This is a genomic window from Massilia sp. WG5 (genome assembly GCF_001412595.2).
Classification (GTDB): domain Bacteria; phylum Pseudomonadota; class Gammaproteobacteria; order Burkholderiales; family Burkholderiaceae_D; genus Telluria.
Genome location: NZ_CP012640.2, coordinates 4,439,325 through 4,495,277 on the forward strand (window position 1 = coordinate 4,439,325; position 55,953 = coordinate 4,495,277).

53 protein-coding genes and 1 other RNA gene (2 of these 54 running past the window's edge) are annotated in these 55,953 nt (G+C 65.3%); 35 read left to right on the forward strand and 19 right to left on the reverse strand.

What is annotated here, in order from left to right; genetic code table 11:
- On the forward strand, positions 1 to 461 hold the 3' portion of the coding sequence (locus AM586_RS19845; RefSeq protein WP_052233491.1) for a hypothetical protein. The gene continues 361 nt to the left of window position 1, outside the view; 461 of the gene's 822 nt are visible here — the last part of the coding sequence; its start codon lies beyond the left edge, outside the window; the stop codon is at positions 459 to 461.
- Between the two features lie 23 nt (positions 462 to 484).
- Here AM586_RS19845 and AM586_RS19850 read toward each other — a convergent pair whose 3' ends face one another.
- Entirely contained in the window at positions 485 to 2,185 is a 1,701-nt protein-coding gene (locus AM586_RS19850) for a thiamine pyrophosphate-binding protein (protein WP_052233490.1), read from the reverse strand.
- A 149-nt stretch (positions 2,186 to 2,334) separates the two neighbouring features.
- Between AM586_RS19850 and rnpB the strand changes: the two genes are divergently transcribed.
- The 4 genes from rnpB (at position 2,335) to AM586_RS19870 (ending at position 5,187) form a co-directional block, all read left to right on the forward strand.
- Positions 2,335 to 2,679: RNase P RNA component class A (gene rnpB / locus AM586_RS19855), an RNA gene on the forward strand.
- 27 nt (positions 2,680 to 2,706) lie between these two features.
- A complete protein-coding gene (gene glpK / locus AM586_RS19860) occupies positions 2,707 to 4,200 on the forward strand; it encodes a glycerol kinase GlpK (RefSeq protein ID WP_052233489.1) in 1,494 nt (497 codons plus the stop codon).
- A 99-nt stretch (positions 4,201 to 4,299) separates the two neighbouring features.
- The gene (locus AM586_RS19865) at positions 4,300 to 4,767 is read left to right on the forward strand and encodes a hypothetical protein (protein WP_052233651.1); all 468 of its coding nucleotides are present in this window, start codon (positions 4,300 to 4,302) and stop codon (positions 4,765 to 4,767) included.
- Positions 4,768 to 4,797: 30 nt separating this feature from the next.
- On the forward strand, positions 4,798 to 5,187 hold the full coding sequence (locus AM586_RS19870) for a hypothetical protein (RefSeq protein WP_052233488.1): 390 nt from the start codon (positions 4,798 to 4,800) through the stop codon (positions 5,185 to 5,187).
- Between the two features lie 30 nt (positions 5,188 to 5,217).
- Here the strand turns inward: AM586_RS19870 and AM586_RS19875 are convergent, their stop codons facing one another.
- Positions 5,218 to 6,258, reverse strand: a complete 1,041-nt coding sequence (locus AM586_RS19875; protein WP_052233487.1) for a LacI family DNA-binding transcriptional regulator — start codon at positions 6,256 to 6,258, stop codon at positions 5,218 to 5,220.
- Between the two features lie 350 nt (positions 6,259 to 6,608).
- Here AM586_RS19875 and AM586_RS19880 point away from each other — a divergent pair, with 350 nt between their 5' ends.
- Positions 6,609 to 7,901: an MFS transporter gene (locus AM586_RS19880; protein ID WP_269467309.1), complete on the forward strand. Its 1,293-nt coding sequence runs from the start codon at positions 6,609 to 6,611 to the stop codon at positions 7,899 to 7,901.
- A 24-nt stretch (positions 7,902 to 7,925) separates the two neighbouring features.
- Complete coding sequence (locus tag AM586_RS19885; protein ID WP_052233485.1) at positions 7,926 to 9,080, forward strand: mandelate racemase/muconate lactonizing enzyme family protein; 1,155 nt, start codon at positions 7,926 to 7,928, stop codon at positions 9,078 to 9,080.
- A gap of 3 nt (positions 9,081 to 9,083) precedes the next feature.
- Here the strand turns inward: AM586_RS19885 and AM586_RS19890 are convergent, their stop codons facing one another.
- On the reverse strand, positions 9,084 to 10,043 hold the full coding sequence (locus AM586_RS19890) for an AAA family ATPase (RefSeq protein WP_052233484.1): 960 nt from the start codon (positions 10,041 to 10,043) through the stop codon (positions 9,084 to 9,086).
- A gap of 479 nt (positions 10,044 to 10,522) precedes the next feature.
- Here AM586_RS19890 and mraZ point away from each other — a divergent pair, with 479 nt between their 5' ends.
- The 19 genes from mraZ to lpxC all read left to right on the forward strand — a co-directional run bounded on the left by mraZ (position 10,523) and on the right by lpxC (position 30,843).
- The gene (gene mraZ / locus AM586_RS19895; RefSeq protein WP_052233483.1) at positions 10,523 to 10,951 is read left to right on the forward strand and encodes a division/cell wall cluster transcriptional repressor MraZ; all 429 of its coding nucleotides are present in this window, start codon (positions 10,523 to 10,525) and stop codon (positions 10,949 to 10,951) included.
- Positions 10,952 to 10,963: 12 nt separating this feature from the next.
- Positions 10,964 to 11,938 (forward strand): 16S rRNA (cytosine(1402)-N(4))-methyltransferase RsmH, encoded by a 975-nt coding sequence (gene rsmH / locus AM586_RS19900; RefSeq protein WP_052233482.1) that lies wholly within the window; start codon positions 10,964 to 10,966, stop codon positions 11,936 to 11,938.
- On the forward strand, positions 11,935 to 12,207 hold the full coding sequence (gene ftsL, locus AM586_RS19905) for a cell division protein FtsL (protein ID WP_052233481.1): 273 nt from the start codon (positions 11,935 to 11,937) through the stop codon (positions 12,205 to 12,207). The genes rsmH and ftsL overlap by 4 nt, the downstream gene beginning before the upstream one ends.
- Positions 12,204 to 13,991: a penicillin-binding protein 2 gene (locus AM586_RS19910; RefSeq protein WP_052233480.1), complete on the forward strand. Its 1,788-nt coding sequence runs from the start codon at positions 12,204 to 12,206 to the stop codon at positions 13,989 to 13,991. Before ftsL ends, AM586_RS19910 begins: the two co-directional genes overlap by 4 nt.
- A complete protein-coding gene (locus tag AM586_RS19915) occupies positions 13,991 to 15,535 on the forward strand; it encodes a UDP-N-acetylmuramoyl-L-alanyl-D-glutamate--2,6-diaminopimelate ligase (RefSeq protein WP_052233479.1) in 1,545 nt (514 codons plus the stop codon). The genes AM586_RS19910 and AM586_RS19915 overlap by 1 nt, the downstream gene beginning before the upstream one ends.
- Before the next feature lie 2 nt (positions 15,536 to 15,537).
- The gene (gene murF, locus AM586_RS19920) at positions 15,538 to 16,908 is read left to right on the forward strand and encodes a UDP-N-acetylmuramoyl-tripeptide--D-alanyl-D-alanine ligase (RefSeq protein WP_052233478.1); all 1,371 of its coding nucleotides are present in this window, start codon (positions 15,538 to 15,540) and stop codon (positions 16,906 to 16,908) included.
- Positions 16,909 to 18,078 carry a phospho-N-acetylmuramoyl-pentapeptide-transferase gene (mraY, locus tag AM586_RS19925; protein WP_052233477.1) on the forward strand — a complete coding sequence of 390 codons (1,170 nt, stop codon included), beginning with the start codon at positions 16,909 to 16,911 and terminating at the stop codon, positions 18,076 to 18,078. It abuts the gene before it with no gap.
- A gap of 11 nt (positions 18,079 to 18,089) precedes the next feature.
- Positions 18,090 to 19,598, forward strand: a complete 1,509-nt coding sequence (murD, locus tag AM586_RS19930) for a UDP-N-acetylmuramoyl-L-alanine--D-glutamate ligase (RefSeq protein ID WP_052233476.1) — start codon at positions 18,090 to 18,092, stop codon at positions 19,596 to 19,598.
- The gene (gene ftsW / locus AM586_RS19935) at positions 19,598 to 20,815 is read left to right on the forward strand and encodes a putative lipid II flippase FtsW (RefSeq protein ID WP_052233475.1); all 1,218 of its coding nucleotides are present in this window, start codon (positions 19,598 to 19,600) and stop codon (positions 20,813 to 20,815) included. The genes murD and ftsW overlap by 1 nt, the downstream gene beginning before the upstream one ends.
- Positions 20,812 to 21,900: an undecaprenyldiphospho-muramoylpentapeptide beta-N-acetylglucosaminyltransferase gene (gene murG / locus AM586_RS19940; protein ID WP_229411119.1), complete on the forward strand. Its 1,089-nt coding sequence runs from the start codon at positions 20,812 to 20,814 to the stop codon at positions 21,898 to 21,900. The genes ftsW and murG overlap by 4 nt, the downstream gene beginning before the upstream one ends.
- Positions 21,897 to 23,294: a UDP-N-acetylmuramate--L-alanine ligase gene (gene murC, locus AM586_RS19945; RefSeq protein ID WP_052233474.1), complete on the forward strand. Its 1,398-nt coding sequence runs from the start codon at positions 21,897 to 21,899 to the stop codon at positions 23,292 to 23,294. The genes murG and murC overlap by 4 nt, the downstream gene beginning before the upstream one ends.
- Positions 23,291 to 24,286, forward strand: coding sequence for a D-alanine--D-alanine ligase (locus tag AM586_RS19950; protein ID WP_052233473.1), 996 nt, complete (start codon positions 23,291 to 23,293; stop codon positions 24,284 to 24,286). Before murC ends, AM586_RS19950 begins: the two co-directional genes overlap by 4 nt.
- 3 nt (positions 24,287 to 24,289) lie before the next feature.
- The gene (locus AM586_RS19955) at positions 24,290 to 25,114 is read left to right on the forward strand and encodes a cell division protein FtsQ/DivIB (RefSeq protein WP_052233472.1); all 825 of its coding nucleotides are present in this window, start codon (positions 24,290 to 24,292) and stop codon (positions 25,112 to 25,114) included.
- A gap of 18 nt (positions 25,115 to 25,132) precedes the next feature.
- Positions 25,133 to 26,365 (forward strand): cell division protein FtsA, encoded by a 1,233-nt coding sequence (ftsA, locus tag AM586_RS19960; protein ID WP_052233471.1) that lies wholly within the window; start codon positions 25,133 to 25,135, stop codon positions 26,363 to 26,365.
- A 148-nt stretch (positions 26,366 to 26,513) separates the two neighbouring features.
- A complete protein-coding gene (gene ftsZ, locus AM586_RS19965) occupies positions 26,514 to 27,719 on the forward strand; it encodes a cell division protein FtsZ (protein ID WP_052233470.1) in 1,206 nt (401 codons plus the stop codon).
- A gap of 214 nt (positions 27,720 to 27,933) precedes the next feature.
- Positions 27,934 to 28,440 (forward strand): peroxiredoxin, encoded by a 507-nt coding sequence (locus AM586_RS19970; protein ID WP_052233469.1) that lies wholly within the window; start codon positions 27,934 to 27,936, stop codon positions 28,438 to 28,440.
- Between the two features lie 49 nt (positions 28,441 to 28,489).
- On the forward strand, positions 28,490 to 28,939 hold the full coding sequence (locus AM586_RS19975; RefSeq protein WP_052233468.1) for a GNAT family N-acetyltransferase: 450 nt from the start codon (positions 28,490 to 28,492) through the stop codon (positions 28,937 to 28,939).
- A 53-nt stretch (positions 28,940 to 28,992) separates the two neighbouring features.
- The gene (locus AM586_RS19980; protein WP_052233649.1) at positions 28,993 to 29,835 is read left to right on the forward strand and encodes a DMT family transporter; all 843 of its coding nucleotides are present in this window, start codon (positions 28,993 to 28,995) and stop codon (positions 29,833 to 29,835) included.
- Between the two features lie 72 nt (positions 29,836 to 29,907).
- Entirely contained in the window at positions 29,908 to 30,843 is a 936-nt protein-coding gene (gene lpxC / locus AM586_RS19985; protein WP_052233467.1) for a UDP-3-O-acyl-N-acetylglucosamine deacetylase, read from the forward strand.
- A 42-nt stretch (positions 30,844 to 30,885) separates the two neighbouring features.
- Here the strand turns inward: lpxC and AM586_RS19990 are convergent, their stop codons facing one another.
- Entirely contained in the window at positions 30,886 to 31,386 is a 501-nt protein-coding gene (locus AM586_RS19990; RefSeq protein ID WP_109370589.1) for a DciA family protein, read from the reverse strand.
- 236 nt (positions 31,387 to 31,622) lie between these two features.
- Here AM586_RS19990 and secA point away from each other — a divergent pair, with 236 nt between their 5' ends.
- Positions 31,623 to 34,406: a preprotein translocase subunit SecA gene (gene secA, locus AM586_RS19995; protein WP_052233465.1), complete on the forward strand. Its 2,784-nt coding sequence runs from the start codon at positions 31,623 to 31,625 to the stop codon at positions 34,404 to 34,406.
- Between the two features lie 67 nt (positions 34,407 to 34,473).
- Here the strand turns inward: secA and AM586_RS20000 are convergent.
- Positions 34,474 to 35,834 (reverse strand): IS3 family transposase gene (locus AM586_RS20000; protein WP_109370458.1). Its coding sequence is split into 2 segments (ribosomal slippage): positions 34,474 to 35,352 and positions 35,355 to 35,834, totalling 1,359 coding nucleotides; the frame shifts between segments, so codons are not numbered across the junction.
- A 64-nt stretch (positions 35,835 to 35,898) separates the two neighbouring features.
- On the reverse strand, positions 35,899 to 36,900 hold the full coding sequence (locus AM586_RS20005) for a MerR family transcriptional regulator (RefSeq protein ID WP_052233463.1): 1,002 nt from the start codon (positions 36,898 to 36,900) through the stop codon (positions 35,899 to 35,901).
- Positions 36,901 to 37,036: 136 nt separating this feature from the next.
- On the opposite strand from AM586_RS20005, the gene AM586_RS20010 reads away from it, so the two are divergent.
- Positions 37,037 to 37,816, forward strand: coding sequence for a CPBP family intramembrane glutamic endopeptidase (locus AM586_RS20010; protein ID WP_052233462.1), 780 nt, complete (start codon positions 37,037 to 37,039; stop codon positions 37,814 to 37,816).
- Here the strand turns inward: AM586_RS20010 and AM586_RS20015 are convergent.
- Entirely contained in the window at positions 37,761 to 38,828 is a 1,068-nt protein-coding gene (locus AM586_RS20015) for an AI-2E family transporter (protein ID WP_052233461.1), read from the reverse strand. The genes AM586_RS20010 and AM586_RS20015 overlap by 56 nt on opposite strands.
- A gap of 120 nt (positions 38,829 to 38,948) precedes the next feature.
- Between AM586_RS20015 and argJ the strand changes: the two genes are divergently transcribed.
- The 3 genes from argJ to AM586_RS20030 are packed head-to-tail and all read left to right on the forward strand — an operon-like array spanning position 38,949 to position 41,486.
- Positions 38,949 to 40,187 (forward strand): bifunctional glutamate N-acetyltransferase/amino-acid acetyltransferase ArgJ, encoded by a 1,239-nt coding sequence (argJ, locus tag AM586_RS20020; RefSeq protein WP_052233460.1) that lies wholly within the window; start codon positions 38,949 to 38,951, stop codon positions 40,185 to 40,187.
- Positions 40,187 to 41,083 carry an ATP-binding protein gene (locus AM586_RS20025; protein WP_052233459.1) on the forward strand — a complete coding sequence of 299 codons (897 nt, stop codon included), beginning with the start codon at positions 40,187 to 40,189 and terminating at the stop codon, positions 41,081 to 41,083. The genes argJ and AM586_RS20025 overlap by 1 nt, the downstream gene beginning before the upstream one ends.
- Positions 41,076 to 41,486, forward strand: a complete 411-nt coding sequence (locus AM586_RS20030; protein WP_257791523.1) for an NUDIX domain-containing protein — start codon at positions 41,076 to 41,078, stop codon at positions 41,484 to 41,486. The genes AM586_RS20025 and AM586_RS20030 overlap by 8 nt, the downstream gene beginning before the upstream one ends.
- Before the next feature lie 98 nt (positions 41,487 to 41,584).
- Here AM586_RS20030 and AM586_RS20035 read toward each other — a convergent pair whose 3' ends face one another.
- From AM586_RS20035 to AM586_RS28920, 7 genes are all read right to left on the reverse strand, one after another.
- Positions 41,585 to 42,568: an aldo/keto reductase gene (locus AM586_RS20035; protein WP_052233458.1), complete on the reverse strand. Its 984-nt coding sequence runs from the start codon at positions 42,566 to 42,568 to the stop codon at positions 41,585 to 41,587.
- A gap of 66 nt (positions 42,569 to 42,634) precedes the next feature.
- Positions 42,635 to 43,015, reverse strand: a complete 381-nt coding sequence (locus AM586_RS20040) for a tautomerase family protein (protein WP_052233457.1) — start codon at positions 43,013 to 43,015, stop codon at positions 42,635 to 42,637.
- A gap of 21 nt (positions 43,016 to 43,036) precedes the next feature.
- Entirely contained in the window at positions 43,037 to 43,219 is a 183-nt protein-coding gene (gene yacG, locus AM586_RS20045) for a DNA gyrase inhibitor YacG (protein ID WP_052233456.1), read from the reverse strand.
- An 8-nt stretch (positions 43,220 to 43,227) separates the two neighbouring features.
- Positions 43,228 to 43,983, reverse strand: a complete 756-nt coding sequence (gene zapD, locus AM586_RS20050) for a cell division protein ZapD (RefSeq protein ID WP_052233455.1) — start codon at positions 43,981 to 43,983, stop codon at positions 43,228 to 43,230.
- A 62-nt stretch (positions 43,984 to 44,045) separates the two neighbouring features.
- A complete protein-coding gene (gene coaE, locus AM586_RS20055) occupies positions 44,046 to 44,705 on the reverse strand; it encodes a dephospho-CoA kinase (protein WP_052233454.1) in 660 nt (219 codons plus the stop codon).
- Positions 44,706 to 45,578: an A24 family peptidase gene (locus AM586_RS20060; protein ID WP_052233453.1), complete on the reverse strand. Its 873-nt coding sequence runs from the start codon at positions 45,576 to 45,578 to the stop codon at positions 44,706 to 44,708.
- Between the two features lie 68 nt (positions 45,579 to 45,646).
- Positions 45,647 to 46,036, reverse strand: coding sequence for an SGNH hydrolase domain-containing protein (locus AM586_RS28920; RefSeq protein ID WP_307719643.1), 390 nt, complete (start codon positions 46,034 to 46,036; stop codon positions 45,647 to 45,649).
- Positions 46,037 to 46,068: 32 nt separating this feature from the next.
- Between AM586_RS28920 and AM586_RS20065 the strand changes: the two genes are divergently transcribed.
- Positions 46,069 to 46,371, forward strand: a complete 303-nt coding sequence (locus AM586_RS20065) for a putative quinol monooxygenase (protein WP_052233452.1) — start codon at positions 46,069 to 46,071, stop codon at positions 46,369 to 46,371.
- 150 nt (positions 46,372 to 46,521) lie between these two features.
- Here the strand turns inward: AM586_RS20065 and AM586_RS20070 are convergent, their stop codons facing one another.
- Positions 46,522 to 47,526 (reverse strand): NAD-dependent epimerase/dehydratase family protein, encoded by a 1,005-nt coding sequence (locus AM586_RS20070; RefSeq protein ID WP_052233451.1) that lies wholly within the window; start codon positions 47,524 to 47,526, stop codon positions 46,522 to 46,524.
- A 134-nt stretch (positions 47,527 to 47,660) separates the two neighbouring features.
- Here AM586_RS20070 and AM586_RS20075 point away from each other — a divergent pair, with 134 nt between their 5' ends.
- Complete coding sequence (locus tag AM586_RS20075) at positions 47,661 to 48,611, forward strand: LysR family transcriptional regulator (RefSeq protein ID WP_082439415.1); 951 nt, start codon at positions 47,661 to 47,663, stop codon at positions 48,609 to 48,611.
- 24 nt (positions 48,612 to 48,635) lie between these two features.
- Here AM586_RS20075 and AM586_RS20080 read toward each other — a convergent pair whose 3' ends face one another.
- The 4 genes from AM586_RS20080 to AM586_RS20095 all read right to left on the reverse strand — a co-directional run bounded on the left by AM586_RS20080 (position 48,636) and on the right by AM586_RS20095 (position 53,782).
- Positions 48,636 to 49,871, reverse strand: coding sequence for a type II secretion system F family protein (locus AM586_RS20080; RefSeq protein WP_052233450.1), 1,236 nt, complete (start codon positions 49,869 to 49,871; stop codon positions 48,636 to 48,638).
- A 34-nt stretch (positions 49,872 to 49,905) separates the two neighbouring features.
- Positions 49,906 to 51,639: a type IV-A pilus assembly ATPase PilB gene (gene pilB / locus AM586_RS20085; protein WP_052233449.1), complete on the reverse strand. Its 1,734-nt coding sequence runs from the start codon at positions 51,637 to 51,639 to the stop codon at positions 49,906 to 49,908.
- A gap of 221 nt (positions 51,640 to 51,860) precedes the next feature.
- Positions 51,861 to 53,159, reverse strand: coding sequence for an HlyC/CorC family transporter (locus AM586_RS20090; protein WP_052233448.1), 1,299 nt, complete (start codon positions 53,157 to 53,159; stop codon positions 51,861 to 51,863).
- A 65-nt stretch (positions 53,160 to 53,224) separates the two neighbouring features.
- Positions 53,225 to 53,782: a ClpP family protease gene (locus AM586_RS20095; protein ID WP_052233447.1), complete on the reverse strand. Its 558-nt coding sequence runs from the start codon at positions 53,780 to 53,782 to the stop codon at positions 53,225 to 53,227.
- A 160-nt stretch (positions 53,783 to 53,942) separates the two neighbouring features.
- Between AM586_RS20095 and xdhA the strand changes: the two genes are divergently transcribed.
- On the forward strand, positions 53,943 to 55,424 hold the full coding sequence (gene xdhA / locus AM586_RS20100) for a xanthine dehydrogenase small subunit (protein ID WP_052233446.1): 1,482 nt from the start codon (positions 53,943 to 53,945) through the stop codon (positions 55,422 to 55,424).
- A gap of 11 nt (positions 55,425 to 55,435) precedes the next feature.
- Positions 55,436 to 55,953: the beginning of a xanthine dehydrogenase molybdopterin binding subunit gene (xdhB, locus tag AM586_RS20105; RefSeq protein WP_052233445.1), read on the forward strand. It continues 1,822 nt past the right edge of the window; the window shows 518 of its 2,340 coding nt (coding positions 1-518); the start codon lies at positions 55,436 to 55,438; its stop codon lies off the right edge, out of view.

A 55,953-nucleotide genomic window follows, 5' to 3' on the forward strand; every position in this document is an offset into this window, starting at 1 on the left:
CGACGTTCGAATTGCGCGAGCCCTTGCCGGCGGCCAACTCCCACCTCCTGCCGGAAACCCATGAAGCCGCACGCATCCTGCTCGACGACACGCAAGACTTGCAAGCCACGACGGCGCAGTGGGAACAAGCGGGATTCGTGAGGGTGGGCTGTTCGGATGCCGTCATCAAGAACAATCAGATGGGCTTCTCGCACATCCTCGCCCATACGGCGCTCGCGGTGGGGGCGACGCTGGTCGCCTTCCAGATGACGCCGGCCAAGCTGCGCAGTATCCGGCGCCTGGACGACGGCCGGATCGACATGAATGCCGTCCAGCCGGCCCAGCTTTCCCCGGGCGGTTCGTCGGTGATCCAGGCCGCCTTTTTCGCGCCTGTGTCGCGCGAGGCGCAGACCACGGCCGAAGCGTCGTTGATGACGATGTACGTGCCGACCGCTCCCGGAGCCGATGCCCCGGCTGGCTGACGGCGCGGCCGACGCTGGCGCCCTCAGCCGGCCTTGGCCGTCTGGGCAGTCTTCCGGATCGTCTCCAGCGTCGCGCCCGGCGTGATCAGATTGCCGTCGTAACGCAGTTCGATCACCGCCGGCAGTTTCTGTTCCTTCGTAAACGCCACCGCGCGCTGCAGGGCCGGCGCGAAGTCGGCCGTCTTGTCGACGACTTCGCCCTGGCCGCCGTAGGCCCGGGCCAGCGCCGCAAAGTCCGGGTTGTGCAGTTCGGTGCCCGACACCCGGCCCGGATACTCGCGCTCCTGGTGCATGCGGATGGTGCCGAACATGTTGTTGTTGAAGACGATCAGGATCAGGCCCGCGCGGTACTGCACGGCGGTCGCCAGTTCCTGGCCGGTCATCATGAATTCGCCGTCGCCGGCAAAGGTCACCACGCTGCGTTCCGGGTCGACGATCTTGGCCGCCACCCCGGCCGGCACGCCATAGCCCATCGCGCCGCTGGTCGGCGCCAGCTGGGTGCGCATCGCGCCGTAGCGCCAGAAGCGGTGCGCCCAGGTCGCGTAGTTGCCGGCGCCGTTGGTGATGATGGTGTCGTGGGGCAGCGTCGCCTGCAGGTCCTGCACCAGTTGCCACAAATTCAGCGGAGCGCTGCCATCCTTGAAGATCGGCGGCTGCTCCTGCCAGGCGCGCAGCTCGGCTTTGGCTTCCTCGATGCTGTGGCGCCAGGCGCCTGCATCGACGGGTTCCATCGCCGCCAGCATCCGCGCCGTCTCCGCTGCGCCGCCGGCGATCATCAGCTCGGCCTGGTAGACACTGCCCAGTTCCTGCGGATCCGGGTGGATGTGCACCAGGCGCTGCTGCGGCACCGGCGAGCTCAGGAGCGAATAGCCGCTGGTCGTCATCTCGCCCAGGCGCGGACCGAAGGCGATCAGGAGGTCGGCGTCCTTCACGCGCGCCGCCAGCTTCGGATTGATGCCGATGCCGACATCGCCGATATAGTGCGGGTGCTCGTTGTCGAGCAGGTCCTGGAAGCGGAAGGCGCAGGCAACCGGCAAGCCGTTCGCCTCGGCGAACCGCTGCACGTCGGCGCAGGCCTGCGCGGTCCAGGTGCCGCCGCCCAGCAGCAGCAGCGGCTTCTTCGCTTCTTTCAGCATGGCGCGCAGCGTGTCGATCTGCGCCGAGGAAGGCGAGGCCTGCACCGGCTGGTAGCGGCGGGTGTCGGCGACTTCGGCCTGCGCGACCAGCATGTCTTCCGGCAGCGCCAGCACCACCGGACCCGGACGGCCGCTCGTGGCCACCTGGAAGGCGCGTGCGAGGTATTCGGGGATGCGGTCGGCGCGGTCGATCTGGGCCACCCACTTGGCCATCTGGCCGTACATACGGCGGTAGTCGATTTCCTGGAAGGCTTCGCGGTCCATGAAGTCGGTGCCGACCTGGCCGATGAACAGGATCATCGGCGTCGAATCCTGGTAGGCCGTGTGCACGCCGATCGAGGCATTGGTCGCGCCGGGGCCGCGGGTGACGAAGCAGATGCCGGGCTTGCCGGTGAGCTTGCCGTAGGCCTCGGCCATGAAGGCCGCGCCGCCCTCCTGGCGGTTGATCACGAAGCGGATGTTCGAGTCGTGCAGGGCGTCGAGCACGTCGAGGTAGCTTTCGCCGGGCACGCCGAAGGCGGTGTCCACGCCGTGGACCTGGAGTGCATCGACCAGGATCTGGCCGCCGCTGCGGGAGGGGTGGGTCATTGCGTCGTCCTTGTAGGTTTTGCTATCCAAACATTCTAGGTCAGCGGGCGGGGAGTGGCTTTTGAAATGGCGACACAAACTTACAAAAAACGCAGGGTAGGCGCTGCCGTTGCAGCCAGCCGCACGCGCATCGGGTACAATGGCCGCGTGAAGCAGACCAGACAGCCGCTGGCTGGCGCCGCAAGGTGCTGGCGGGAGGAAGGTCCGGACTCCATAGAGCGGGGTGACGGTTAACGGCCGTCCGCTGAAAGCCGGCGCAAGCCGGTATAAGGCGAGGAATAGGGCCACAGAGACGAGCGTATTAAGTTACGGTGAAACGCGGTAACCTCCACCTGGAGCAATTCCAAATAGGCACGCGTTGAGGTTGCTCGCGGAGCGTGCGGGTAGGAAGCTTGAGCGCCGGAGTAATTCGGCGCCTAGAGGAATGGCTGTCATAGGGGCGTCCCGCAAGGGAGACCACTACACAGAATCCGGCCTATCGGTCTGCTTTACTTGAATTCCCAGTCCTGGCGGAGACGACGATGAACTACATCCTTGCCCTCGACCAGGGCACCACCAGTTCGCGCGCCATCCTGTTCGACCGCGAAGGCCAGGTCTTCGCCAGCGCCCAACAGGAATATCCCCAATATTTCCCCCAGCCCGGCTGGGTCGAGCACGACCCGCTCGACATCTGGCACAGCCAGCTCGCCTGCGCGCGCCGGGTGCTGCGGGAAAGCGGCGTCGACGCCAGTCACGTGGCCGCGATCGGCATCGCCAACCAGCGGGAGACCACGGTGGTCTGGGACCGCGCTACCTCCGAACCGCTGTGCCACGCCATCGTCTGGCAGGACCGGCGCACGGCCGAACTCTGCGACGCCCTGCGCGCGGCCGGCCACGCACCCCTCATCCAGCGCAAGACCGGCCTCGAACTGGACGCCTATTTTTCCGCCACCAAGCTGCAATGGCTGCTGACCAATGTGCCGGGCGCGCGGGTGCGCGCCGAGCGCGGCGAACTCGCCTTCGGCACCGTCGACAGCTGGCTCGCCTTCAAGCTGAGCGGCCGCCACGTGACCGACGTGAGCAATGCCTCGCGCACCATGCTCTTCAATATCAACAGCCTGCGCTGGGACGAGGAGCTGCTGGCCCTGTTCGGCGTGCCGGCCTCGATGCTGCCGGAGGTGGTCCCGAGCAGCGGGCAGGTCGGCGTCACGAACGAAGAGTGCTTCGGCCGCGCGATCCCGCTGGCCGGCATCGCCGGCGACCAGCAGGCCGCCACGTTCGGGCAGGCCTGCCACCGCCGCGGCATGGTCAAGAATACCTATGGCACCGGCTGCTTCATGCTGATGCATGCGGGCGACGCGCCGCCGGTGTCGCATAAGCGGCTGCTGTCGACGGTCGGCTGGACCGTGGATGGCCGCACCGAATATCTGCTGGAAGGCAGCGTGTTCATGGGCGGCGCCACCGTGCAGTGGCTGCGCGACGGCCTCGGCATCATCGAGCACTCCGCGGACGTCGAGGCGCTGGCCTTGTCCGTGCCCGACAGCGGCGGCGTGATGCTGGTGCCGGCCTTCGTCGGACTCGGCGCGCCGCACTGGGACGCGTATGCGCGCGGCGCCATCGTCGGCATGACGCGCGGGACCACCGCCGCCCACATCGCCCGCGCCGCGGTGGAGTCCATCGCTTACCAGAGCGCGGAGCTGCTGGCCGCCATGCAGCAGGATGCCGCTTGTGCCGTGCACGAAGTGCGCGCCGACGGCGGCGCGGCGCGCAACGACCTCCTGATGCAGTTCCAGGCCGACCTGCTGGGCGTGCCGGTGATCCGTCCGCGCGTCACCGAGACGACCGCGCTGGGCGCGGCCTACCTGGCCGGGCTGGCGGTCGGGTTCTGGGCCTCGCAGGAAGAGATCGCGGCCCAGTGGCAGGCCGAGCGCCATTTCGAACCGCGCATGCCGTCCGCGCGCCGCATTGAGCTGATGGCGCGCTGGGCGCGGGCGGTGGCGCACGCGAAGGGCTGGGCGGAGCCGGACCGGCACTGAGGTGTGGGCTCCTCTGTGCCGGATCGGGCACAATCGGAAGAATTTCATTCCGCTGCGGGAGCCGCCTTGAAAACCTTCTTTTCGACCGTCCATGGGATCATGGCCCTGCTGTTCATCGCCATTTCCTTCATGCTGATGGTGATGGCCGCGCTGACGGGCTGGCAAGCCGTCGGCGTCGCGCCGAGCGAAGGCGCCGAGAGCGCGATCGAGGCGATCGGCCTGCTGGCGATCGCGGTGGTATCGCTGCAGATCTCCCAGACCATCGCCGAGGAGGAAGTCATCCGCGACGCCCACATCAGCGCGCCGACGCGGGTGCGCCGCTACCTGTCGCGCTTCATGGTCGTGGTGGTGGTGGCGCTGTCGATCGAGGGCCTGGTCGGCACCTTCAAGGCCCTGCACGAAGAGCCGGAACTGCTGCCGCATGCGGCTTCGGTGCTGGTCGCGTCCGGCATCCTGCTGGCCGGCTGGGGACTCTTCATCCGCTTCAACAAGGAAGCCGAACTGCTGGAGCCGGAGGCGATGAAGGAGGCGAAAAGCGAAGACAAGAAGCTGGAAGAGAAGGGGTAGAATGTTCCGTATGCCTCCCGAGGAACCGCGATGCGCTACCGGACCCTGATCATGCCTCTCATCCTTGCCATTACCGGCGGCGCCGGCATGCCGGCAGCCTCCGCCGCGCCGGCGTCAACGCCGCAGGCAGGCGAAGTCGCCTCCCTTGCCGACCTGCCATCCGACATCCGTGTCGTCATCGGCCCCGACGTCTCGGACCGCGGCGGTCCCTTCGCGCCCGGCTGCGTCGCCGCCAAGGGCGAACCGCACAGCCGCTTCGCCGGCGCGCGCATGGATGCGGACAGCGCCCAGGTCACGATCGAGCGCGGCGGCATCGCCCACTATTTCGACACGCTCGACTTCCGGCGGGTCGACGGACGCTGGGTGCATGTGCCGAAGCAGCCGGGGCAGGGCGGGCCCGTGACGGCGCCGAAGGAATAAGCCTTTTCAGGCTGCGCCGGCCGACCTTCCTCAGGTATCTGGCCTGGCAGTCGACTCCCGCTCCATCAGCGCGAAGCCCACATCGATGATCTTCTCGTCAAACGGTCTGCCTTCGATGCGAGCGAGCAGGGCCTGGGCGGCCCTGACGCCGATCGCCCGCTTGTCGACGTGCACCGAGGAGATCGGCGGCGCGGTGTGGGCGGCGAAGTCGAGGTCGCCGAAGCCCATGATCCCGAGCCGGCCGGGCACCGCGATGCCGCGCACGGAGGCTTCGGTCAGGACGCCTTGCGCCAGGGCGTCGGAACTGCAGGCGATGACGTCGAGATCGGGGTGCTTGTCGAGCAGGGCGCGCAGGCCCTCGCGGCCGAGCGCAAGGCTGGCCGGGATCGGCACCAGGTGGACCGGGAGAGGGGCGAAGCCGCGCTGCGCGAGCGCGGCTTCCAGTCCCTTGCGGCGGATATCGGCGCGCTCGTCGTCGGCCCATACCAGGCCGAAGCGGCGGTAGCCCTTGTCGAGCAGGTAGCGGCCGATCGTTTCGCCGATATCGCGGTGCGAGAAGCCGACCAGCATGTCGAGCGGGGTCGGCGTGAGATCCCAGGTTTCCACGACCGGCACGCCGGCGGCCAGCAGCTTCTTGCGCACGCTTTGCTGGTGGTTGATCCCGGTGAGCACGACGCCGTCCGGCTGCCGGCTAAGGACCGCCGAAATCACTTCCTCTTCCTTCTGCATCGAGTAATTCGATACGCTCAGCAGCAGCTGGTAGCCATGCGCCGACAACTCGTCGCCCAGCGCCTGCACGGTTTCCGCGAACATCGAATTGAAGAGCTGCGGCACCACCGCCGCAATCAAGCGGCTGCGCTTGCTCGCCAGGCTGCCGGCCAGCATGTTCGGGATGTAGCCGATCGAGGCCGCGGCTTCCTTGACGCGTTCGATCGTGTCCGGCTTCACCAGCTTCGGGTTGTGCAGGGCGCGCGACACCGTGATCGGCGACAGACCCGTCAGGCGGGCGACGTCCTTCAGGGTGATGCTCTGCTGGCTGGCAATGGGTGCGGGATCGGGGCGCTTGGGCATGCTGGAGGCGGCTGCAAAAAATTCTGCTTGATTCGAGGGATGATTGCGGTATCATACCAAAACGCCATCGCAAAGTGCCTCCAAGAGCATTTTCGACCGGCAAGAGTGGCCCGCATATCCCGGCCATTTTTTTAAAACGGAAATGATTGCGGTGTCATTTTAGGGGCGAAGGTATTGGTCTTGGCCCGGCAGGGGAGAGGTGTGCCCAAGTTCTTCAAGGGACACGGTCTTCCTGATAATTTTCAGTAGAAATGATTGCGCTGTCATTTACTTATAAATCAGGAGACAAGATGACACCCCATTTGCACGCCGCGTCCCGGCCAACGCACGTCCGCTTCACGATACTAGCCATGATTTTCCTGGTCACCGTCTTCAACTACGTCGACCGCGCCACCCTGTCCGTCGCCGCGCCCGTCCTGCGCAAGGACCTCGGCTTCGACGCCGTCACGATGGGGATGGCCTTCTCCGCCTTTGGCTGGGCCTACACCAGCATGCAGATCCCCGGCGGCATCCTGCTCGACCGCATCGGCTCGCGGGTCATCTATGGACTGAGCCTGCTGGTCTGGTCGGTCTTCACTTTCCTGCAGGGCTACGTCGACCTGTTTTCTTCGGCCTTCCTGGCCCTGTTCACGCTGCGTTTCCTGATGGGCGTGGCCGAAGCGCCGGCCTTCCCGGCGAATAACCGCCTGACGGTGATGTGGTTCCCGAAGCAGGAGCGGGGACTGGCCACCGCGGTCTTCCAGTCGGCCCAGTACTTCGCGCTGGCGGCCTTCACGCCGCTCATGACCTGGACCCTGCAGGCCAAGGGCTGGCATTACATCTTCTTCTTCACCGGCGCCGCGGGCATCGTCCTCGGCCTGCTGTGGTTCATGTTCGTGCACGAACCCAAGAAGCACAAGCGCGTCAACGCCGCGGAAATCGCGCACATCGAGCAGGGCGGCGGCATGCCGCAGATCGGCGACGTCAAGACCCCGTTCTCCTGGGCGCAAATCAAATCCATCTCGGCCAACCACATGATGGCCGGCATCTACCTCGGCCAGTTCTGCCTGACCTCGATCACCTGGTTCTTCCTCACCTGGTTCCCGACCTACCTGATCGAGGCGAAGGGCATGTCGATCCTGAAGGTCGGCCTGGTGGCCGCCATTCCTCCGCTGGCCGGCTTCGTCGGCGGCATGGCGGGCGGCGTGTGGTCGGACTGGATGCTGCGGCGCGGCTTCAGCCTGACCGTGGCGCGCAAGCTGCCGATCATCGTCGGCCTGTTCGCGTCCTGCTCGATCGTGGTCGCGAATTACGTGCAGTCGGTGGCGGTGGTGGTGTTCGTGATGTCGCTGGCCTTCTTCGCCAAGGGCGTCGGCAACCTCGGATGGTGCATCGTCGGCGACGTCTCGCCGAAGGAATCGATGGGCATCGCCGGCGGCATGTTCAACCTGTTCGGCAATCTCGCCAGCATCGTGACGCCGATCGCCATCGGCTACCTGGTCAAGAGCACCGGCTCCTTCGACGCGGCCCTGAGCTACATCGCCGTCGTGGCCGCCATCGGCGCCTGCTCCTACCTGTTCATCGTCGGCAAGCTGGAACGTCTCGGCGCATTGTCCGAGGCAGCCCTTAAGCCGGCGCCGGCCGCCGCCAAATCGTATTCGTAATCCTCTCTTTATCTGGAGTCTGCAATGAACACATCGCCTGCCCACACCGCCATCCAGGGCGACCGTATCGCCTGGATCCGCGTGTCGTCTTCCTACCTGCCGCTGGCGAATCCGATTAGCGACGCCAAGGTGCTGACCGGGCGCCAGAAGCCCATGACCGAGATCGCCATGCTGTTCGTCGAGATCGAGACCACCGACGGCCATCAGGGCCTGGGCTTCAGCTATTCGAAGCGCGCCGGCGGTCCCGGCCAGTTCGCGCATGCCAAGGAGATCGCGCCGGCGCTGCTGGGCGAAGACCCGAACGACATCTCGCGCCTGTGGGACAAGCTGTGCTGGGCCGGCGCGTCGGTCGGCCGCAGCGGCCTGTCGACCCAGGCCATCGGCGCCTTCGACGTCGCTCTGTGGGACATGAAGGCCAAGCGCGCCGGCCTGTCGCTGGCCAAGCTGCTCGGCGCGCACCGCGATTCGGTACGCTGCTATAACACCTCGGGCGGCTTCCTGCACACGCCGCTCGAGCAGCTGCTGGTGAACACGACCGCCTCGCGCGAGAAGGGCATCGGCGGCATCAAGCTGAAGGTCGGCCAGCCGGATTGCGCGCTCGACCTGAAGCGCGTCGAGGCGGTGCGCAAGCATCTCGGCGACTTCCCGCTGATGGTCGACGCCAACCAGCAGTGGGACCGCCCGACCGCGCAGCGCATGTGCCGCATCTTCGAACAGTTCAACCTGGTCTGGATCGAAGAGCCGCTCGACTGCTACGACTATGAAGGCCACGCGGCGCTGGCCGCGCAGTTCGACACGCCGATCGCCACCGGCGAGATGCTGACCAGCGCCGCCGAGCACGGGGACCTGATCCGCCACCGCGCCGCCGACTACCTGATGCCTGACGGCCCGCGCGTGGGCGGCATCACGCCCTTCCTGAAAGTCGCCGGCCTGGCCAGCCACGCCGGCCTGATGCTGGCGCCGCACTTCGCGATGGAATTGCACGTGCACCTGGCCGCAGCCTATCCGACCGAGCCCTGGGTCGAGCACTTCGAATGGCTCGAGCCCCTGTTCAACGAGCGCCTGGAACTGAAGGATGGGCGCATGCTGGTGCCGACCAGGCCGGGCCTGGGCGTGAGCCTGAGCGAACAGGCGCGCGTGTGGACGCGCGAGCAGGTCGAAGTCGGCCAACGCGGCTAAGGCTCAGAAGCCGATCCGGGATTTTCCCGGCGTCGGCTTGAGGCGGATGTCGGCCGCAATCACATGTTCCCGCCCATCCGCCACCGCATACCCCAGCCCATCCAGTAAAGTCTTGCGCAAATCGCGCGGCGACACGCCCGCCAGTTTATCGAGCACCACATCCCCCAGCCGCGGATCGAACCCTCCTAAATTCAACTCACGCAGCAGCCCGGCATACATGCGCTGGGCGATCCCGGCTGCCTGTTCAAGCGTCGGCGCCGGCACCTCATACACCGCCATGCGGTTCAGCAGCGGATGCGGGATCCCTTCGGTGGAGTTCGCGGTCAGCACCCAGAAGATCTGCGAGGCGTCGATGTCGACGTCGATGAACTCGTCGCGGAAGGCGCAGGCCGTTTCCGGCTCCAGCAACTGATAGAGCGCGGCCAGCGGATCGGACTGCGAGGAGCCGGTCGCCTTCTCGACCTCGTCCAGCACGATCACGGGATTCGCGAACTGGCCACGGACCAGGCGCTCGGCCACCTTGCCGCACTTGGCGCCGCGCCAGCTCGCCGAGCTGCCGGTGATGACGAAACCGGCCGACAGGGCGTTCATGCTGATCAGCTCGCAGTCGGTCTGCATGACCTTCGCCAGCCGTTTCGCGAAGTGGGTCTTGCCCACGCCCGGTCCGCCCAGCAGCAGGATCGGCATGACGTTGAAGCCTCCGAACTCCTTCTTGCCGGCGTGGGCCAGGCGCAGGTAGCGCGCCAGGTCGTCCAGCACGTCGTCGAAATTCGGGCATTCCTCGAACAGCGGGTCGAGGGCCTCGATGGAAGAGGGGGTGGTGACGAAACGTTCGGCGCCGGTCTCGAGCATGCGTTCGTAAAACGCTTCGAGCTCGGGCGAACGTCCGCGGCTGCGGTCGAGCGCATCCTGGACCTCGTGGAGGTCGTAGACGGTGCGGGTCCGGGCTAGTGTGATGCTCACGGCGATTCCTCCATCGCAGGCTGGGCCTGCGAGTTAGTACATGCTCACTTCCGCCCATCATCGTCGGACGATCGCTTGTTGGAATCCTAACCCGCTCTGCATCGATCTGCAATTTCCTACTGAACCGTGTCATCCATGCCGCATAGTGGGCGTCGCGCCAAGTCGACCGACTACCAGTAAAAAGTTGCGAACGATCAAACGTGAAACCCATGTGTATACATGAGCTTGCACATGCACACTAGCAGCTAAGTGCCTAATTTTGCTCAACATTTTTACTTGAGGCGGCTTCAGGTAAGTTCGCTAAGTCATTGGTTTCATTAGCAATTTCGCTCTTTTCCAAACGTGAATTCGCTTGACCACGGACAACGCTTCCTCTAAAGTGGGAAACGGTGGCAAAAAGTGCAGTTTTGTGGGAGAAATCAGGATCTCCCAGCGCCTAAAACTAACAAACTGATAACTCTCCAAAACTAGGTAAATACGTGTTTCAGGGCGCGTCTGCGATCAATCTCGATGCGAAGGGCCGGATGTCAATACCGGCCAAGCACCGTGACGCCTTGTTGCAGCAGTGTGAAGGCCGTATGACGCTCACGAAACACCCGCATGGTTGCCTGTTGTTCTTCCCGCGCCCAGTGTGGGAACAGCATCGCGAACAGATCGCCGCCTGGCCGATGTCGGCCAGGGCGTGGCAACGTATTTTCCTGGGGAACGCCTGCGATGTCGAGTTGGACGCGTCGGGCCGGGTGCTCATTTCGCCCGAACTGCGCAGTGCAGTTGGTCTGGAGAAGGAAGTCATGATGCTCGGGATGGGGACCCATTTCGAGATCTGGGATGCCGCCAAGCTGGCCGAAGACGAGGCCGAAGCCGTCGCCGGCGGCATGCCCGATGTCCTTTCCAATTTCTCCTTTTAAATAGGCGCCGCCATGAACATGGATAAGCCGGTGCCCGGATTGCAGCATCGTACGGTGCTGCTGGATGAAGCAGTCGATGCGCTCGCGCTCGAAGGTGCGCGCGCATCCGGTACTTATATAGATGGCACGTTCGGCCGCGGCGGTCACAGCCGGCTGATCCTGTCGAAGCTGGCCCCGGAAGGGCGCCTGATCGCTTTCGACAAGGATCCGCAGGCAATCGCCACCGCCGAACAGATCGACGATCCGCGCTTCACGATCGTGCACGACAGCTTCGCGACGATGCGCGAAGCGCTGGCGGCAAAAGGAATCGCGCAGGTCGACGGTATTTTGCTGGACCTCGGCATCTCGTCGCCCCAGGTGGATGACGCCAGCCGCGGTTTCAGCTTCCGCAACGACGGTCCCCTGGACATGCGGATGGATACGACACGGGGCATCTCGGCCGCCGAATGGCTGGCACAAGTGCCGGAACAACAACTGGAAAAGGTGATTCGGGATTATGGGGAAGAACGGTTTGCTTTTCAGATTGCAAAGGCGATTGCTGCTCGCCGGTCAGTCGAGCCAATTTCAAGCACACGACAGCTTGCCGCAATCGTGGCAAACGCGGTCAAAACCCGGGAGAAAGGCAAGGATCCGGCAACCCGCACCTTTCAGGCTGTCCGGATTTTCATCAATAAAGAGCTTGAGGACCTTGAAGCAGGTCTGAGCGCGGCTTTCGGTCTGCTCGCCACCGGCGCGCGCATGTCGGTCATCAGCTTCCATTCGCTGGAAGACCGCATGGTCAAGCAGTTCCTGGCCTCGAAGGCCAAGGTCGAGCAGCCGGACCGCCGGCTGCCGATCCGCGCCGTCGATCTGCCGCAGCCCTTGATGAAGCTGATCAGCAAGACCAAGCCCTCCGGTCCGGAGGTCGAGGCCAATCCGCGCGCCCGCTCGGCGGTGCTGCGCGTGGCCGAACGCCTGGACACGGCTGCCGAAGGGAGCCGCGCATGACCGGCAAGCTCAACGTCGTGCTGACCGTGCTGGTGGTCGGCTGCGCGCTGTCGGTCGTGAACGCCCGCTACCAGCGCAACCACCTCGTCAACGACATCGAAAAGCTGGCGACCCAGCAGCGCCAGCTCGACATCGACTGGTCCCAGCTGCAGCTCGACCAGTCCACCCTCGGCAAGAACGAGCGCATCGAAGAGATCGCGCGCACCCAGCTGAACATGACGCCCCTCAGCGCGGCGCGTACCCAGTACCTCACGGAAGGCGGCAAATGAGGTCGAGCGCAAGTACTTCCCGGTCGAACGCACGCGTCGCCGCCTCCAAGGGCGTGGCCTTCTCGCAGAGCCCCGTGCTGGCCGTGCGCCTGCCCGACTGGCGCTCGCGCGTGGTGCTGTTCGTGCTGTTCGCCGCCTTCGTCGTGCTGGCCGGCCGCGCGCTGTGGCTGCAGGGCGTGTCGACCCGCTTCCTGCAGAAGCAGGGCGCGAGCCGCTACATGCGCACCGAAGAACTGGCGGCCACGCGCGGCAAGATCTTCGACCGCAACGGCATGGTGCTGGCGTCCTCGCTGCCGGTGAAGTCGGTCTCGATCTTCACCGAAGACTACAAGGCCAGTCCCGCGTCTTCCGACAAGGTGCGCGAGCTCGCCACCCTGCTCGAGATGCCGGAAGCGGAACTGCTGAAGAAGCTGAACTCGGACCGCAGCTACGTCTACCTGAAACGCCAGGTCGAGATGGACGTCGTCGCCAAGATCGAAAAACTCGGCATCGATGGCCTCGACACGCGCAAGGAATACAAGCGCTATTACCCGCAAAGCGAGGTGATGGCGCACATGGTCGGCTTCACCAACGTCGAGGACATCGGCCAGGAAGCGATGGAGCTGGCGCAGCAGAAGAACCTGGCCGGCCAGCCGGGCAGCCGCCGCGTGATCAAGGACCGCCTGGGCCGCATCGTCGAAGACGTCGGCATGCAGCGCGAGCCGCACGACGGCAAGGACCTCACCCTGTCGGTCGACAGCAAGCTGCAGTACATCGCCTTCAACAGCATCAAGAACGCGGTGGCCAAGTTCAACGCCAAGGCCGGCGCCGCGGTGGTGCTGGACGTGCACACCGGCGAAGTGCTGGCGCTGGCCAACTGGCCGACCTACGATCCGAACAACCGCGCCCACCTGACCGGCGAGCAGCTGCGCAACCGCGTCATCACCGACACCTTCGAACCTGGTTCGACCCTGAAACCGTTCACGGTGGCGCTGGCGCTGGACAAGGGCCTGGTCACGCCGAACACCATGATCGACACCGGCAACGGCGTCTTCATGGTGACCGGCAAAGCCATCCACGACACCAGCGCGCACGGGGTGATCAACGTCGGCCAGGTCATCCAGCACTCCTCGAACATCGGCACCACCAAGATTTCGCAGATGATGTCGCCCCAGGACATGTGGGAGATGTTCACCAAGCTCGGATTCGGCCAGGCGCCGCGCTACGGCTTCCCGGGCGCCGCCGCCGGCCGCGTGCGCCCGTACAAATCCTGGCGTCCGATCGAGCAGGCCAACATGTCCTTCGGCCAGGGCATCTCGATGTCGCTGCTGCAGCTGGCGCACGCCTGGCTGATCTTCGCGCGCGACGGCGACATCATCCCGCTGTCCTTCCAGAAGATCACCGAAAAGCCGGTCGGCCAGCAGATCATCTCGGCCAAGACCGCGGCCCAGATGCGCGTCATGGTCGAATCGGTGGTGAGCCCGGAAGGAACCGCGCCACAGGCCCAGATTCCCGGCTACCGCGCCGGCGGCAAGACCGGCACCGCGCAGAAGTTCATCGGCGGCCACTATTCGCAGAGCCATTACATCGGCTCCTTCGCCGGCATCGTGCCGATGTCGAACCCGCGTTTCGTGATCGCCGTGATGATCGACGATCCGATCGGCGCCGGCCACTGGGGCGGCACCGTGGCGGCGCCGACCTTCGCGACGCTCGCCGCCAACGCGCTGCGGGCGGAGAACATACCGCCCGATTCGTCGGTCACGGACATCATCATTCCCGAACATCCTCCCGTGGAGAGCAACTGATGACGAGCCTGGACGATATCTGCCAGTGGATCCGCGCCGCCGCCCCAGGCGGCCGTCTCGTTTCCGACTCGCGCCGCGTTGGCCGCGGCGACGTGTTCTTCGCCTATCCGGGCGAGGGCGCCGCGGATGGCCGCAACTACATCGGCTCGGCCATCGAGAAGGGCGCCGCCGCGGTGGTCCATGAAGGCCGCGATTTCGTCTGGAACGCCACCCTCGACGTGCCGCACCTGGCGCTGCCTGAGCTGAAAAAGAACGCCGGCGTCATCGCCCATGCGTATTACGGCCAGCCGGACGCCGCCATGTTCACGGTCGGCGTGACCGGCACCAACGGCAAGACCTCGATCGCACTGTGGACGGCGCAGGCGCTGGCCCGCCTGGGCAGCGTGGACGAAGCCGTGGGCGTGATCGGGACCCTGGGTGTCGGCCTCGTGCGCGCGCGCGTGGAACCCGAGTTCGACGCCACCGGCTACACCACGCCGGACGCGGTGCTGCTGGCGACCCGCCTGGCGTCGCTGCGCGATGCCGGCGCACGCGCGCTGGCGATCGAGGTGTCGTCGATCGGCCTGGTCGAGGAACGCACCGCCGGCATGCATTTCGACGTCGCCGTGTTCACCAACCTGACCCGCGACCACCTGGACTACCACGGCGACATGGCCAGCTACGAAGCGGCCAAGCTGAAGCTGTTCCAGTGGCCGGGCCTGAAGCACGCCGTGCTGAACCTGGACGACCCTGCGGGCGGGCGCATCGCCGCGCACCTGCGCGCGAACCGTCCGGAAGTCGCGCTCACGGGCTACACGCTGCGCAGCGAAGAGGAACAGCCGGAGATCGAAGGCATCGCCATCCTGCGCGCCTCGCAGCTGCGTTCGCGCCCGGCCGGCACCGAGTTCCACGTCGACGCGCCGGCAGGCAGCGCGCTGGCCCGCACCCGCCTGGTCGGCCACTTCAACGCCAGCAATGCGCTGGCGGTGCTGGGCGTACTGCTGGCCAGGGGCGCCGCCCTGCGCGCCGCGCTGGAAGTGCTCGAAACCCTGGAGCCGGCGCCGGGCCGCATGCAGCAGATCGGCGGGCTCGAAGCGCCGCTGGTCGTGATCGACTACGCGCACACGCCGGATGCGCTGGAAAAGGCGCTGGTGGCGCTGCGCCAGGTGGCGATTGACCGCGGCGGCCAGCTGTGGTGCGTGTTCGGCTGCGGCGGCGACCGCGACCCGGGCAAGCGTCCGCAGATGGGGGCGATCGCCCAGATGGCCGACCACGTGCTGGTGACCAGCGATAACCCGCGCAGCGAAGAGCCGCGCGCGATCATCGAGCAGATCGTCGCCGGCATGGATCCCTGCCACCCGTCCTCGACCCAGCAGGCGATCGAAGACCGCGCCGCCGCCATCCTGTCGGCGGTGAAGCATGCCGGCAAGCCGGACGTGATCCTGCTGGCCGGGAAGGGGCATGAGCCCTACCAGGAAATCAAAGGCCGGAAGATGCCGTTTTCCGATGCCGACCATGCCGCGCTGGCCCTGACCGCGCGGCTGACGATGATGAGGAATAACTGAATATGCGCGGTTCGCTCGCACAATTGACCGCTTCGATCGAAGGCGCGCGCATGACGCGCGACGCCTCCTTCGAAGGCGTGTCGACCGACAGCCGTTCGGCCCCGGCCGGCGCGCTGTTCGTCGCGCTGCGCGGCGAAACCTTCGATGCCCACGACTTCCTCGACCAGGTCGCCGCCAGGAAGGTGGCGGCCGTGGTGGTGGAGAAGCTGCCGGAAGACTTCCCGCTGCCGGCCCTGGTGGTGCCGGACACGCTGGCGGCGCTGGGCCGCATCGGCAATGCCTGGCGCAGCCAGTTCGCGATTCCCGTGATCGGCGTCACCGGCAGCAACGGCAAGACCACGGTCAAGGAAATGATCGCGGCGATCCTGGCCGCCAGCGTCGGCGAGGAAGCGCGCCTGGCCACCCAGGGCAATCTGAACAACGAGATCGGCGTGCCGCTGACCGTGATGCGCCTGACCGGCGCGCACCGCGCCGCCGTGGTCGAACTGGGCATGAACCATCCGGGCGAGATCGCCCGCCTGGCCGCCATCGCGGCCCCGACCGTCGCCCTGGTCAACAACGCCCAGCGCGAGCACCAGGAGTTCATGCACACCGTGGAAGCGGTGGCGCGCGAGAACGGCTCGGTGCTGCAGGCGCTGCCTTCGGACGGCGTCGCCGTATTCCCCGGCGATGACGAGTACACCGCGCTGTGGCGCGGGCTGGCAGGGGATCGTGCGACGCTGACTTTCGGCCTGTCCGAAGCCTGCGACGTGCGCGCGACCTACACGCCGAACGCCTTTGGCAGCGAGCTGCAGGTCACTGCGCCGCAGGGACAGTTCAACATCAAACTTTCCGCCGCGGGCGAGCACAACGTGCGCAACGCCCTGGCGGCCTGCGCCTGCGCGCTGGCCGCCGGCATCTCCCGGGGCGCCATCGTGCGCGGCCTGGAAGCTTTCGCGCCCGTCAGCGGCCGCCTGCAACGCAAGCAGGCCGTCAACGGCGCCACCGTGATCGACGACAGCTACAACGCCAACCCGGATTCGGTGCGCGCCGCCATCGACGTGCTCGCGCAGGCGAACGCGCCGCGCATCCTGGTGCTGGGCGACATGGGCGAGGTCGGCACGCAGGGACCGCAGTTCCACGAAGAGATCGGCGCCTACGCAGCAAGCCGCGGCATCGATACCGTGCTCGTCACCGGCGCATTGGCGCGCCACATGACGGGCGCGGGAGCGCAACACTTTGAGCAGTTCGACGATTTATTGGCAGCACTGGATAAGCAACTGGGCAGCAAATCCGACGCAACTGTGTTGGTGAAGGGCTCGCGCTTCATGAAGATGGAACGCGCGGTCCAGCATCTCGTTCAATCACAAAACACTGGCAAGGATTCTCACTAAATGCTTCTCTGGCTCGCACAATATTTTCAGGACTATGTCGGTCCGATGCGGATTTTTAACTACATCACCTTCCGTGCGGTGTTCGCGACCATCACCGCGATCGCCATCGGCCTGCTGTGCGGACCGGCCGTGATCCGCAAGCTGACCGCGATGAAGGTCGGCCAGGCGGTGCGCGCCTACGGCCCGCAAACCCACCTGGCCAAGCACGGCACCCCGACCATGGGCGGCGTGCTGGTCCTGATCTCGATCGCCTTTTCGACCCTGCTGTGGTGCGACCTGTCCAACCGCCTGATCTGGCCAGTACTGGTGGTGACCCTGGGCTTCGGCGCGATCGGCTGGGTCGACGACTACCGCAAGGTGGTCTACAAGGACCCGGAAGGCATGCGTTCGGGCGAAAAATACTTCTGGATGTCGCTGATCGGCATCGCATCCTCGCTCTACCTGGCGTTCTCGGTCTCGGCCGCGACCCCGTGGGAAGTGTGGCAATTGTTCTTCGCCTGGGTGCAGTCGGGCTTCTCGATGGACCTGCCGCCCAAGGCCGACCTGATCGTCCCCTTCTTCAAGACCATCAGCTATCCGCTGGGCGTATGGGGCTTCATCGCGCTGACCTATTGCGTGATCGTGGGCGCCTCCAACGCCGTCAACTTCACCGACGGCCTGGACGGCCTGGCCATCATGCCGACCGTGATGGTGGGCGGCGCGCTGGGCCTGTTCGCCTACCTGACCGGTAACGCGACCTATTCGAAATACCTGTTCATCCCGCACATCCCGGGGGCCGGCGAACTGCTGATCTTCTGCGGTGCGATGGCGGGCGCGGGCCTGGCCTTCCTCTGGTACAACGCACATCCGGCCCAGATGTTCATGGGCGACGTCGGCGCGCTGGCGCTGGGCGGCGCGCTCGGCACCATCGCCGTCATCGTGCGCCAGGAGATCGTCCTGTTCATCATGGGCGGCGTGTTCGTGGCCGAGACCCTGTCGGTGATCATCCAGGTGAGCTGGTTCAAGTACACCAAGAAGCGCTACGGCGCCGGCCGCCGCGTGTTCCTGATGGCGCCGCTGCACCACCATTTCGAACAGAAGGGCTGGAAGGAAACCAAGGTCGTGGTGCGTTTCTGGATCGTGACCATCATCCTGGTCCTGGTCGGTGTCTCGACCCTCAAACTGCGTTAAGACTGCGAGCGATGAACTACGAAGGCAAAACCGCACTGGTACTCGGGCTCGGCGAATCGGGCCTCGCGATGGCGCAATGGCTGGCGCGCTGCGGCGCGTCCGTGCGCGTGGCCGACACGCGCGCCGAGCCGCAACGCCTGCCCGCGCTGCGCGAGGCAGTGCCGGCCGCCGAGTTCATCGGCGGCGGTTTCGGCGCCGGGCTGCTGGACGGCGTCGATTTCGTGGCCGTCAGCCCCGGCCTGGCGCCGGAGCGCGAGCTCGCCGAGCTTGGCCCGGCCGCAAGCGCCCGCAATATCCCGGTGTGGGGCGAGATCGAGCTGTTCGCCCAGGCCCTGTCCGACCTGAAGGCCACCCGCGGCTACGCCCCGAAAGTCATCGCCATCACCGGCACCAACGGCAAGACCACCGTCACCAGCCTGACCGGCCTGCTGTGCCGCCGCGCCGGCCTGAGCACGCGCGTGGCCGGCAACATCAGCCCGGCCGCATTGGACGTGCTGCGCGAAGTCCTCGACAAGGACGATTTGCCCCAGGCCTGGGTGCTGGAACTGTCCAGCTTCCAGCTGCACACCAGCTTCAGCCTGAACCCGGACGCCGCCACCGTCCTGAACGTCACCCAGGACCACCTGGACTGGCACGGCAGCATGACGGCCTATGCCTTCGACAAGGCGCGCATCTTCGGCAAGGACACGGTCCGCGTGCTGAACCGCGACGACGCCACCGTGATGCGCATGGCCAGCCCGGACGCCCAGGTCACGAGCTTCGGCACCGGCGAACCGGATGCGCCGGGCAGTTTCGGCCTGGTGAACGAACGCGGCGTGCTGTGGCTGGCGAATGCGAATCCGGCGGAAGAGCCGGAAAAGAAACGCCGCCGTGGCGCGTCCTCGAATGAGCCGGAAGAGCAGCAGGAGCTGTTCATCAACCGCCTGATGCCGGCCGACGCGCTGCGCATCCGCGGCATCCACAATGCCTCGAACGCGCTGGCCGCGCTGGCCCTGTGCCGCGCCTGCGGCCTGCCGCTGGCGCCGCTGCTGCACGGCCTGCGCGACTACCAGGGCGAGCCGCACCGCGTCGAGCTGGTCGCCAGCATCGACGAGGTCGAGTACTACGATGACAGCAAGGGCACCAACGTCGGCGCCACCGTCGCCGCGCTGGAAGGCCTGGGCCAGACCTTCGGCGAGACCGGCCGCCAGATCCTCCTGATCGCCGGCGGCGACGGCAAGGGCCAGGACTTCGCGCCGCTGGCCGCCCCATGCTCGCGCTATGTGAAGGCGGTGCTGCTGATCGGCCGCGACGCACCAGGCATCAAGGCCGCCATCGAGCCGAGCGGCGTGCCGTGCTTCGACCTGCCGGACCTGCCGGCCGCGACCCGCCGCGCCGCCGGCCTGGCGAAATCAGGCGACGTGGTGCTGCTGTCGCCGGCCTGCGCCAGCCTGGACATGTTCACGAACTATGCGCACCGCGCCCAGGTGTTCGTCGACGCCGTGCGCGAGATCGCGCTCGAGAAGGGCCAGGACATCTGATGGCATTCCAGATCCCCTTCAAGTTCGGCGGTTCCTCGAAGGACGCGGCGGTTGCCGCGCGCGCCCGGCCGTCGCGCATGATGGAATACGACCAGCCCCTGGTCTGGGTCGTGGTCCTGATGATGCTGTTCGGGATGGTGATGGTGTATTCGGCCTCGATCGCGCTGGCCGATTCGCCCAAGTTCGCCTACCTGGGCGGCAAGAACAACTACTTCCTGGTGCGCCAGGCGATGTTCATCGCGTTCTCGCTGGTGGTCAGCATATTCGTGTTCCGCATTCCGGTCGCGACCTGGCAGCGTTTCGCGCCGATGATGTTCGTCGGCACCCTTGTGCTGCTGGCCCTGGTGCTGGTGCCGGGCGTGGGCGTCTCGGTCAACGGCGCGCGCCGCTGGCTGCCATTGAAAATCATGCAGATGCAGCCGTCCGAGATCATGAAAGTCGTGGCCGTGCTGTACGCCGCCGACTTCACGGTGCGCAAGCAGCAGTACATGCACAAGCTGACCAAGGGCTTCATGCCGATGGCCGCCGCGATGGCGCTGGTGGGCGGCCTGCTGATGCTGGAGCCCGACCTCGGCGCTTTCGGCGTGGTGGTCTGCATCTCGATGGGCATCCTGTTCCTGGGCGGCTTCAACATGATCTGGTTCGGCGGCATCGGCGCCGTGCTGGTGCTGGTGTTCTCCACCATCATCGCGCTGTCGCCCTTCCGCCGCGCGCGCATGTTCGCCTACATGAACCCGTGGGAAGAGGGCAATGCGCTCGACAAGGCGTACCAGTTAACGCATTCCTTGATCGCCTTCGGCCGCGGCGAGATCTTCGGCGTCGGCCTGGGCGGCAGCGTCGAGAAGCTGCACTACCTGCCGGAAGCGCACACCGATTTCATCATGGCCGTGATCGGCGAAGAGCTCGGCCTGGCCGGCGTGCTGGTCGTGGTCGGCCTGTTCTACTGGCTGGTCAAGCGCGCCTTCGACATCGGTCGCCAGGCGATCGCCCTGGAGCAGCACTTCGCCGGCCTGGCCGCGAAGGGCATCGGCATCTGGCTCGGCGTGCAGGTCTTCATCAACATGGGCGTGAATCTGGGCCTGCTGCCCACCAAGGGCCTGACCCTGCCGCTGATGAGCTATGGCGGCTCGGGCGTGCTGTTCAACTGTATCGGCCTGGCGATCCTGCTGCGCATCGATTACGAAAACCGTGTGCGCATGCGTGGAGGACGTCAATGAGCAAGAAACTGATGATCATGGCGGCCGGCACCGGCGGCCACATCTTCCCCGGCATCGCCATCGCGCAATCGATGCGCGAGCGCGGCTGGGAAGTGAGTTGGCTGGGCACCGCCCACGGCATGGAACGCGACATCGTGCCGAAGCACGGCATCCCGATGGACTGCATCGACTTCGCCGGCCTGCGCGGCAAGGGCCTGGGCCACACCGTCACCGGCGCCTTCAAGATGCTGGGCGCGTTTGCCGCCTGCCGCAAGTTCATCGCCGAGCGCAAGCCGGACGTGGTGCTGGGCATGGGCGGCTACGTGACCGTGCCGGGCGGGATGATGGCGCGCTCGCGCGGCGTGCCGCTGGCGCTGGTGAACGCCGACGCCGCGCTGCTGCTGTCGAACAAGACCCTGACCCCGATGGCGCAGCGCGTGCTGTTCGGCTTCCCGGCCGACTTCGGCAAGGCCGCCGGTAAAGCGGTCGTCACCGGCAACCCGGTGCGCAAGGAAATCCTGGAGATGCCGTCGCCGGGCCACCGCTTCGCCAACCGCAGCGGTCCGCTGAACATCCTGGTGGTGGGCGGCAGCCTGGGCGCGAAAGTCCTGAACGACGCCGTGCCGGCGGCCCTGGCCCTGATTCCGGAAGGCCTGAGGCCGAGCGTCACCCACCAGTCGGGCAAGAAGAACATCGAAGCCCTGCGCGCGGCTTACGCGAACGCGGGCGTGCAGGCCAACGTGGTCGACTTCATCGACGACATGGCGGCCGAATATGCGAACGCCGACCTGGTGATCTGCCGCGCCGGCGCGATCACGGTGTCGGAACTGACGGCCGCCGGCGTCGCCAGCGTGCTGGTGCCTTTCGTGGCCAGCACCACCAGCCACCAGCGCGACAACGCGACCTGGATGGACAAGCAAAAGGCCGCCCTGCACCTGCCGCAGGGCGAACTGAACCCGCAGCAGCTGGCGAAGCTGCTGCAATCGCTGAGCCGCGACGACTGCCTGAAGATGGCGGAAGCGGCGCAGGCGGTCGGCCGGCGCGACGCCAATGCGGCGATCGCGAAGGTACTGGAAGAACTGAGTGAAGCTAAGGGCAGGGCATGAAGCACAAGATCAAACATATTCATTTCGTCGGCATCGGCGGCAGCGGCATGAGCGGCATCGCCGAGGTGCTGCTGAACCTGGGCTATAAGGTGTCGGGCTCGGACCTGGCCTCGAACGCCGCCAGCCAGCGCCTGGCCGAACTGGGCGCGACTGTTTACACCGGCCACGCCGCGGAACACATCCGCGGCGCCGACGCCGTGGTGACCTCGACCGCCGTCAACGAATCGAATCCTGAAGTGGTGGCGGCGCGCGCCGGCAAGGTGCCGGTGGTGCCGCGCGCCATCATGCTGGGCGAACTGATGCGCCTGAAGCGCGGCATCGCGATCGCCGGCACCCACGGCAAGACCACCACCACCAGCCTGGTGGCGTCGGTGCTGGCCCAGGGCGGCCTGGACCCGACCTTCGTGATCGGCGGCCGCCTGAACAGCGCCGGCGCCAACGCCAAGCTGGGCACCGGCGACTACATCGTGGCCGAGGCCGACGAGTCCGACGCGTCGTTCCTGAACCTGACGCCGATGATCGAGGTGATCACCAACATCGACGCCGACCACATGGACACCTACGAGCACGACTTCGAGAAGCTCAAGGGCGCGTTCGTGAACTTCACCCACCGCCTGCCGTTCTACGGCCGCGCGATGATGTGCATCGACGACGTCAACGTGCGTTCGATCCTGCCGCAGGTGACCAAGCCGGTGACGACCTACGGCTTTTCCGAAGACGCCGAAGTGCGCGCGCTGAACGCCTATGCCGACGGCACCCGCATGTGCTTCACCGTGCGCCAGGAAGGCTATCCGGACACCGACTTCGTGCTGAACCAGCCCGGCATGCACAACGTGCTGAACGCCTGCTCGGCGATCGCGATCGCGCGCGAGATCGGCGTGCCGGACGAAGCCACGGCCCAGGGCCTGGCCGAATTCCGCGGCGTCGGCCGCCGCTTCACCCGCTACGGCGAGATCCCGATCGAGGGCGGCGGCAGCTTCACCCTGGTCGACGACTACGGCCACCATCCGGTCGAAGCCCAGGTGACGGTGGCCGCGGCGCGCGCTGCCTATCCGGGCCGGCGCCTGCTGCTGGCCTTCCAGCCGCACCGCTACACCCGCACGCGCGACCTGTTCGAGGACTTCGTCAAGGTCCTGGGCGCGCCGGACGTGCTGCTGCTGGCCGAGGTGTACTCGGCCGGCGAGACCCCGATCGTGGCGGCCGACGGCCGCGCCCTGGCGCGCGCGCTGCGCGCCGGCAGCCAGATCGAACCGATTTTCGTGGAATCGATCGCCGACATGCCGGCGACGATCCTGAAGGTGGCGCGCGACGGCGACGTCGTGCTCACCATGGGCGCCGGCTCGATCGGCGGCGTCCCCCATCAACTGACCCAGCTTCAAAAGGTAGCATCGTGAGTACTTCCGCTCTCACTCCAGCCGAGATTGCCGAATTCGGCAAGGTCGGCGTCCTGTTCGGCGGCCGTTCCGCCGAGCGCGAGATTTCGATCCTGTCCGGCACCGGCGTGCTGCAGGCCCTGCAGTCGAAGGGCATCGACGCCCACGCCTTCGATCCGGCCGAGCGTTCGCTGGCCGAGCTGGCCGCCGAAAAATTCGACCGCGTGTTCATCGCGCTGCACGGCCGCTATGGCGAAGACGGCAGCCTGCAGGGCGCCCTCGAGCAGCTCGACATCCCCTACACCGGCAGCGGCGTGATGGCATCCAGCGTCGGCATGGACAAGATCACCACCAAGATCGTCTGGCTGGCGAACGGCGTCTCGACGCCGAAGTACGCGGTGATCGACGAGGACGCGGACCTGGACAAGGTGGTCGCCGACCTGGGCCTGCCGCTGATCGTCAAGGCGCCGCTCGAAGGTTCGAGCATCGGCATCACCAAGGTGAGCCGCCCGGAAGAGCTGCAGGCGGCCGTCGAGCTGTCGCGCCGCTACGACAAGCGGGTGCTGGCCGAGCAGTTCATCGAAGGCCGCGAATTCTCGGTGCCGCTGCTGGGCACCGGCCCCACCGCGCGGGCGCTGCCGATCATCGAGATCGTCGCGCCGGAAGGCAACTACGATTACCAGAACAAGTACTTCACGGACGATACGCAGTACCACTGCCCGGCGCCGCTCGACGCGGCGCTGACGGCCAGCATCCAGCGCGAAGTCGAGAAGGCCTACCGCGCCCTCGGCTGCGAAGGCTGGAGCCGCATCGACGTGCTGCTGCGCGAGTCGGACAAGCAGTTCTTCCTGCTGGAGGTGAACACCTCCCCGGGCATGACCACGCACTCGCTGGTGCCGATGGCCGCGCGTGCGGAAGGCGTCGGCTACGAAGACCTGTGCGTCGAGATCCTGCGTTCGGCCTCGCTGAAGATCGGCGATGCGGCGACCCGGCAGAAGAAGGAAAAGGCATAAACGATGTGGCATGACACGCGAGCCCTGAACGCAACCGCCAGCGCACTCAGCGCGCTGGTGGCGCTCGCCTGTATCGCGTCGGGCGTGTGGTGGCTGTCGCAGCGCCCGATGTTCACCCTGCGTGCGGTGCGTGTCGAGAGCATGTACGGGCTGGACCTGCAGCACGTGAACGAACTCACGGTGCGCAACAGCGTGCTGGGCAAGATCAGGGGGAATTTCTTCACCACCGACCTGGAGCAGGTGCGTTCCACCTTCGAGGCCGTGCCCTGGGTCCGCAAGGCCAGCGTGCGCCGCGAGTGGCCGAACCAGCTGATCGTCCAGGTCGAGGAGCACGAAGCGCTCGGCACCTGGGGCGAGGACGGGCGCCTGCTGTCGGTGAAGGGCGATTCCTTCACCGCCAACCTGGCCGAAGCCGACGAGGACCACGAGCTGCCTGCTTTCGACGGTCCTCCCGGCAGCGAGAAGGAAGTGCTGGCGCGATTCGCCGAGCTGCGCGGCCTGTTCGCGCCGGTGCGCCTGGTGCCGGTCTCGCTCAGCCTGTCGAAGCGTTACGCCTGGACGGTTCGGCTGGACAACGGCATGAGCGTGGAGCTCGGCCGCGAGCGCGACCAGGGCAGGGACAGCCTGAAGGCGCGCGTGCAGCGGCTGGTGAGCATCTATCCCCAGCTGGTGGCGCGCCTGCAGGAAGGACGTATCGACACGATCGACATGCGCTATGCGAACGGTCTGGCCCTGTCGTCGGCGGCGCTCAGCGTGCCGAGCGACGCCACCAAGCCGGTCAAGGCAGCAAAGAAAAAAGCACCCACTAAAACAACAAAGCAAACCTAACACAGCAGGCGACAAGAAATGACTAAAGACGCAAAGAACCTGATCGTCGGCCTCGACATCGGCACCTCGAAGGTGGTGGCGGTGGTGGCCGAGGTGATGGCCGATGGGCGCCATGAAGTAATTGGACTCGGCCAGCACGAGTCGAAAGGTTTGAAGAAGGGCGTTGTCGTCAACATCGAAGCGACCGTCGAGTCGATCCAGCGCGCGCTCGAAGAAGCCGAGCTGATGGCCGACTGCAAGATCCGCAACGTGTATGCGGGCATCGCCGGCAGCCATATCCGCTCGTTCAACTCGAGCGGCATGGTGGCGATCAAGGACAAGGAAGTCACCGCGACCGACGTGGCGCGCGTGATCGAGACGGCGAAGGCGGTCAACATCCCGACCGACCAGCAACTGCTGCATACGGTGCCGCAGGAATTCATCGTCGACAACCAGGAAGACGTGCGCGAGCCGATCGGCATGAGCGGCATCCGCCTGGAGGTGCGCGTACACATTGTTACAGGTGCGGTGTCCGCGGTGCAGAATATTGTAAAGTGCGTGCGCCGTTGTGGGCTCGAGGTCTCGGACCTGATCCTGCAGCCGATGGCGTCCGCCGATTCCGTGCTGACCAACGACGAGAAGGAACTCGGCGTGGTCCTGATCGACATCGGCGGCGGCACCACCGACATCGCCGTCTTCAGCGATGGCGCTATCCGCCACACGGCCGTGATCCCGATCGCCGGCGACCAGATCACCAGCGACATCGCGATGGCGCTGCGCACCCCGACCGGCGAAGCGGAAGAGATCAAGATCCGCTACGGCGTGGCCAAGCAGGTGCTGGCGGATCCGGGCGAGACCCTGGAAGTGCCGGGCCTGGGCGACCGCGGTCCGCGCTCGTTGTCGCGCCAGGCGCTGGCGGCCGTGATCGAGCCGCGCGTCGAGGAGCTGTTCGCGATGGTGCACCAGGTGGTGCGCGAATCCGGCTACGAGGGCGTGCTCTCGTCCGGCATCGTGTTGACCGGCGGTTCCTCGATCATGCCGGGCATGATCGAGATGGCCGAAGACATCTTTTTGAAACCGGCGCGCCTCGGCACGCCGGAGTATCGCGGCCAGTTGGCCGACGTGGTGCGCAGTCCGCGCTACGCAACGGTTCTCGGCCTTTTGCTGGAAGCGAAGAAGCAGTATTTGCGCGGCCACATCGTGACCCGCCAGGATGGATCGGTGAAGGCGGTGTGGCAGCGCATGAAGGAGTGGTTTTTAGGGAACTTTTAAGACTTTCGGTAACACGCTGTAACGGTTTTTCTTGGTAACGAACGAAAATATTTTTACAATACAAGGCGCGTTTCCAATCTTCAGGTCTGATCGCGATCGATGAGATTTGCAGCTTGGGAACGGTACTTACAGATACTAGGAGTTCATCATGGAGTTTGATATGGTCGATAACGCATCACTGGGCACCGTCATCAAGGTTGTCGGTGTTGGCGGCGCGGGTGGCAATGCGGTGCAGCACATGATCAACAAGGGCGTGTCGGGTGTGCAGTTCATCGCCGCAAACACCGACGCCCAGGCGCTGGCCGTCTCGGGCGCCCACAACGTCATCCAGATCGGCGATTCCGGCCTGGGCGCAGGCATGCGTCCGGAAGTCGGCCGCCAGCTGGCCGAGCAGTCCCGCGCGCGCATCGAAGACGCGCTGCGCGGCGCGCACATGGTCTTCATCGCCGCCGGCATGGGCGGCGGCACCGGCACCGGCGCCGCACCGATCGTGGCCGAAGTGGCCAAGAGCCTGGGCGCGCTGACCGTCGCCGTGGTGTCCAAGCCCTTCTCCTACGAAGGCCAGAAGTGCATGGACGTGGCCGAGAACGGCCTGGCCGAGCTGACCAAGCACGTCGACTCGCTGATCGTGATCCTGAACGAGAAGCTGGAAGACATCTACGAAGACGAGTCCATGCTGGACTGGATGAAGCATGCCGACGACGTGCTGAACAACGCCGTGGCCGGTATCGCCGAGATCATCAACGTCCCGGGCCATATCAACGTCGACTTCAACGACGTGAAGACCATCATGAGCGAGCAGGGCAAGGCCATGATGGGCACCGCCACCGCATCGGGCGTGGACCGTGCGCGCATCGCCGCCGAGCAGGCCGTGGCTTCGCCGCTGCTGGACGGCATCGACCTGTCGGGCGCCAAGGGCGTGCTGGTGAACGTCACCGCATCGCGCGGCCTGAAGGGTAAGGAAATCAAGGAAGTCATGGCCGCCGTGCGCGCCTTCGCCGCTCCGGACGCCGCCATCGCACAGGGCATCGCCTACGACGACGAGATGGGCGACGAACTGCGCGTGACCGTGGTCGCGACCGGCCTGGGCAAGAACAAGGCCAACATCTCGCTGGTGCAGCCGCAGCAGATGCTGCATACCGGCACCTACGGTTCGCCGATGATGTCGGGCGCCGCCACCGTCCCCGCAGGTAACGTGCGCATGGGCTCGATCAGCACCGGCAGCGCCGACGCGGGCATGAAGCAGCCGGCCGTGTGGCGCCGCGAACAGGCCTCCGAGCAGGTTCGCGCGATGCAGAACAACGGTGTCGAGACCTACGACATCCCGGCCTTCCTGCGTAAACAGGCTGACTGAGCAAGCCGACTAAGCAAGTAAAAACTCCATGATGCAAGGGCCAGTACCGACCAAGCGGTACTGGCCTTTTGTTTATGTCCGCTCAAACCGGGGTCAGACTCCCGATTTTGGAAAGATCCTGCGGGGCATTTCCAAATTTTGGAGTCTGACCCCGGTTTGTTGAAGATCAGGCATACTTGCAGGTTCTGATTATTACAACCTTGGAGTATTCACCATGACCATCCAGATCGGCGACCGCCTGCCCGAGTCCACCCTGTCGGAATTCATCGAGACCGAAACCGAAGGCTGCTCGCTCGGCCCGAACACCTTCAACACGGCCGACCTCGTCAAAGGCAAGACCATCGCCATCTTCGGCCTGCCGGGCGCTTTCACCCCGACCTGCTCGGCCCAGCACCTGCCGGGCTTCATCCAGCAGTCCGGCCAGCTGAAGGCCAAGGGCGTGGACGAGATCTGGTGCGTGTCGGTCAACGACGCCTTCGTGATGGGCGCCTGGGGCCGCGAGCAGAAGGCCACCGGCATCGTCCGCATGATGGCCGACGGCAGCGGCCAGTTCACCAAGGCCCTGGGCCTGGAGCTCGACCTGACGGCCAAGGGCCTGGGCGTGCGCAGCCAGCGCTATTCGATGCTGGTCAAGGACGGCGTGGTCACGCAGCTGAACCTCGAGAACGGCGGCGGCTTCACGGTCTCGTCGGCCGAGAAGCTGCTGGAACAGATCGGCTGATCCTCCTGCCTTTCCTGCGAACGGCGCTGCGGCGCCGTTTTTTATCACCATGATCATCAATACCGAATCCCCCGACCAGCCCGACGTGCGGGCCATGCTGGAGCGCCTCGACGCCTACTGCGCCTCGCTGTATCCGGCCGAGAGCAATCACCTGATGGACATCGCCGCGCTGCTGCAGGGCGACGTGCTGTTCCTGGTCGCCCGCGACGTCGATGGCGCAGCGGTCGGCTGCGCCGCGCTGGTCAATTGCGATGGCTATGGCGAGATCAAGCGCATGTTCGTCGACGAGCGCAAACGCGGCCTCGGCACCGGACGCCAGCTGCTCGACCACATCGCCATGTTCGCCAAGATGTGCGGGGTGCGCGAGCTGAAACTGGAAACCGGCATCCACCAGCCCGAGGCGCTGTCCCTCTACGAAGGCTTCGGCTTCGCGCGCTGCGGTCCCTTCGGCGCGTACAGGGAAGACCCGCTGTCGGTGTTCATGGAGAAACGCCTGTGAAATCCACAACGGCCAACGCCAGGCTGAGCGGCAACCTGCGCAGCATCCAGGCGATGCTGGCGGCGGTGCTGATGTTCTCGATCATGGACACGATCATGAAGCTGCTGTCCGCCGAATTCCCGCCGATGCAGGTGGCGGCGCTGCGCGCCCTGTCTTCGCTGCCGCTGGTCTGCGTCTACGTGGCCTGGCGCGGCGGCTTCAAATCGATCCTGCAGATCCGCTGGCCGCTGCATCTGCTGCGCGCGGGGATCGGCATCGTCATGCTGGCCCTGTTCGCCTACGGGGTGAGGGGACTGTCGCTGGCCGAGGCCTACACGATCTTCTTCGTCGGCCCGATCCTGATCACGGCGCTGTCGGTGTTCGTGCTGGGCGAGCGCGTGAACCGCGCGCGCTGGCTGGCGATCGCGGTCGGCATGGCCGGCGTGCTGGTGGTGCTGCGTCCGAGCGGCGACGGTTTCCTGACCCTGGGCGGCCTGGCGATCCTGGTGGCGGCCGTGTGCTACGCGGTGTCGGCGGTCAGCGGACGGGTGCTGGCGCGCAGCGACAGCAGCGAGAAGATGGTGTTCTGGCTGATGCTGATGATGGCCGTCGGCGCGACCGCGCTGGCCTGGCCGTCCTGGACCCCGGTCGAGTCGCGCCACCTGCCGCTGCTGGGCGGGCTGGCGCTCAGCGGCTTCCTGGCCCAGTTGGCGATCACCGAAGCCTTCAACCATGGCGAAGCCTCGGTGGTGGCGCCTTTCGAGTACACGGCGCTGGCCTGCGGCATCGCGATCGACTGGATTTTCTGGCAAACCTTGCCCGATCAATACACCCTGATCGGTGCGGCAATCATCATCGGCAGCGGTCTGTACCTGATTCGCCACGAAACGGCGCACGCCGAAGCCGAACATCCCTGAAAGCGTGGTGTTCGTGCCACCGGCAGAGGGGGGGCTGCGGCGAAGAAAGGAGCCCTCCTATATAATCTGGGGATGCTCAAACAAAGAACAATCAAACAGCTGGTGCGCACCACAGGTGTCGGCCTGCACTCGGGCACCAAGGTCGAGCTGACCTTGCGCCCGGCCGCCATCGACACCGGCATCGTGTTCCGCCGCGTGGATCTCGACCCCGTCGTCGAGTTTCCGTCGAACGCAGAAATCGTCGGCGACACCCGCATGGCTTCGGTCCTGATCCAGGAAAATGCACGCGTCTCGACCGTCGAGCACCTGATGTCGGCCTGCGCCGGCCTCGGTATCGACAATCTCTACGTCGACGTCACCGCCGAAGAAATCCCCATCATGGACGGCTCGGCCTCGTCCTTCGTCTTCCTGCTGCAGCAGGCCGGCGTGCAGGAGCAGGGCGCAGCCAAGAAATTCATCCGCGTGCTGAAGCCGGTCGAAGTGCGCCAGGGCAGCGGCAGCAACGAGAAGTGGGCCCGCCTGACCCCGTACGACGGCTTCAAGCTCGACTTCTTCATCGAATTCAACCACCCGGCCGTGGACGGCACCATGCAGCGCGCGGTCGTCGACTTCGGCAAGGTCTCCTACGTGCACGACGTGGCGCGCGCGCGCACCTTCGGTTTCATGCAGGACGTCGAAAGCCTGCGCGGGATGGGCCTGGCGCGCGGCGGCTCGCTGGAAAACGCGATCGTGATGGACGAGTACCGGATCCTGAACGCGGACGGCCTGCGCTACGAAGACGAGTTCGTGCGCCACAAGATCCTCGACGCGATCGGCGACCTGTACCTGGTCGGGTATCCGCTGCTGGCCAGCTACGAAGCGCACAAGTCCGGCCACGGCCTGAACAACCTGCTGCTGCTCGAACTGCTGGCGCATCCGGAAGCCTACGAGATCGTCAGCTTCGACGAGGAAGCGCGGGCGCCGGTGTCCTACGGCGCGCAGATGGAGAGGGAGTGGGCGCTGACCTGAGCGCCAAAGAACTTGGGTTCCCGCCTGCGCGGGAACGACGAGTTATTTCTTCCGCTTCTCCGCCAGCCGCCTGATCGCCGCAATCAGCGGCGCATTCTGTGGCGACTCCGGCAAGGATTCGCCCAGTTCCTCGAACGCCTGCACCGCCGTCGGCGGCAGCTCCAGCGACGATGGCTTCATGACCTCGTCCCGGGCGGGCAGCGCGCGCCCCACCTGGATCTTGATCCGCACCGATTCCACCTGCCAGCCCTTCGCCTGCAGCGTCGACTGCAGCTTGGGCGCCTGCTGCTTGAGCTTGGCCGCCACGGCCGAGGAGGGCACGGCGAGGGTCAGCACGCCCTCCTGCAGCGACAGCACCTCGCAGCCGGCGTACATCGGCGGCAGGATCGCCTTCACGTCCTTTTGCAGGCCGGCCATGCGCGTGGCCACCGGCAGCAGGCTGGCCATGCGGTCGTTACGGCGCAGGAAGTCGGTCGCCTCGATCGAGGTGCGACGCACGCGGGTGCCGTATATATGGAAGGGAGATTGTTTGGGGGGCTGCATGGCCGGGAACATACCATAGCCACGCGCGGCGCAGGATGAATCGTGCGGGAAATGTGCTTTCGAGTGCAATTTGATAACATTCTTTGTCCGACTGCACTTGCTATGCGCCCGTTCACCCCCAAGTGTGGCCGGAACGCATGATAAAATCGGTGGCTTTTTGCCAAACGCGGTCTTCGGAGGATATTATTTTGATATCATCCATGGCTTTTTCGCGGCGTACTTTTTAAGAACACAGCATGTCATTCCTGACCAAGATTTTCGGCAGCCGTAACCAGCGACTGCTCAAGCAATACCAAAAAACCGTGCGCGAGATCAATGCGCTCGAGCCGCAGATGGAAAAGCTGTCGGACGCCGAACTGCAGGCAAAGACCCCCGAATTCAAGGAACGGATCGCCGGCGGCGCTTCCCTCGACGACATCCTGCCGGAAGCGTTTGCTGTCTGCCGCGAAGCTGCCAAGCGCGTGATGAAGATGCGCCACTTCGACGTACAGCTGATCGGCGGCATGGTCCTCCACTACGGCAAGATCGCCGAGATGGGCACCGGTGAAGGCAAGACCCTGATGGCAACCCTGCCGGTCTACCTGAACGCGCTGTCCGGCAAGGGCGTGCACGTGGTGACCGTCAACGATTACCTGGCGCAGCGCGACGCCGAGCAGATGGGCCGCCTGTACGGCTGGCTGGGCCTCACCACCGGCGTGAACCTGTCGCAGATGGACCACGACAGCAAGCAGAAGGCCTACGGTTCCGACATCACCTACGGCACCAACAACGAATACGGTTTCGACTACCTGCGCGACAACATGGTCTACGAGGCGCGCGAACGCGTGCAGCGCGGCCTGAACTTCGCCGTGGTCGACGAGGTGGACTCGATCCTGATCGACGAGGCCCGCACCCCGCTGATCATTTCCGGCCAGGCCGAGAACCACACCGACCTGTACCACAAGATCAACGAACTCCCGCCGATGCTGACCCTGCAGATCGGCGAAGAAACCCCGGACGGCAAGGGAGAGGTCGAAGTCCCGGGCGACTACACCAAGGACGAGAAGGCGCACACCGTGCTGCTGACCGAGGCCGGCCACGAGAAGGCCGAAGCCATCCTGACGAAGATGGGCCTGCTGCCGGAAGGCGCCTCGCTGTACGACGCCGCCAACATCACCCTGATCCACCACCTGTACGCCGCCCTGCGCGCGCACGTGCTGTACCACAAGGACCAGCACTACGTGGTGCAGAACGGCGAAGTGGTGATCGTCGACGAATTTACCGGCCGCATGATGACCGGCCGCCGCTGGTCCGACGGCCTGCACCAGGCCGTGGAAGCCAAGGAAGGCGTACGCATCCAAAACGAGAACCAGACCCTGGCCTCGATCACCTTCCAGAACTACTTCCGCATGTACACCAAGCTGTCCGGCATGACCGGTACCGCCGACACGGAAGCCTACGAATTCCAGGAAATCTACGGCCTCGAGACCGTGGTGGTTCCGCCGAACCGGCCATCGCAGCGCAAGGACCGCCAGGACCAGGTGTACAAGTCGGCCGAGGAAAAATACGGCGCGATGGTCACCGACATCCGCGATTGCCACGAGCGCGGCCAGCCGGTGCTGGTCGGCACCACCTCGATCGAAAACTCGGAGCTGCTGTCCAGCATCCTGACCAAGCACGGCCTGCCGCACAACGTGCTGAACGCGAAGCAGCACGCCCGCGAGGCGGAAATCATCGCCCAGGCCGGCCGCCCGCAGATGATCACCATCGCCACCAACATGGCCGGCCGCGGTACCGACATCGTCCTCGGCGGTAACGTCGAGAAGCAGATCCAGTTCATCGAAGCCGACCAGTCGCTGTCGCCGGAGCAGAAGGCCGAGCAGTCGCAAAAGCTGCGCGACGAATGGCAGTCGCTGCACGACCACGTGGTGGCGCAGGGCGGCCTGCACATCATCGGTACCGAGCGCCACGAGTCGCGCCGGGTCGACAACCAGCTGCGCGGCCGTTCGGGCCGCCAGGGCGACCCGGGCTCCTCGCGCTTCTACCTGTCGCTCGACGATCCGCTGCTGCGCATCTTCGCCGGCGACCGCGTGCGCGCGATCATGGACCGCCTGAAGATGCCGGAAGGCGAACCGATCGAGGCCGGCATCGTGACCCGCTCGATCGAGTCGGCCCAGCGCAAGGTCGAGGCCCGCAACTTCGACATCCGCAAGCAGCTGCTCGAATACGACGACGTCGCCAACGACCAGCGCAAGGTGATCTACACCCAGCGTAACGAACTGCTGGAAGCGGCCGACATGTCGGAACTGATCACCAGCCTGCGCGTGGGCGTGTTCACCGATGTGGTGCGCGAATACGTGCCGGCCGAGTCGGTCGAAGAGCAGTGGGACATTCCGGCGCTGTCGCGCGTGCTGGCCGACGAATGGTCGCTGCCGGTGCCGCTGGCGCAGATGCTGGAAGACGAGCCGAACCTGAACGACGACGACATCCTCGAGCGCGTGCTGGCTGCTGCCGACGAGTCGTACAACAGCAAGGTGGAGATCGTCGGCAAGGAAGCCTTCGGCGGCTTCGAGCGCAACGTCATGCTGCAGAACATCGACACCCACTGGCGCGAGCACCTGGCGGCGCTGGACCACCTGCGCCAGGGTATCCACCTGCGCGGCTACGCCCAGAAGAACCCGAAGCAGGAATACAAGCGCGAGGCCTTCGAGCTGTTCGGCGCCATGCTGGACCAGATCAAGAACGAAGTGATCCGCACCATCATGACGGTGCGCATCCAGACCCGCGAGGAAGTCGAGGCGGCCGAGGCAGCCATGCAGGCGGCCGCGGCGCACCTGGAGAACGTCAACTACCAGCACGCCGACTTCGACCCGACCGCCGCGCCGGAAGAGCTGATGGCGCCGCAGGCGCCCACCGCCGGCACCACCGCGGTGAGCGACGATCCGGCCACGACCTACATGGGCATGAAGGTCGGCCGCAACGACCCGTGCCCATGCGGCAGCGGCAAGAAATTCAAGGCCTGCCACGGCAAGCTGGCGTAATCGCCGATGCAGGAAAAAGGAAGGCGCCCCGCGTGAACTGACCCCGTAAAGTTGGACGGTTAGTTTATTAAGCGGCCAAGGCCTGAGTCCTGTACTGAACAGGACTCAGGCCTTTTAGTTTGAGCTTGATACGGTCGTGATTGTAATAGCGGATGTAGCGGGTCAGTTCAACCTGCAGGACGTCGATGTTGGCGAATTTGTTCAGGTAGAAGCACTCGGACTTGAGCACGGCGAAGAAGCTTTCCATGGTCGCGTTGTCGAGGCAGTTCCCTTTGCGTGACATGCTCTGCACGAGCCCGCGTTTCCGAAGAATGCGTTGGTAGGCTGGCATACGATACTGCCATCCCTGGTCGGAGTGCAGCATGGGTTTATCCTGTGGCGAAAGCTTGCGCAATGCCTTCTTGAGCATCGAACTCACCAGGTCGAATGCAGGGCGCCGGGATGTTTCGAAGGCCACGATTTCACCGTTGTATAGGTCCAGGATTGGCGAAAGGTACAGTTTCTCGCCAGCGACGTTGAACTCGGTAACGTCCGTCACCCACTTCTGGTTCGGACCTGCAGCTGTGAATTTGCGTTGTAACTCGTGAGGTGCAGCGTGACCTATCTCTCCTTTGAACGAGCGATATCTCTTGGGGCGCACCAATGACTTCAATCCCAACACCGTCATCAATCGCTGTACGGTCTTATGGTTGACGAGCGTTCCTGTCTGACGAATGGCTGCGGTGACACGCCGATAACCGTAACGACCCTTGTGACGGGCGAAAACGGATCGGATTATGGTCTTGAGCTGCTGATGTTTATCGCTCGCTTGCCGCGTCTTGAGTTGGTAGTAGAACGTGCTGCGAGCCAGCCCGGCGAACGCAAGCAAACCCGCAAGCGGATACTGCTGCCTTAGTTCCTGCACTATTTGCGCTTTGTCGGCGGCGTCGCCTTCTGCTTGGCTTGAACTAAGGCTCGCAACTTTTTTAGGTACGCATTCTCCATGCGCAGCTGATTCAACTCGGCCAACAACTCGTCGCGAGTACACTTTTCATCGTCGGGCGACGGCTCTGGTTTTGTTGTTGGAGCAGACATCTGCTTGGGCCTTCCTCGTGGGCGTGCTATCAGTGCGTCGAAACCGCCTTCTCGATAACTGCGCTCCCATATGCCTACCGCTGCGTGATTGCGGATATTGAAAGCAGCTGCTGTTTGGCCGAATGACAGCTCATTGTCCCACATGTGCTGCAGCACCGACAGCTTGAACTCCGCACTATACGAGCTGTGCTTCTTCTTGAGTCCGTCCTTGCCATGCACACGATACAAGCTGACCCAGTGCTCTACAGATGAACGTTGACAACCGTACTTCCTCGCTAAGGTCTTGCTGCCCCTTCGCTTGACCAAGTATTCCTGGACAATCTTGAGCTTGAACCGCTCATCGTACTTCGTCATGAAAAAACCCCAAAAGTTGGTGTCCAACTTTTGGGGTTCAGTTCACGCGGGGCGCCTTTTTTATTTACTCGCGCCCTAAACCCTTGCGCAACCACGCGATCGCCTCATCGCTGATCCCCGACCCCTTGCGCAGCATCGCCTGTTCCTCGGTCGCGCGGCGAAAGCCCGCAACCGCTTGCGGGTCGGTGCCGACCATGTCATGGAACAGCGCCATCCACTGGCGGCCCAGGGCATGGGAGGCAGGCTGCGCGGCGTCCGGATCGAGTCGCATCTGTTCGCGCACCCGGCCGATCAGGACGGTCCACTCGTGGCCGCGGGACGCATAGTGACTGCGCATGCGCGCGATCACGTCCGGGGCCAGGTAGCGCGACCAGATCGCGTATTTCAGCTCGCCGATCACCGCCATCACGTAGCGCATGACGTCCTCGGGCAGGCCTGCCGACCCTTTTTCGCGCTCCGCCATCAGGTTGATGCGCGCCGCGAGGTCGGCGTCGCCGCCGGTGCCGCGTCCGAAGGCTTCCAGCCAGCGCCGTCCGAAGGCCCTGGCGGCATCCGCATCCGGCGCCACCTGCGTGCGTATCAGCTCCCTGGCTTCTTCGACCAGCCCCTTGAATTGCGCCTTGATCGCCTCGTCGTGGTACATCGGAAGGCGCGCCAGGTCGTCCTGCGTGAAGTATTTTTCGTACATGCTCATCTGCTCCAGTGAGTCCAGCCAGGTGGACAGGTCCGGCTGGCCGCCATGCGCCAGTTCCGTGCGCAGGCGCTGCAGTTGAGCGCGCATGCGCGCCGCCTCCAGCATCTGGCGGTCGAGCGCCGCCAACTGGCGTTCGACAACGGCCAGCGGACTGCCTTCCGGACTGTCCAGGTAAAGACCGATGTCGGCCAGGCTCATGCCGAGGGAACGCAGGGCCTGGATCCGGTGCAGGCGCGCCACGTCGTCGCGGTTGTAGAGCCGGTAGCCGGCATCGGAACGCGCCGAGGGCTGGAGCAGCCCGATGCTGTCGTAATGGTGCAGCGTGCGTACCGTGAGCCTGGCAAGCGCGGCGAGTTCTCCCACTTTCAGCATCGAGCATCTCCTTTCTTCAGCGTGGACCCAGTCTCGATCCTGACGTGGCGTGAGGGTCAAGCATGCAATGATAAGGCCCCGACTTGCCTTTGGAGTCATAATATTCTGGCAAGCTGTTCACATTCCTGGAGAGCGCATGCAAACCCTGAGCGATGGCGCCATCCCGCGGCCGGCCTCGTCCCGGCTGCTGCTGGTGGCCGCCGTGCTGTTCTTCTTCTACCAGATGCCCGAGGGCGTCGGAAACGCCTACCTGCTGGCGCTGTTCCCGTTCGTTGCGTGGTGGGGATCGCGCGCGCTGGGCTTCAGCGGCATGCGCGCCTGGTACCTGGATGCACGGCCGGGCTGGCTGCGGCTCCTGGTGCTGGGGCTCGTGCTGGCGATCACGGCCAAGTTCGCGGCGGTCGCCATCGGGACGCGCACCGGCGTTTATACCTTCGCCTGGGCAGATGCGCCGCGCGGCGCGGCGCTGGCAGCCGCGCTGGGCTTCACCGCTTTCTCCACCTTCATCGCGTCCTCGGCCGAGGACATCGTCACGCGCGGCTTCGTGATGCGGGCCTTCCCGGCGCTCGGCAGGCACTGGAGCTTCATCGTGGTCTCGGCCGCGCTGTTCGTGCTGAACCATATCTACCGCCTGAACAAGGGGCCGGTCGAATGGCTGACGATCTTCTGCTTCGGCCTTGCCTATGCGGCGGCGCTGTACCGCGCACGCACGCTGTGGGCGGCGGTGGGCCTGCACTGGGGCTGGAATCTCGCCAACGGCCTGCTCGACATCTTTTCCCGCTCGGACCTCGCGCAGCCCGCGGTGGCGCCGTTCTATTCCTGCGCCGCCCACCTCGTGCTGCTGGCCTGCGCCCTGGTCTTCATGCGCCCCTCTGCGGCGCATGCCGGAAGCGCTTCTCCTCGTGCCACAGCGTGACGAACAGCGTCATCACCACCGGCCCGACGAACAGGCCGATCAGGCCCAGGGTCTCGACCCCGCCCAGGATGCCAAGCAGGACGGCGAGGAAGGGCAGCTTGGTGGCGTTGCCGATGATGGTCGGGCGCACGAAGTGGTCGGCCACGAACAGTACCACCATGCCCAGGGCGACGATGGCGGCGGCGGCAGCCGTGTTGCCCTGGTAGACGAGGAGGGCGGCGACGGCGCCGAAGGCCAGCGGCGCGCCGAAGGGGATGATGGCCAGCACGCCGGTGGCGGCCGCCCACAGCACCGCCGAGGGCACGCCCGCGAACTGGTAGCCGATGCCCAGCAGGACGCCCTCGGCCAGGCCGACCAGCACCAGGCCGTTGACGGTGGCGCGCACCGCGGTCGGTACCTTCAGCGAGTACAGGGCCCAGCGCTGGGCGCCGATCAGGTGCGCGCCGATGGCCTCAAGCTGCCCCTGCAGCGCGCGGCCGTCCTTGTAGAAGAAGAACAGGCAGAGGAAGGCGAAGGCGATATCGATCAGGCGGTGCAGGGTGCCGCTGCCGACGCGCTTGAGTACTTCGCTGGCCGACTGCATGTGGCCCACCGAGCTGTCCTGCAGCAGGTGCGCCAGGCCGTGCGGCTGTCCCAGCGTGGCCTGCCACCAGTTGTAGATGGCGTCGCCCGCCATCGGGATCCGCAGCAGCCAGGCCGGCGCCGCCAGGCCCTCGGTATTCGCGCTGGCGACCAGCTGCGCCAGCGCCGGCGCCTGGTGCGCGGCCTGGGCCAGGCCCAGCGCCAGCGGCGTGATGAACACCAGCGCGGCAATGACGGTCGTCAGGGCCGCCGCCAGGATCTCACGCTTGCCCAGCAGTCGCAGCACGCGCCGGTACAGCGGCCAGGTGGCGATGCACAGGATCGCCGCCCACAGCAGGGGCAGCACGAAGCGCTGGGTGACGAACAGGGCGAACAGGATGATCGCCAGCGAAAAACAGGCGCTCAGGACGCTGCGTTGGGTTTCTGTCATGTGCCTGATTATTAATGAACCGCCTTAAAAAGTCATTAACAACGGTGCGGCGCCCCGTGCCCGCCGCTGGCGGTACAATATCGGATTCGACAATCTTTCCCTTTCAGCGAAGAGAACCCCATGGCCGTCAATTCCCCTCTGCCCGTCGCCGCCGAACTGAAGCCCGTGAATGGCCTCGAGATCGGCTTTGCCGAAGCCGGTATCAAGAAGCCGAACCGCAAGGACGTGCTGCTGATGAAACTGCCGGATGGCGCCACCGTCGCCGGCGTGTTCACCAAGAACCGCTTCTGCGCCGCGCCGGTCCAGGTGAGCAAGGCCAACCTGGCGGCCGTCGCCAACGGCGGCAAGCCGATCCGCGCGCTGGTGGTCAACACCGGCAACGCCAACGCCGCCACCGGCGAACAGGGCCTGCAAAGCGCCAGGACCACCTGTGAGGAAGTGGCGCGCCTGCTCGGCATCGACGCGCAGCAAGTGCTGCCGTTCTCGACCGGCGTGATCCTGGAGCAGCTGCCGGTGCAGAAGATCGTCGCCGCGCTGCCGGCCGCCGTGTCGAACCTGAAGCAGGACAACTGGTTCAATGCGGCCGAAGCCATCATGACCACCGACACCCAGCCGAAGGCGGCCTCGCTCACCACCAGCATCGGCGGCCACACCGTCACGCTGACCGGCATCAGCAAGGGCGCCGGCATGATCAAGCCGAACATGGCGACCATGCTGGGCTACCTGGCCTTCGACGCCAGGGTCGCCCAGCCGGTGCTGGACGAACTGGTGCGCTACGCCGCCGACCGCTCCTTCAACTGCATCACCATCGACGGCGACACCTCGACCAACGATTCCTTCATCCTGATGGCGACCGGCGCCGGCTCGCTGGTCGTCGATTCGGTCGACAGCCCGGACTACATCGCCCTGCGCGACGCCCTCACCGGCATCTCGACCCACCTGGCCCAGCAGATCATCCGCGACGGCGAAGGCGCGACCAAGTTCATCACCATCACGGTGGATCAGGGCCGCGACATGGAAGAGTGCCGCAAGATCGCCTACTCGATCGCCCACTCGCCGCTGGTGAAGACCGCCTTCTTCGCCTCCGACCCGAACCTGGGCCGCATCCTGGCCGCGATCGGCTATGCCGGCGTGGACGACCTCGACACCACCAAGCTGGATCTCTACCTGGACGACGTGCTGGTGGCGAAGGCCGGCGGCCGCAACCCGGACTACAAGGAAGAGGACGGCCAGCGCGTGATGAAGAAGGCGGAGATCCTGGTGCGCGTGGAACTGGGCCGCGGCGACGCTGCCGCCACGGTCTGGACCTGCGACCTGTCGCACGACTACGTCTCGATCAACGCTGACTATCGCTCGTAATGAACCAGCTGGATCAATTTCTCCATCGCGCCGAAAACCTGCTGGCACGGCTGGAGGCCATGCTCCCGCCGGCCGTGCCGCGCGAGCCGGAGTGGGGGCGCAGCTTCGCCTTCCGCTGGCGCAAGCGCCCCGGTTCCGGCCCCAACGGCCAGAAGTACCTGCAGCCGGTGCTGCACGCCTCGACCATCTCGCTGGACGACCTGCAGCACGTCGGCCGCCAGAAAGAGGAAATCGAACAGAACACCCGCCAGTTCGTGGCGCGCCGGCCGGCCAACAACGTGCTGCTGACCGGCGCGCGCGGCACGGGCAAATCGTCCCTGATCAAGGCCTGCCTGAACGGCTTCGCCGGCCAGGGCCTGCGCCTGATCGAGGTCGACAAGGCCGACCTGGCCGACCTGCCGGACATCGTCGACCTGGTGGCCGGCCGTCCGGAGCGCTTCGTGATCTTCTGCGACGATCTCAGTTTCGAAGAGGGCGAAGCCGGCTACAAGGCGCTGAAGGTGGCGCTGGACGGCAGCGTGGCCGCGCAGTCGGACAATGTGCTGATCTACGCGACCTCGAACCGGCGCCACCTGATGCCGGAGAAAATGTCGGACAACGCCGGCTACAGCCACGGCGACGACGGCGACCTGCATCCCGGCGAAACGGTCGAGGAAAAGATCTCGCTGTCCGAGCGCTTCGGCCTGTGGCTGTCCTTCTATCCCTTCAAGCAGGACGACTACCTGGACATCGTCGGCCACTGGCTGGCGAGCTTCGGCTGTACGCCGCAACAGATCGAGGCGGCGCGTCCGGATGCGCTGCGCTGGGCCCTGCAGCGCGGCTCGCGCTCGGGCCGGGTGGCCTGGCAGTTCGCCAAAGACTACGCGGGCAAGCTGGAAGGGAGCGCGGGTGTCTGAAGCGGTGCAAAAGCCGATCGACGTCGCGGTCGGCATCCTGATGCGCGAGAACGGCGACGTCCTGCTGGGCCAGCGTCCGGAAGGCAAACCCTATGCCGGCTACTGGGAATTCCCGGGCGGGAAAGTCGAGCCGGGCGAGGACATCTTCCACGCCCTGCAGCGCGAGTTCGTCGAGGAACTGGGCGTGCATGTCGTCAGCGCCGAACCCTGGTGCTGCGTCGAGCACGTCTACGAGCACGCCCACGTGCGCCTGTACTTCTACATCAGCCGCGAGTGGCTAGGCGAGCCGCAAAGCCTGGAAGGGCAGGCCTTTGCGTGGCAGGGCGGCTACTCCGTGAGCCCGCTGTTGCCGGCGACGATTCCCTTGCTGGAGTGGCTGGACAAGCTGCGCTACAAAAATTAGCGTCGTTCCCGCGCAGGCGGGAACCCAAGTTTGCTAGCGTTTCGTTAGCGCATACAGAACTTGGGTCCCCGCCTGCGCGGGGACGACGGTTCGGCGCCTCAACCCTTGGCCTGGCGCTCCATCTGCTCCGGATAGCGCGCCCCCTGCACCGTGATCTTCGACGCCGCCTGGTCGATGTCGGCCAGGTCCTCGACCGTCAGCGCCAAGGCCAGCGCGCCGATGTTCTCTTCCAGCCGCTGCAGCTTGGTGGTGCCCGGAATCGGCACGATCCATGGCTTTTGCGCCAGCAGCCAGGCCAGCGCCACCTGGGCCGGCGTCGCGCTTTTCTGCCGCGCGACCTGGCCCAGCAGGTCGACCAGGACCTGGTTCGCTTTCATGGCCTCGGCCGTGAAGCGCGGCAGGCTGTTGCGGAAGTCCGCGCTGTCGAACTGCGTGTTTTCGTCCATCTTCCCGGTCAGGAAGCCGCGTCCGAGCGGGCTGAAGGGCACGAAGCCGATCCCGAGTTCTTCGAGCAGCGGCAGGATTTCCTGCTCCGGCTCGCGCGTCCACAGCGAGTATTCGCTCTGCAGCGCCGTCACTTTCTGCACCGCGTGCGCGCGGCGGATCGTGTCGGCGCCGGCTTCGGAGAGGCCGAAGTGCTTGACCTTGCCTTCCTTGATCAGTTCGCCGACGGTGCCGGCCACATCCTCGATCGGCACGTTCGGATCGACGCGGTGCTGGTAGAGCAGGTCGATTCTGTCGGTCTTGAGGCGTTTCAGCGAGGCGTCGAGCACGGCGCGGATGTGTTCAGGACGGCTGTCCAGTCCGCTCCAGCGCTTGCCGCCGTTCGGGTCCGGCGCGAAGCCGAACTTGGTCGCGATCACGACCCGGTCGCGCAGCGGCGCCAGCGCCTCGCCGAGCAGTTCTTCGTTATTGAAGGGACCGTACACTTCGGCCGTATCGAAAAAGCTGACGCCGCGCTCGACCGCGTCGCGCAGCAGCGCGATCATCGCGTCCCGGGGCGGCGCCTTGCCGTAGGTCATGCCCATGCAGCCCAGGCCGAGGGCCGAGACTTCCAGGCTTCCTAGTTGACGTTTCTGCATCGAGGGCTCCTGACTAAAGTGAACGATGACTATAGCAGTCGGCTCACTTTGGCGCCGGCCACGATGTCAGGCATGAATCAACCTGCCGCCGGCGAAGGCCCAGTTTTCCCAGCTGGTTTCCTTGAACACCACCATCACGTTTTCCGGGTCCAGCCCGGCCGCGCGCAGGCGCTCCATCAGCTCGGCCAGCAGCTTCTTCCTGACCTTCACGCTGCGGCCCACCGACCACAGGATCTCGATCAGCACGAAGTCCTCCGTGCGCGCGGTGGCGACGTCGGGATAGCCGGTATCGAAACGGAAGTCGCCGGCATCGAGTTCCAGCACGCGCTGGAACTTGTCGGTGTCGGGCACGCCGGTCGACACCAGGCTGGCGTGTACGGCATCGAGCACGCTGGCCTTGAATTCAGGGCTTTTTGGCTTGCGGACGGTGAGGGTGACGAGCGGCATGCAGGATCCCTTCGAAAAGGCTTACTGTTCGGCCAGCGGATCGTCCTGGTTATCCTCGGGCGTGGCGCCCGGGATCGTGTATTTTTCCTCGGCCCAGGCGCCGAGGTCGATCTGTTTGCAGCGATCGGAGCAGAACGGGCGATACTTGTTCGCCGGCGTCCATTCGACCTTCTTGCCGCAGGTGGGACAGGAAACGACAGTCATGACAGGATTCAGAAGTTGCAGAGGGTGAGCTCGAATGGTACATCGTCTTCGAGCGGTTTGGGTTTCAGGTCCCCGCCTTGCGTCGTGAAACGCACCCACAGCATGTACTTGTTGGCCGAGATTTCCGGGATGGCGCCCAGGCTCTCGTCGATCGACAGGCGCAGCATCTGGTAGACCTTGCCCTGCAGCATCTGCTGGTAGCTACCGGCCACGGCGATCATCTTGACCGGGCCGCCGGAATCGCGCAGCAGGCGCAGCACCAGGGCCAGGGCATCGAACAGCGGGGCGAGCGGCGCGAACCAGGCCGAGATGTCGGCGAAGCGCTGCTCGGCGGGACGCTGCTGCCAGGCGTAGTAGGAGGGCAGGTCGAATTCGCAGGCGCCGCCCGGCATCACGGTGCGGCCGCGGATGCTCATCAGCCATTCGTTGTCGCGCACGTTCTGGCCGGTCTTGCCCTGGGCGTTGACGAGGGCATTGCTGACAGTGTCGAGCTCGGCCAGCACGGCGTCCAGCGCGTCGGCGGCGACGGCCGGATTGCTGCGGTAGCTCAGCAGGCTCTGCTTCTGGCGTTCGAGTTCCTGCAGCAGGTCGGACTTGAGGTCGGCGCGGCCTGCTACTTCCAGCATGTCGAAGATCGTCGCGAGCGCGACGTGATGCTGCAGAGGATGTTCCTGATTCACAAAGAACTTGAATTTCTCGTACAGGTCCTCGAGCCGCAACAACGTGCGAATCCGCTCGTTGAACGGGTATTCGTAGACGATCAAAGTGACATTCCTCTCGGCGTGTGCTGGCGCGACCACGTGATTCTGAACCATGATGGGCAAAATTACAAACGCTCGTTCGGCGCGGCCGCCAATTTTCCTGCTTCGGCCAGATAAAACGCGTGCAGCCTGTCCACTTGCGGCACGAGTTGCTCCAGGCCGTCGTCGTTGAGGATGATGTCGTCGGCGGCGGCCTGGCGCTGTGCGCGCGTGACCTGGGCGGCCATGATGGCGCGGACTTGGGCTTCCTGCAGGCCATTACGCGCCATTACGCGCGCCACCTGCACTTCTTCCGGACAATCGATCGCCAGCACCCGCGCCACGCGCTGGCGCCAGCTGCCGGATTCGATCAGCAGCGGGACCACGAAGATTACATAGGGACCGCTGGCCAGCAGCGCGGCGGCAGCGGTGGCCTCGCGTATTTTCGGGTGCAGGATGGCTTCCAGGCGGACCCGCGCGCCCGGGTCGGAAAACACCAGGGCGCGCATCTTCGCGCGGTCCAGCGCACCCTCGGGCGTGGCGAATCCGGGGCCGAATTCCTCGACCAGCGCAGGCATCGCGGCGCCGTGCGGGGCGGTGAGGAGGTGGGCGATCTGGTCGGTATCGACGACCGAGGCGCCGCGCGCCGCGAACAGGTCGGCGACGGTGGTCTTGCCGCAACCGATGCCGCCGGTCAGGCCGACGGCGAATCGCTGGAAAACCTGCGGGTTGTCTTGATTATCCATTCAAGGCTGCGCCATTCCCAGTGCCAGGCGGGTGAGTTCGGGGCCGTAGAAGAGGGCGATCATACCAGCGCCGGCCAGATAGGGGCCGAACGGGATGTGCTGGCCCTTCTTGGTCTTGCCGATCGCAATCATGGTCAGGCCGACGGCGGCGCCGACGAAGGACGACAGCACGATGATCGTCAGCAGCATTTTCCAGCCGAACCAGGCGCCGAGCGCGGCCAGCAGCTTGAAGTCGCCTTCGCCCATGCCGATCTGGCCGCGCACCAGTTCGTAGGCGCGCGCGACGGCCCACAGGGCCAGGTAGCCGGCGACGGCGCCGAGCACCGCCTCGCGCAGCGGCACGAAGTTGCCGTCCAGGTTGATCAGCAGGCCCAGCCACAGCAGCGGATAGGTGAGGTCGTCCGGCAGCTCCTTGTGGTCGACGTCGATCAGGGTCATCGAGATCAGCAGATAGGTGAACACCAGCGCCGCCAGGCCGACCCAGCCGCTGCCGAAATGCCAGACCAGCAGGCCCGACAGGATGCCGCTGACCGCCTCGACGATTGGATAGCGGGCCGAGATCGGCGCCTTGCAATTGCTGCACTTGCCGCGCAAGAACAGCCAGCTGAGGATGGGGATGTTTTCCAGCGCCGTGATCTGGTGGCCGCAGTGCGGGCAGGCTGAGCGCGGCACCATCAGGTTGTAGCGATCCGGGAAAGGCAGCGGCTTGCCTTCCTTGTCCGCGATGTAGTTGTCGATCTCGCGCTGGCGCATGATCGGCAGGCGGTGCACGACCACGTTCAGGAAGCTGCCGATCAGCAGGCCGAAGATGGCGGCCGCGATGGCCGGGATCAGGCTGGCGGGGGCGGCGAAGAGGAGGGTGTCCGGTTGCATGGGGAAGGCGGGGAGAATAGGTTGATTTCCGTGAGTCAACCTATTCTATGGGGTTTTGCCGGCGACAGCTAGCGTGACAGCCAGCGGGCGAAGCGTTCGCCGACCCGCACATCGCCGTCGTAGCTGAGGTGGTTACTGTCCCGGTACATCAGGCGGCCGTCGATCATCGCGCGGCATTCCTTGTCGCCGCCACCTGCTTGCCCAGCTGCTGGTACTCGTCGGGGAACAGCAGGATCCCGGAAACCAGGAAGCCGGAAATGACGCAGAACACGTCGACGCCGACGAAGCCGCCCGGATCGACTTTCTAGACAAGCTTCTGTGCAGTGTCGGCCTTGTTCGCGAAGGACTCTGAGCCTGCTGTGCCGGCTCTGGGTCGGTATCGGCCCTTCGCTGCTAGACTGCTTTCGGCCACGTGTAGAAGGCGGCTTCGCCGCAAGTCGTGGCGGTCCGGTCATCATTGCATTATCTGTTTAACAAGAGGAGATATGTCATGGTCAAACTCGCGTTGTTCGTTCGTCTGGAAGCCAAGCCGGGTAAGGAGAAAGACGTAGAGAACTTTCTGTTAAGTGGTCTTCCCCTCGTTCAGGCAGAGCCAGCTACCACAGCCTGGTTCGGCATTCGCCTGGGGCCGTCGACCTTTGGCATCTTTGACGCGTTTCCAGATGAGGCTGGGCGGCAAGCGCATCTTTCCGGCAAAGTCGCAGCCGCGCTCATGGAAAAAGCGGGTGACTTATTCGCCAAGCCGCCATCAATCGAAAAGGTTGACGTTCTTGCGGTAAAGCTGCCGGGCTGAGCAAGCCCAACAAGTCGTTCAAGCCGACGGCTCACTGGCGGCGCCCGCGAGCCGCAGCTTAGCGCGGGCGTTGAACGACCACTTTCTGGAATCGGCAAGGACTGCTTTGGGGTCGATAACGGCCGTACACCATCACGGCCGCTCAATTCATCAATCAGGTACGGCAACGGTCTGGCCGGTTCCCGCAGGTGCCGTTTGCCGGGCGCGCGCTGCAGCGAGCGTGCGGCGAACGCCCTCGGCGTAGGAGGTTTTGGCGATCGGGCCGATCAGGTTCTGTAGAGCGCTGTCGTCCAGAATGACCGGCGTCGTCAGCAGGTAATGCATCTCGACTATCTCGCGCAACATCGGCTTGAACAGGCCAAGCAAACGGAGCATTGTCTTGCCCACCACGCGTGACCGGATACGGTGACCCGCTTGCCGCGAGATTTCTTCAAGCATCGTTTGTTGCGTCGTCGTCCCCGCGCCCGCGAGCTGCCATGTGCGACCCCAGGCGGCAGGTTCGGCCGACAAGCGAACGACGACCGGGCCGACGTCGGGCACGAAAACAAATTCGTGCGGCGCATCGATGGGCCCTATGAGGTCGGCGGTGCCGCCATCGATTGCGGCCTGGAACGCACTTGCCAGGTAGCTCTTGTCGCCCACGCCCGGGCCGTAGAAGTCCGGCAGGCGCAGTACCGCGACGTCGATCCGGCCGCTGGCGTGCGCATCGAAGAGCATGTCTTCCTGCGCCTTGCGCATCCGTCCCTTGAAAGTATGCGGCGCACGCGGGTGGTCTTCACGCACGGGTATCGTCTGCGGACAGCCATACGGGTACACGGTGCCGATCAGGAGGATGCGCTTGACGCCTGCAGCGATTGCGCCATCCAGCGTCCTGCGCATCAACTCTGGATGAAGCTCGAAGCGGGTGTAGTCGACGCCGACCATGTAGATGATGGTGTCGATCCCTTGCGCGGCCGTACGCACTGAAGCAGGGGAGACGGGATCCCATGTCGCGATCTCGGCCAGCGGGTCGGCGCCGAAGTCACGTTCGAGCGCAGCCCGGCCGCGGCCGACGACGCGATATGGCGTCCGCTGCGCCGACAGGCTGCGGGCAATGCTGTTGCCGATGGCGCCAGTGGCGCCGAACAGGGCGATTTTGCACGAGAGATGGGTCATGGCAGGCTCCTTGGAATGTCAATGGACGATGGTCAGGGGAGACCTTGGTCGGATGAGGACATTCTCGGCGCTGGAAGGGCAAAAGAAAATCGGCTAGAGTTCTCTAGAGGCTATACAAAAATGAATGGATCTCAATGACCAGTTTGAAGAGCAAGCTTGCTGCCCCCGGTTCACGGTCGACATCGGTACCCGGCCCCGAGCCGGACTGGGCCTGGTACCGCTCATTCCTGGCTGTCGTCGACGCCGGCTCGCTGTCGGCGGCCGCGCGCGCGCTCGGGCTAACGCAGCCGACGCTGGGCCGGCACATCGACCAGCTCGAGAAGGCGCTTGATTTGAAGTTGTTCGTGCGGTCGGTCGACGGCTTCGCACCGACCGAGGCAGCGCTGGAGCTGCAGTCGTATGCGGCGAGCATCGCGTCCAACGCCGCGGCGCTGCGCCGGGCGGCGGCCAGCCACGGCGACGGAGTGCGCGGCACCGTCCGCATTTCGGCCAGCGACATGATTGGCGTGGAGGTACTGCCGCCCATCCTGGCGCGGCTTCGCGCGCGGCATCCGGCACTGGTGGTGGAACTGGTGATTTCGAATGCCGTGGATGACCTGCTGCGCCGCCAGGCCGACATTGCGGTGCGTCACCTGGCGCCGACCCAGGAAGCGCTGATTGCGCGCCGCGTCGGCGCCATCGAGCTCGGTTTGTATGCCCACCGCGATTATCTGGCCGCGCATGGCACGCCGCGAACGCTCGACGAGCTTGCGGAGCATGCCCTGATCGGCCCGGATGGCGACAGCCTGCTCGTGCGCAAGTTGCAGGCGCAGTACCCGATCCTGCAACGTGCACGCCTGGCGCTTCGTTCGGATAACAATCTGGTGCACCTGGCCGCCATCCGCGCAGCCTATGGCATCGGCGCCTGCCAGTCAGTGCTCGCGGCGCGCGACCCGGCAATCGTGCGGGTACTGCGCGCCGAATTTTCGATCATGATGGACACATGGGTCGCGATGCACGTCGATCTTCGCTCGACCCCGCGATGCGCGGTCACGTTCGCGGCCATCGTCGAGGGCATGACCGCACACGTTAGCCATGCCATGTAGCGACCTTCGGTCAGCGGGACAAACTCAAACCACCGCCCCCAGCTTGAAGATCGGCAGGTACATCGCCACCACCAGGCCGCCGATCAGCACGCCCAGGATCACCATGATCATCGGTTCCATCAGCGAGGACAGCGCGCTGACGGCCTCGTCGACTTCCTCTTCGTAGAAGTCGGCGACCTTGCCCAGCATGCCGTCGAGGGCGCCGGATTCTTCGCCGATCGAGACCATCTGGGTCACCATGTTCGGGAAGACATTGACGTTCTGCATCGCCACCGTCAGGCTGGTGCCGGTGCTGACCTCGTTCTGGATCTTGCGGGTCGCTTCCAGGTACACCGCGTTGCCGGAGGCGCCGCCGACCGAGTCGAGGGCTTCGACCAGCGGCACGCCGGCCGCGAACATGGTCGCGAGGGTGCGGGTCCAGCGCGCGATCGTGGCCTTGCGGATCACCTCGCCGAAGACAGGCAGGCGCAGCAGCAGCCGGTCCATCGCCTGCTGCATCTTCAGCGAGCGGCGCCAGGACTGGAAGAAGAAGTAGATCGCGCCGAACAGCGTGCCGAAGATGATGTACCACCACTTCACCACGAAGTCGGACATCGCCATCACCACCAGGGTGGGGGTCGGCAGGTCGGCGCCGAAGCTACTGAACACTTCCTTGAAGGCCGGCACCACCCAGATCATGATCACGGCGGTGACGATGAAGGCGATCGCCAGGATCGAGATCGGGTACATCAGGGCCGACTTGATCTTGGCCTTCAGGGCCAGCGTCTTTTCCTTGTAGATCGCCAGGCGGGTCAGCAGGTCTTCCAGGATGCCGGCCTGTTCGCCGGCGCCGACCAGGTTGCAGAACAGCGGGTCGAAGTACAGCGGATACTTGCGGAAGGCGTTGTTCAGGCTGGTGCCGGTCTCGATGTCGGCGCGCAAGTCCATGATCAGCTTGGACATCGAGGGGTTGGCGTGGCCCTTGCCGACGATGTCGAAGGACTGCAGCAGCGGCACGCCGGCCTTCATCATGGTGGCGAGCTGGCGCGTGAACAGGGTCAGGTCCTTGTCGACGATTTTCTTGCCGCTGCGGTAAGCCTTCTTCTTGACCTTGATGACCACGATGCCCTGGCGGCGCAGGGTCACGTTGACGATGGTCTCGCCGCCGGCGCGCATTTCGCCGCGCACGGTCTTGCCGGTCTTGTCCTTGCCTTCCCAGGCGTAGACGTGCTCCTTGATCTGGGCGCCGCCAGCGGTGCGTACTTGGGCCGAAGTTGCCATGTGGTTTTCCCGCTTCTAAATTCGATATCTAAAACTACTCGTTAGTGCAGCCGAGCACTTCCTCGAGGCTGGTCAGTCCCTGCTTCACCTTCATCAGGCCGGAACGGCGCAGCGAATTCACGCCCTCGGATTCGGCCTGGGCGGCGATTTCCATCGAGTTGCCGTTGGCCAGGATCAGGGCCTCGATCGCCGGCGAGATCGGCATGATCTGGTAGATGCCGACCCGGCCCTTGTAGCCCGAACCCAGGCATCGTTCGCAGCCGACCGGGCCGTAGGGCTTCCATTCGCCGTCCAGGTCGCTGTCGCGGAAGCCGGCCGCCTTCAGCACGTCGCGCTCGATGTCGAGCGGCTGCTTGCAGGTGCACAGGCGGCGCGCCAGGCGCTGGGCCGTGATCAGGATGACGGAGGAGGCGATGTTGAACGGCGCCACGCCCATGTTCATCAGGCGGGTCAGGGTCGAGGGCGCGTCGTTCGTGTGCAGGGTCGAGAACACCATGTGGCCGGTCTGGGCGGCCTTGATGGCGATGTCGGCGGTTTCCAGGTCGCGGATCTCGCCGACCATGATGATGTCCGGATCCTGGCGCAGAAAAGCCTTCAGCGCGACCGGGAAGGTGAGGCCCGCCTTTTCGTTGACGTTGACCTGGTTCACGCCCGGCAGGTTGATCTCGGCCGGATCCTCGGCCGTCGAGATATTGATGCCCGGCTTGTTCAGCACGTTCAGGCAGCTGTACAGCGACACCGTCTTGCCCGAGCCGGTCGGGCCCGTTACCAGCACCATGCCGTAGGGACGGGTGATGGCGTCGATCAGCAGCGCCCTCTGGTCCGGGTCGTAGCCGAGCGAGTCGATGCCCATCTGCGCCTGGGTGGCGTCGAGGATACGCATGACGGTCTTTTCGCCGAACAGGGTCGGCAGGGTGCTCACGCGGAAGTCGATCGACTTGGTCGGCGACAGCACCAGGCGCATGCGGCCATCCTGCGGGACCCTTTTCTCGGAGATGTCGAGCTTGGCCAGCACCTTGATGCGCGAGACCAGCTTGTCGCGGATCGACAGCGGCGGCGCCAGGTGGTCGCGCAGCACGCCGTCCACGCGCAGGCGGATCCGGTACTGCTTCTCGTAGGGCTCGAAGTGGATGTCCGAGGCGCCGAGGGTGATCGCATCCATCAGCACCTTGTTCAGGAAGCGCACGATCGGCGCGTCCTCGACCTCGGAGGCGGCCGCCGCTTCGGCCTGCGTGGCCTGCTGCTGCTCGTCCTCGGCGAACTCGATCTCGGCATCGTCGCCGACCAGTTCGCTGATGCTCTGTTCGGCGTTCTTGGAGATGCCGGCCAGCAGGGCCAGCAGTGTGTCGTGGGCGACGATCACCGGCTCGACCGAGGCTTCGCTCTGGAACTTGATCTGGTCCAGGGCCTGGGAATTGGTCGGATCGGACAGCGCCACCGACAGCTTGTTGCCGCGCTTGGACAGGGCCACCACGCGCTGGGCCTGCATCAGGCGCGCATCGATGGCGTTCGCCGGCAGCGAATCCAGGCTGAAGGTGGAGAGGTCGAGCAGGGGATAGCCGAAGGTCTCGGCGCAGAATACCGCCAGGCCTTGCGCATCGATGATGCCGGCGCCGAGCAAGGTGTCGATGAAACCAGCCTTGTCGGCGACGGCCTTCTTTTGGAGGCCGTCCGCCTGCGGAAGCGTCAGTCGCCCGGACTGGACCAGGGCGCGCGCCAACCCGGGCAATGCGGTGCCTGCGGTCGTGTTGGGGAGGACTGCTGCCATAGGTTCAGGGACGGAGTGACGACAAGGAGCCGGGCTGGAGGGACATGCCCGGTGGCTGCTTGGGATCATGCCCGTAGGCATCAACTTTGTAAAGAGATTGGCGTAGGGAAAGACGCGTGCATACCACGTAGACGGAATGGCATTGCAAGGGTGACAAGCAAAAAGGCGAGGGCATGGCGGCTCCTGATGGACTCAAGCGGCGGACGGCGCCGACGTCCGTATCAGGCCGCCAGCCACCTTTTGATAACAGCCGGCCGCAACAGTTTCACGATCCTGATTGACTGATTCTGCACTTGCACCACTTCGATCACGCACTGGCCCACCTTGAGCGCGATCGGAAACTCGGGGATGTCCTGCAGTTGTTCGAGAAGCAAGCCATTGACCGTCTTCGGGCCGTCCAGCGGCAGGTCCAGGTCCAGCTTCTTGTTGATGTCGCGCAGCGGTGTGCTGCCTTCGAGCAGGCACTCGCCCTTGGCGTTCCAGGCCATGGCGTCGGCGCGCGCGGTACCCGGGGTGGAGGTCGTGAAGTCGCCGATCATTTCCTCGATGATGTCCTCGAGCGTCACCAGTCCCTGCACCTCGCCGTATTCGTCGACGATGATGCCGAACCGTTCCTTGTTTTCCTGGAAATACTGGAGCTGGGTGAAGACATCCGTGTCCTGCGGGATGAAATAGGGCTTGTTCAGCAGTGCGCGGATGTCGTCGACGGTCAGCTCGTCCGCCCGGTTCAGCAGGCCGACCGCGCGCCGTACCGGCAGCACGCCGACGATGCGGTTGATTTCGCCTTCATAGACCAGCAGCTTGCGGTGGTAGCAGGTGATCAGCTCGGCCTTGATCGCCTCGACCGGCTGGGCCAGGTTCAGGGCTTCGATCTGGGCGCGCGGGGTCATGATGTCCTCGACCGAGATCTTTTCCAGGTCGAACAGGTTGAGCAGGATGCTCTTGTGCTTCTGCGGCATGAAGTTGCCGCCTTCCAGCACGACGGTGCGCAATTCTTCCGCCGACAGGCGCTGCTGGTGGGCGTCGACGCCTGCGCGGATGCCCAGCGGGCGCAGCAAAGCGGAGACGAACAGGTTGACGAACCAGATCGCCGGCTTGGCCACCTTCATCAACGGCCGCAGCACCAGGCTGGTGCCCAGCGAGATGCGTTCCGGGTAGGTGGCGCCGATCACCTTCGGCGCGATCTCGGCGAACACGATCAGCAGAAACGCCACGCTGGCGGTGGCGATCGTGATCACGCTTTCCTCGTGGCCGAAGAACAGGATCGCGATCGCCGTCACCAGGGCGGTGGCCATCGCATTGATCAGCGTGTTCGCGATCAGCACCAGGGACAGCAGCTTGTCGGTACGCTCCAGCAGCCACATGGTGGTGACGGCGCCGCGGTGGCCGCGCTTGGCCAGGTGCTTCAGGCGGTATTTGTTGGCCGCCATCAGGGCGGTTTCCGCCATTGCGAAGAAGGCCGAGCAGAGAATCAGGAGGACGAGGGCAAGGATGAGCGCCCAAAGGGGTACGGAATCCAATGTTGACCGTAAAGAATCAGGGGAAGGTCGATTCTAAAGGGAAGGGGGAGGGCTTGCAAGCCGGGCTAGTTCCACCAGTGGGACGTGGTCCCGGCTTCCGGCAGGCGGGCCTGGCGGGCGGCGTGGACGATGCCGGCCTCGACGGCCTGGTCGGCCGTGTAGATGCGCGAGCTGCCGGTGAGATAGCCGCGGATGTCATGCGGGGCGCGCGCGCCGCGCGTGGCTTCCTCGAAGATGGCGGCGTAGCGCTCGGCGTCGAAGTCGAGGCAGTCGCGCCATTCCGAGATGCGGGCGTGATCCGCCGCCACCAGGTTGCCGAAACCCCAGTGCAGCGGGTGGATGAGGAAGCGGGTGCCGGGGCAGGCATAGCGCTTCTGGCCGGCCAGGAAGATCGCGACCCCGACCGATTCGACGCTGCCGACGTTCCACGTGGTGAGGGGCAAGGGAAGGGACTTGAGGAAAAAGTAGAGGGCAAAACCGGCGGTCATGTTGCCGCCCTCGGTCGACATGTGCAGCTCGATCTCGCTGGCGCCGCTCTGCAGGGCTTGCAGGCACAGGTTGCGCACCGTGCAGGCCGAGTTGGCGTTGATCGGGCCGATGAAATGTACGACGTGCAAAGTCATTGTTCCTCCCTTGTTGGGCCAAGCATAGCAATTAAAATGGGAGTGAAAGCGCACGGACGCAGGACTATGCGAATTCGCTGATATTCAAAATCACCATTTGAATATACCTGGCGCCCCCACCGGTGTTAATCTCACAAGCTGGGTTAAATCCGAGGCAACGATGTCCACACCGATCCGATTCTTTTACCGCGGGGCCGTCCATGAAGTGAGCGGCGTCGCCCCCACGCAGACCGTTCTGCAGCACCTGCGGGAAGACCTGCATTGCACCGGCACCAAGGAAGGCTGTGCCGAGGGCGATTGCGGCGCCTGCACCGTCGTGATCGGTTCGCTGGAAAACGGCGAGCTGGAAATGAAAGCGGTGAATTCCTGCATCCAGTTCACGCCGACCCTGGACGGCAAGGCCCTGTTCACCGTCGAAGACCTGCAGCAGGCCGGCGGCGCCCTGCACCCGGTGCAGCAGGCCCTGGTCGAATGCCACGGCTCGCAGTGCGGCTTCTGCACGCCGGGTTTTGCGATGTCGCTGTGGGGCATGTACCTGAAGCAGGACGGGCAGGGATGCCCGTCGCGCCGCGACATCGACGACACCCTGTCCGGCAACCTGTGCCGCTGCACCGGCTACCGCCCCATCATCGACGCTGCCCGGAAGATGACCGAACTGCCGCGCGTCGACTTCGACCGCGAGGCGCTTGCCGGCGCCCTGCGCGGACTGCAGCGCGAGGCCGGCGCCGTCTACAGCTTCAAGGACCAGACCTTCCATGCGCCGCGCAGCGTCGAGGAACTGGTGGCGGCGCGCGGCGCCCATCCGCAGGCCGTGCTGCTGGCCGGGTCGACCGACGTCGGCCTCTGGGTCACCAAGCAGATGCGCGAGCTGGCCGACATCATCTACCTCGGCCACGTCGCGGAACTGAAGAGCGTGCGTGAACATGCGGGGGTGCTCGAGATCGGCGCCGGCGTGACGCTGAACGATGCCTATGCCGCGATCTGCGCGCGCTATCCCGAGCTGGCGGAGCTGTGGCAGCGCTTCGCCTCGCTCCCGATCCGCAACGCCGGCACCCTGGGCGGCAATGTCGCCAACGGGTCGCCGATCGGCGATTCGATGCCCTGGCTGATCGCGCTGGGCAGCCGCCTGGTGCTGCGCGGCGCGGCAGGCGAGCGCGAGCTGGCGCTCGAAGATTTCTATCTCGGCTACCAGCAGAAGGACCTGCAGCCGGGCGAGTTCGTGCAGGCGCTGCGGATTCCGCTGCCGCGCGCGAATGTCGTTTTCCGCAGCTATAAACTGGCCAAGCGCTTCGACCAGGACATCTCGGCCGTGTGCGCCGCGTTCGCCCTCGAGCTGGACACTGGGCTCGACGGCGGTATCGTCAGGCAGGCGCGCATCGCTTTCGGCGGCATGGCCGCGACCCCGAAGCGCGCCGCGCAGGCCGAAGCCGTGCTGCTCGGCCGCGCCTGGAACGAGGCTGCGCTGAAGGAGGCGATGGCGGCGCTGGCGCAGGACTATGCGCCGCTGACCGACATGCGCGCCTCGAACGCCTACCGCATGCAGGGCGCGCAGAACCTGCTGCGCCGTTTCTGGCTGGAGACCCGGCGCGAGAACCCGCTGCCGGCCGAAGCAGTCAACGTATTCGCGCAACCGAGCGCTTGAGGAGCCCGACCATGAACGATATGAGCGCACCGGAACCGACGGCGGCGGCGTGGAGCGCGGTCGGCGTCTCGCGGGCCCACGAATCGGCGCGGCTGCACGTGCTCGGCCAGGCCGACTACACCGACGACATCGACGAGGTCCGCGGCACCCTGCATGCGGCCCTGGGTTTGTCGAGCAAGCCGCATGCGAAGGTCCTGGCGATCGACCTCGCGCCCGTCCGCGCCAGCCGCGGCGTGGTCGCGGTCTACACGGCGCAGGACATCCCCGGCGCCAACGATTGCGGCCCCATCATCCACGACGATCCGATCCTGGCCGACGGCCTGGTCCAGTACGTGGGCCAGCCGCTCTTCGTGGTGGTGGCGGACAGCCACGACAATGCGCGCCGCGCCGCGAAGAAGGGCGTCGTCACGTATGAAGAGCTGCCGGCCATCCTGACGCCGCAGGCGGCCCGCAAGGCCCAGTCCTGGGTGCTGCCGCCGATGCGCCTGGCGCGCGGCGATGCGCAGGCGGCGTTCGAACGCGCCCCGCA

What these genes read in the sequence shown, in the direction of transcription:
- AM586_RS20040 (WP_052233457.1), bottom strand. Translation starts at nt 43,015, where the DNA reads ATGCCGCTCGTCACCCTCACCGTCCGCAAGCCAAAAAGCCCTGAATTC.
- xdhA (WP_052233446.1), top strand. Translation starts at nt 53,943, where the DNA reads ATGTCCACACCGATCCGATTCTTTTACCGCGGGGCCGTCCATGAAGTG.
- ftsA (WP_052233471.1), top strand. Translation starts at nt 25,133, where the DNA reads ATGACTAAAGACGCAAAGAACCTGATCGTCGGCCTCGACATCGGCACC.
- glpK (WP_052233489.1), top strand. Translation starts at nt 2,707, where the DNA reads ATGAACTACATCCTTGCCCTCGACCAGGGCACCACCAGTTCGCGCGCC.
- ftsZ (WP_052233470.1), top strand. Translation starts at nt 26,514, where the DNA reads ATGGAGTTTGATATGGTCGATAACGCATCACTGGGCACCGTCATCAAG.
- AM586_RS20005 (WP_052233463.1), bottom strand. Translation starts at nt 36,900, where the DNA reads ATGCTGAAAGTGGGAGAACTCGCCGCGCTTGCCAGGCTCACGGTACGC.
- argJ (WP_052233460.1), top strand. Translation starts at nt 38,949, where the DNA reads ATGGCCGTCAATTCCCCTCTGCCCGTCGCCGCCGAACTGAAGCCCGTG.
- AM586_RS20035 (WP_052233458.1), bottom strand. Translation starts at nt 42,568, where the DNA reads ATGCAGAAACGTCAACTAGGAAGCCTGGAAGTCTCGGCCCTCGGCCTG.
- AM586_RS19955 (WP_052233472.1), top strand. Translation starts at nt 24,290, where the DNA reads ATGTGGCATGACACGCGAGCCCTGAACGCAACCGCCAGCGCACTCAGC.
- rsmH (WP_052233482.1), top strand. Translation starts at nt 10,964, where the DNA reads ATGAACATGGATAAGCCGGTGCCCGGATTGCAGCATCGTACGGTGCTG.
- AM586_RS20015 (WP_052233461.1), bottom strand. Translation starts at nt 38,828, where the DNA reads ATGACAGAAACCCAACGCAGCGTCCTGAGCGCCTGTTTTTCGCTGGCG.
- AM586_RS20065 (WP_052233452.1), top strand. Translation starts at nt 46,069, where the DNA reads ATGGTCAAACTCGCGTTGTTCGTTCGTCTGGAAGCCAAGCCGGGTAAG.
- murD (WP_052233476.1), top strand. Translation starts at nt 18,090, where the DNA reads ATGAACTACGAAGGCAAAACCGCACTGGTACTCGGGCTCGGCGAATCG.
- AM586_RS19850 (WP_052233490.1), bottom strand. Translation starts at nt 2,185, where the DNA reads ATGACCCACCCCTCCCGCAGCGGCGGCCAGATCCTGGTCGATGCACTC.
- lpxC (WP_052233467.1), top strand. Translation starts at nt 29,908, where the DNA reads ATGCTCAAACAAAGAACAATCAAACAGCTGGTGCGCACCACAGGTGTC.
- AM586_RS19975 (WP_052233468.1), top strand. Translation starts at nt 28,490, where the DNA reads ATGATCATCAATACCGAATCCCCCGACCAGCCCGACGTGCGGGCCATG.
- ftsL (WP_052233481.1), top strand. Translation starts at nt 11,935, where the DNA reads ATGACCGGCAAGCTCAACGTCGTGCTGACCGTGCTGGTGGTCGGCTGC.
- ftsW (WP_052233475.1), top strand. Translation starts at nt 19,598, where the DNA reads ATGGCATTCCAGATCCCCTTCAAGTTCGGCGGTTCCTCGAAGGACGCG.
- AM586_RS19915 (WP_052233479.1), top strand. Translation starts at nt 13,991, where the DNA reads ATGACGAGCCTGGACGATATCTGCCAGTGGATCCGCGCCGCCGCCCCA.
- AM586_RS19970 (WP_052233469.1), top strand. Translation starts at nt 27,934, where the DNA reads ATGACCATCCAGATCGGCGACCGCCTGCCCGAGTCCACCCTGTCGGAA.
- AM586_RS20060 (WP_052233453.1), bottom strand. Translation starts at nt 45,578, where the DNA reads ATGCAACCGGACACCCTCCTCTTCGCCGCCCCCGCCAGCCTGATCCCG.
- AM586_RS20070 (WP_052233451.1), bottom strand. Translation starts at nt 47,526, where the DNA reads ATGACCCATCTCTCGTGCAAAATCGCCCTGTTCGGCGCCACTGGCGCC.
- AM586_RS19880 (WP_269467309.1), top strand. Translation starts at nt 6,609, where the DNA reads ATGATTTTCCTGGTCACCGTCTTCAACTACGTCGACCGCGCCACCCTG.
- murG (WP_229411119.1), top strand. Translation starts at nt 20,812, where the DNA reads ATGAGCAAGAAACTGATGATCATGGCGGCCGGCACCGGCGGCCACATC.
- AM586_RS19910 (WP_052233480.1), top strand. Translation starts at nt 12,204, where the DNA reads ATGAGGTCGAGCGCAAGTACTTCCCGGTCGAACGCACGCGTCGCCGCC.
- murC (WP_052233474.1), top strand. Translation starts at nt 21,897, where the DNA reads ATGAAGCACAAGATCAAACATATTCATTTCGTCGGCATCGGCGGCAGC.
- AM586_RS19870 (WP_052233488.1), top strand. Translation starts at nt 4,798, where the DNA reads ATGCGCTACCGGACCCTGATCATGCCTCTCATCCTTGCCATTACCGGC.
- AM586_RS20095 (WP_052233447.1), bottom strand. Translation starts at nt 53,782, where the DNA reads ATGACTTTGCACGTCGTACATTTCATCGGCCCGATCAACGCCAACTCG.
- AM586_RS28920 (WP_307719643.1), bottom strand. Translation starts at nt 46,036, where the DNA reads ATGATGACCGGACCGCCACGACTTGCGGCGAAGCCGCCTTCTACACGT.
- AM586_RS20025 (WP_052233459.1), top strand. Translation starts at nt 40,187, where the DNA reads ATGAACCAGCTGGATCAATTTCTCCATCGCGCCGAAAACCTGCTGGCA.
- AM586_RS20080 (WP_052233450.1), bottom strand. Translation starts at nt 49,871, where the DNA reads ATGGCAACTTCGGCCCAAGTACGCACCGCTGGCGGCGCCCAGATCAAG.
- secA (WP_052233465.1), top strand. Translation starts at nt 31,623, where the DNA reads ATGTCATTCCTGACCAAGATTTTCGGCAGCCGTAACCAGCGACTGCTC.
- AM586_RS20075 (WP_082439415.1), top strand. Translation starts at nt 47,661, where the DNA reads ATGACCAGTTTGAAGAGCAAGCTTGCTGCCCCCGGTTCACGGTCGACA.
- AM586_RS20010 (WP_052233462.1), top strand. Translation starts at nt 37,037, where the DNA reads ATGCAAACCCTGAGCGATGGCGCCATCCCGCGGCCGGCCTCGTCCCGG.
- pilB (WP_052233449.1), bottom strand. Translation starts at nt 51,639, where the DNA reads ATGGCAGCAGTCCTCCCCAACACGACCGCAGGCACCGCATTGCCCGGG.
- AM586_RS19990 (WP_109370589.1), bottom strand. Translation starts at nt 31,386, where the DNA reads ATGCAGCCCCCCAAACAATCTCCCTTCCATATATACGGCACCCGCGTG.
- AM586_RS19865 (WP_052233651.1), top strand. Translation starts at nt 4,300, where the DNA reads ATGGCCCTGCTGTTCATCGCCATTTCCTTCATGCTGATGGTGATGGCC.
- yacG (WP_052233456.1), bottom strand. Translation starts at nt 43,219, where the DNA reads ATGACTGTCGTTTCCTGTCCCACCTGCGGCAAGAAGGTCGAATGGACG.
- AM586_RS19875 (WP_052233487.1), bottom strand. Translation starts at nt 6,258, where the DNA reads ATGCCCAAGCGCCCCGATCCCGCACCCATTGCCAGCCAGCAGAGCATC.
- mraY (WP_052233477.1), top strand. Translation starts at nt 16,909, where the DNA reads ATGCTTCTCTGGCTCGCACAATATTTTCAGGACTATGTCGGTCCGATG.
- AM586_RS19980 (WP_052233649.1), top strand. Translation starts at nt 28,993, where the DNA reads ATGCTGGCGGCGGTGCTGATGTTCTCGATCATGGACACGATCATGAAG.
- AM586_RS19885 (WP_052233485.1), top strand. Translation starts at nt 7,926, where the DNA reads ATGAACACATCGCCTGCCCACACCGCCATCCAGGGCGACCGTATCGCC.
- murF (WP_052233478.1), top strand. Translation starts at nt 15,538, where the DNA reads ATGCGCGGTTCGCTCGCACAATTGACCGCTTCGATCGAAGGCGCGCGC.
- coaE (WP_052233454.1), bottom strand. Translation starts at nt 44,705, where the DNA reads ATGGATAATCAAGACAACCCGCAGGTTTTCCAGCGATTCGCCGTCGGC.